The sequence below is a fragment of the Polyangium sorediatum genome (assembly GCF_029946465.1).
GTDB lineage: Bacteria > Myxococcota_A > Polyangia > Polyangiales > Polyangiaceae > Polyangium > Polyangium fumosum.
In genome coordinates, this window is record NZ_JARZHI010000054.1 from 1 (window position 1) to 57,671 (window position 57,671).

Annotated in this window: 41 protein-coding genes, 2 tRNA genes and 1 pseudogene (1 of these 44 running past the window's edge); 16 read left to right on the plus strand and 28 right to left on the minus strand. The window is 70.1% G+C overall.

Going from position 1 to position 57,671, the window contains the following annotated elements; all coding sequences use genetic code 11:
* A pseudogene (locus tag QHF89_RS37100) lies at positions 1 to 377 on the minus strand (hypothetical protein); the annotation flags it as partial.
* Between the two features lie 290 nt (positions 378 to 667).
* Here QHF89_RS37100 and QHF89_RS37105 point away from each other — a divergent pair.
* Complete coding sequence (locus QHF89_RS37105; protein WP_136972784.1) at positions 668 to 2,446, plus strand: serine/threonine protein kinase; 1,779 nt, start codon at positions 668 to 670, stop codon at positions 2,444 to 2,446.
* 32 nt (positions 2,447 to 2,478) lie between these two features.
* On the opposite strand, the gene QHF89_RS37110 is transcribed toward QHF89_RS37105, so the two are convergent.
* From QHF89_RS37110 to QHF89_RS37125, 4 genes are all read right to left on the minus strand, one after another.
* A complete protein-coding gene (locus QHF89_RS37110; protein ID WP_136972785.1) occupies positions 2,479 to 3,252 on the minus strand; it encodes a hypothetical protein in 774 nt (257 codons plus the stop codon).
* A 123-nt stretch (positions 3,253 to 3,375) separates the two neighbouring features.
* The gene (locus tag QHF89_RS37115) at positions 3,376 to 4,503 is read right to left on the minus strand and encodes a carboxylate-amine ligase (RefSeq protein ID WP_136929674.1); all 1,128 of its coding nucleotides are present in this window, start codon (positions 4,501 to 4,503) and stop codon (positions 3,376 to 3,378) included.
* Positions 4,500 to 5,891, minus strand: a complete 1,392-nt coding sequence (locus QHF89_RS37120; protein ID WP_136972786.1) for a circularly permuted type 2 ATP-grasp protein — start codon at positions 5,889 to 5,891, stop codon at positions 4,500 to 4,502. The genes QHF89_RS37115 and QHF89_RS37120 overlap by 4 nt, the downstream gene beginning before the upstream one ends.
* Complete coding sequence (locus tag QHF89_RS37125; RefSeq protein WP_136929672.1) at positions 5,888 to 6,868, minus strand: ATP-grasp domain-containing protein; 981 nt, start codon at positions 6,866 to 6,868, stop codon at positions 5,888 to 5,890. Before QHF89_RS37125 ends, QHF89_RS37120 begins: the two co-directional genes overlap by 4 nt.
* A 184-nt stretch (positions 6,869 to 7,052) precedes the next feature.
* On the opposite strand from QHF89_RS37125, the gene QHF89_RS37130 reads away from it, so the two are divergent.
* Together QHF89_RS37130 and QHF89_RS37135 are read left to right on the plus strand one after the other, a co-directional pair.
* A tRNA-Val gene (locus QHF89_RS37130) sits at positions 7,053 to 7,124 on the plus strand.
* A 138-nt stretch (positions 7,125 to 7,262) separates the two neighbouring features.
* Positions 7,263 to 7,336: transfer RNA gene (locus QHF89_RS37135), tRNA-Asp, on the plus strand.
* Positions 7,337 to 7,610: 274 nt separating this feature from the next.
* Here the strand turns inward: QHF89_RS37135 and QHF89_RS37140 are convergent.
* Complete coding sequence (locus QHF89_RS37140) at positions 7,611 to 8,438, minus strand: hypothetical protein (RefSeq protein WP_136972787.1); 828 nt, start codon at positions 8,436 to 8,438, stop codon at positions 7,611 to 7,613.
* A gap of 147 nt (positions 8,439 to 8,585) precedes the next feature.
* On the opposite strand from QHF89_RS37140, the gene QHF89_RS37145 reads away from it, so the two are divergent.
* Positions 8,586 to 9,374, plus strand: coding sequence for an exodeoxyribonuclease III (locus tag QHF89_RS37145; protein WP_136972788.1), 789 nt, complete (start codon positions 8,586 to 8,588; stop codon positions 9,372 to 9,374).
* Here QHF89_RS37145 and QHF89_RS37150 read toward each other — a convergent pair.
* The 9 genes from QHF89_RS37150 to QHF89_RS37190 are packed head-to-tail and all read right to left on the minus strand — an operon-like array spanning position 9,371 to position 20,768.
* Positions 9,371 to 10,408, minus strand: coding sequence for a hypothetical protein (locus QHF89_RS37150; RefSeq protein WP_136929669.1), 1,038 nt, complete (start codon positions 10,406 to 10,408; stop codon positions 9,371 to 9,373). The two genes, QHF89_RS37145 and QHF89_RS37150, sit on opposite strands and share 4 nt — an antisense overlap.
* 52 nt (positions 10,409 to 10,460) lie before the next feature.
* On the minus strand, positions 10,461 to 11,798 hold the full coding sequence (locus QHF89_RS37155) for a protein kinase domain-containing protein (protein WP_284721418.1): 1,338 nt from the start codon (positions 11,796 to 11,798) through the stop codon (positions 10,461 to 10,463).
* 30 nt (positions 11,799 to 11,828) lie between these two features.
* Positions 11,829 to 13,295: a chemotaxis protein CheB gene (locus QHF89_RS37160; protein ID WP_136929667.1), complete on the minus strand. Its 1,467-nt coding sequence runs from the start codon at positions 13,293 to 13,295 to the stop codon at positions 11,829 to 11,831.
* Positions 13,295 to 16,018 (minus strand): response regulator, encoded by a 2,724-nt coding sequence (locus QHF89_RS37165; protein ID WP_136929666.1) that lies wholly within the window; start codon positions 16,016 to 16,018, stop codon positions 13,295 to 13,297. The genes QHF89_RS37160 and QHF89_RS37165 overlap by 1 nt, the downstream gene beginning before the upstream one ends.
* Positions 16,018 to 16,623 carry a chemotaxis protein CheW gene (locus QHF89_RS37170; RefSeq protein WP_170229138.1) on the minus strand — a complete coding sequence of 202 codons (606 nt, stop codon included), beginning with the start codon at positions 16,621 to 16,623 and terminating at the stop codon, positions 16,018 to 16,020. Before QHF89_RS37170 ends, QHF89_RS37165 begins: the two co-directional genes overlap by 1 nt.
* Positions 16,620 to 18,023 carry a CheR family methyltransferase gene (locus QHF89_RS37175; protein ID WP_136972789.1) on the minus strand — a complete coding sequence of 468 codons (1,404 nt, stop codon included), beginning with the start codon at positions 18,021 to 18,023 and terminating at the stop codon, positions 16,620 to 16,622. The genes QHF89_RS37170 and QHF89_RS37175 overlap by 4 nt, the downstream gene beginning before the upstream one ends.
* Positions 18,010 to 18,420, minus strand: coding sequence for a chemotaxis protein CheW (locus QHF89_RS37180; RefSeq protein WP_136972790.1), 411 nt, complete (start codon positions 18,418 to 18,420; stop codon positions 18,010 to 18,012). Before QHF89_RS37180 ends, QHF89_RS37175 begins: the two co-directional genes overlap by 14 nt.
* Before the next feature lie 14 nt (positions 18,421 to 18,434).
* The gene (locus tag QHF89_RS37185; RefSeq protein ID WP_136929662.1) at positions 18,435 to 19,520 is read right to left on the minus strand and encodes a methyl-accepting chemotaxis protein; all 1,086 of its coding nucleotides are present in this window, start codon (positions 19,518 to 19,520) and stop codon (positions 18,435 to 18,437) included.
* Between the two features lie 60 nt (positions 19,521 to 19,580).
* On the minus strand, positions 19,581 to 20,768 hold the full coding sequence (locus QHF89_RS37190; protein WP_170229137.1) for an FIST signal transduction protein: 1,188 nt from the start codon (positions 20,766 to 20,768) through the stop codon (positions 19,581 to 19,583).
* A 337-nt stretch (positions 20,769 to 21,105) separates the two neighbouring features.
* Here QHF89_RS37190 and QHF89_RS37195 point away from each other — a divergent pair, with 337 nt between their 5' ends.
* Positions 21,106 to 22,821: a protein kinase domain-containing protein gene (locus tag QHF89_RS37195; protein WP_284721419.1), complete on the plus strand. Its 1,716-nt coding sequence runs from the start codon at positions 21,106 to 21,108 to the stop codon at positions 22,819 to 22,821.
* Positions 22,821 to 23,891 (plus strand): PEGA domain-containing protein, encoded by a 1,071-nt coding sequence (locus tag QHF89_RS37200; protein ID WP_136972793.1) that lies wholly within the window; start codon positions 22,821 to 22,823, stop codon positions 23,889 to 23,891. Before QHF89_RS37195 ends, QHF89_RS37200 begins: the two co-directional genes overlap by 1 nt.
* A 138-nt stretch (positions 23,892 to 24,029) precedes the next feature.
* On the opposite strand, the gene QHF89_RS37205 is transcribed toward QHF89_RS37200, so the two are convergent.
* From QHF89_RS37205 to QHF89_RS37215, 3 genes are all read right to left on the minus strand, one after another.
* Positions 24,030 to 25,766: an ABC transporter substrate-binding protein gene (locus tag QHF89_RS37205; protein WP_136972794.1), complete on the minus strand. Its 1,737-nt coding sequence runs from the start codon at positions 25,764 to 25,766 to the stop codon at positions 24,030 to 24,032.
* Positions 25,767 to 25,882: 116 nt separating this feature from the next.
* On the minus strand, positions 25,883 to 28,423 hold the full coding sequence (locus tag QHF89_RS37210; protein ID WP_136972795.1) for a dynamin family protein: 2,541 nt from the start codon (positions 28,421 to 28,423) through the stop codon (positions 25,883 to 25,885).
* A 31-nt stretch (positions 28,424 to 28,454) separates the two neighbouring features.
* Complete coding sequence (locus tag QHF89_RS37215) at positions 28,455 to 29,903, minus strand: hypothetical protein (protein ID WP_136972796.1); 1,449 nt, start codon at positions 29,901 to 29,903, stop codon at positions 28,455 to 28,457.
* 101 nt (positions 29,904 to 30,004) lie between these two features.
* Here QHF89_RS37215 and QHF89_RS37220 point away from each other — a divergent pair, with 101 nt between their 5' ends.
* Positions 30,005 to 32,362: an outer membrane protein assembly factor BamB family protein gene (locus tag QHF89_RS37220; RefSeq protein WP_136972797.1), complete on the plus strand. Its 2,358-nt coding sequence runs from the start codon at positions 30,005 to 30,007 to the stop codon at positions 32,360 to 32,362.
* A gap of 811 nt (positions 32,363 to 33,173) precedes the next feature.
* Here QHF89_RS37220 and QHF89_RS37225 read toward each other — a convergent pair.
* Entirely contained in the window at positions 33,174 to 33,611 is a 438-nt protein-coding gene (locus QHF89_RS37225) for a septal ring lytic transglycosylase RlpA family protein (RefSeq protein ID WP_284721420.1), read from the minus strand.
* Positions 33,612 to 33,721: 110 nt separating this feature from the next.
* A complete protein-coding gene (locus QHF89_RS37230; protein ID WP_284721421.1) occupies positions 33,722 to 34,240 on the minus strand; it encodes a hypothetical protein in 519 nt (172 codons plus the stop codon).
* A gap of 120 nt (positions 34,241 to 34,360) precedes the next feature.
* On the opposite strand from QHF89_RS37230, the gene QHF89_RS37235 reads away from it, so the two are divergent.
* Both QHF89_RS37235 and QHF89_RS37240 read left to right on the plus strand, forming a co-directional pair.
* Positions 34,361 to 35,242, plus strand: coding sequence for a hypothetical protein (locus QHF89_RS37235; RefSeq protein WP_136972799.1), 882 nt, complete (start codon positions 34,361 to 34,363; stop codon positions 35,240 to 35,242).
* A 28-nt stretch (positions 35,243 to 35,270) separates the two neighbouring features.
* On the plus strand, positions 35,271 to 37,751 hold the full coding sequence (locus tag QHF89_RS37240; RefSeq protein ID WP_136972800.1) for a hypothetical protein: 2,481 nt from the start codon (positions 35,271 to 35,273) through the stop codon (positions 37,749 to 37,751).
* Positions 37,752 to 38,141: 390 nt separating this feature from the next.
* On the opposite strand, the gene QHF89_RS37245 is transcribed toward QHF89_RS37240, so the two are convergent.
* Positions 38,142 to 38,936: a sigma factor-like helix-turn-helix DNA-binding protein gene (locus QHF89_RS37245; RefSeq protein WP_136972869.1), complete on the minus strand. Its 795-nt coding sequence runs from the start codon at positions 38,934 to 38,936 to the stop codon at positions 38,142 to 38,144.
* Positions 38,937 to 39,145: 209 nt separating this feature from the next.
* On the minus strand, positions 39,146 to 39,670 hold the full coding sequence (locus QHF89_RS37250) for a MerR family transcriptional regulator (protein WP_136972868.1): 525 nt from the start codon (positions 39,668 to 39,670) through the stop codon (positions 39,146 to 39,148).
* Between the two features lie 283 nt (positions 39,671 to 39,953).
* Between QHF89_RS37250 and QHF89_RS37255 the strand changes: the two genes are divergently transcribed.
* Genes QHF89_RS37255 through QHF89_RS37265 form a run of 3 tightly spaced genes read left to right on the plus strand, consistent with a single transcriptional unit; the run spans position 39,954 to position 44,439 of the window.
* Entirely contained in the window at positions 39,954 to 40,805 is an 852-nt protein-coding gene (locus QHF89_RS37255) for an alpha/beta fold hydrolase (protein WP_136972867.1), read from the plus strand.
* Positions 40,802 to 43,414: an ABC transporter substrate-binding protein gene (locus QHF89_RS37260; protein WP_284721422.1), complete on the plus strand. Its 2,613-nt coding sequence runs from the start codon at positions 40,802 to 40,804 to the stop codon at positions 43,412 to 43,414. The genes QHF89_RS37255 and QHF89_RS37260 overlap by 4 nt, the downstream gene beginning before the upstream one ends.
* On the plus strand, positions 43,411 to 44,439 hold the full coding sequence (locus QHF89_RS37265; protein ID WP_136972872.1) for an ABC transporter permease: 1,029 nt from the start codon (positions 43,411 to 43,413) through the stop codon (positions 44,437 to 44,439). Before QHF89_RS37260 ends, QHF89_RS37265 begins: the two co-directional genes overlap by 4 nt.
* Here QHF89_RS37265 and QHF89_RS37270 read toward each other — a convergent pair whose 3' ends face one another.
* The 3 genes from QHF89_RS37270 to QHF89_RS37280 all read right to left on the minus strand — a co-directional run bounded on the left by QHF89_RS37270 (position 44,440) and on the right by QHF89_RS37280 (position 50,211).
* Positions 44,440 to 46,992 carry a response regulator gene (locus QHF89_RS37270; RefSeq protein ID WP_136972866.1) on the minus strand — a complete coding sequence of 851 codons (2,553 nt, stop codon included), beginning with the start codon at positions 46,990 to 46,992 and terminating at the stop codon, positions 44,440 to 44,442.
* Positions 46,993 to 47,105: 113 nt separating this feature from the next.
* Positions 47,106 to 48,671: a serine/threonine-protein kinase gene (locus QHF89_RS37275; RefSeq protein ID WP_284721423.1), complete on the minus strand. Its 1,566-nt coding sequence runs from the start codon at positions 48,669 to 48,671 to the stop codon at positions 47,106 to 47,108.
* 307 nt (positions 48,672 to 48,978) lie between these two features.
* Entirely contained in the window at positions 48,979 to 50,211 is a 1,233-nt protein-coding gene (locus QHF89_RS37280; protein WP_284721424.1) for an SPFH domain-containing protein, read from the minus strand.
* A gap of 100 nt (positions 50,212 to 50,311) precedes the next feature.
* On the opposite strand from QHF89_RS37280, the gene QHF89_RS37285 reads away from it, so the two are divergent.
* The 3 genes from QHF89_RS37285 to QHF89_RS37295 are packed head-to-tail and all read left to right on the plus strand — an operon-like array spanning position 50,312 to position 52,643.
* Positions 50,312 to 51,430, plus strand: a complete 1,119-nt coding sequence (locus QHF89_RS37285) for a hypothetical protein (protein WP_136972864.1) — start codon at positions 50,312 to 50,314, stop codon at positions 51,428 to 51,430.
* 20 nt (positions 51,431 to 51,450) lie between these two features.
* Positions 51,451 to 51,927 carry a nickel-responsive transcriptional regulator NikR gene (nikR, locus tag QHF89_RS37290; protein WP_136972863.1) on the plus strand — a complete coding sequence of 159 codons (477 nt, stop codon included), beginning with the start codon at positions 51,451 to 51,453 and terminating at the stop codon, positions 51,925 to 51,927.
* On the plus strand, positions 51,924 to 52,643 hold the full coding sequence (locus QHF89_RS37295; protein WP_136972862.1) for an SDR family oxidoreductase: 720 nt from the start codon (positions 51,924 to 51,926) through the stop codon (positions 52,641 to 52,643). Before nikR ends, QHF89_RS37295 begins: the two co-directional genes overlap by 4 nt.
* 4 nt (positions 52,644 to 52,647) lie before the next feature.
* On the opposite strand, the gene QHF89_RS37300 is transcribed toward QHF89_RS37295, so the two are convergent.
* The 3 genes from QHF89_RS37300 to QHF89_RS37310 form a co-directional block, all read right to left on the minus strand.
* Positions 52,648 to 53,484, minus strand: coding sequence for an SPOR domain-containing protein (locus tag QHF89_RS37300; RefSeq protein WP_136972861.1), 837 nt, complete (start codon positions 53,482 to 53,484; stop codon positions 52,648 to 52,650).
* Positions 53,481 to 55,349, minus strand: coding sequence for an arginine--tRNA ligase (gene argS / locus QHF89_RS37305; protein WP_136972860.1), 1,869 nt, complete (start codon positions 55,347 to 55,349; stop codon positions 53,481 to 53,483). Before argS ends, QHF89_RS37300 begins: the two co-directional genes overlap by 4 nt.
* A 77-nt stretch (positions 55,350 to 55,426) precedes the next feature.
* Positions 55,427 to 56,896 (minus strand): chorismate-binding protein, encoded by a 1,470-nt coding sequence (locus QHF89_RS37310; protein WP_136972859.1) that lies wholly within the window; start codon positions 56,894 to 56,896, stop codon positions 55,427 to 55,429.
* Between the two features lie 93 nt (positions 56,897 to 56,989).
* Between QHF89_RS37310 and QHF89_RS37315 the strand changes: the two genes are divergently transcribed.
* Positions 56,990 to 57,671, plus strand: the 5' portion of a protein-coding gene (locus tag QHF89_RS37315; RefSeq protein WP_136972858.1) for a hypothetical protein. It continues 686 nt past the right edge of the window; only the first 682 of its 1,368 coding nucleotides appear in the window; the start codon lies at positions 56,990 to 56,992; the stop codon falls past the right edge of the window.

Genomic DNA, 57,671 nt, shown 5'->3' on the forward strand with positions numbered 1-57,671 from the left:
GGAGCCTGGGGGGCCGACTCGGGCGCGGGCGCAGCTTGCGGAACGGGCGGAGGTGCAGCTTGCGGCGACGGCGCGGGCGGCGGCGGCGCGGCCGCGGCTTGCGGCGCAGGTGCAGGTGCAGGTGCAGGCGCAGCTTGCGGCGCGGCCGCGGCCGCAGCCGCAGCCGCGAGCAGGGGCGCGATGTCCGCGGCCGCCTTGAAGAGCTCGAGCGACCGCATGTCCTTGTCCGCGTCGGAGGCTTGCTCCGCGGCGCGCTTCAGCCAGCGCAGCGCTTCGGCTCGCTCCCCGCGGCCCCACAGCGCGGAGGCCGTCGACAGCGCCCAGTGGACATCCTCGTCGTCGTCGTCTTTCGGGGGCGGGATCGGGCTATCAACCATGGTCGTCGCGCTCGTTTGCCTCGCAGTTTGCCCATACCACGACTCTCCTCGCGCCGTCTCTCGCCGCGCACGGGCCCGCCCCGGCGTGTGCCCCCGCCCCTCCGGAACCCCCCTGAATTTTCTTCGCTCGCACCTCTCGCATGTGCGGAAAACCCCTTCGCGTACCGATTCCGCTGCTTCCTCTTGAGCCGCGAGCGGCGATCGTGACACCCTCCCCTGCGCGGTAGCCTTCGCTCCCCTTTTCCCTCGCGGTCCCGCTGCCGAGGACGCATCCCAGAGGATCCTCGTTCGTGCTTCATAACCGAGATCTCAAGCCCGGCGTCACGCTAGGACGCTACGAGATCCTCATGCCCGTGGCGCAGGGCGGGATGGCCGCCGTGTGGGCCGCGCGCATGGTCGGCTCGCGCGGCTTCCAGAAGCTCGTCGCCATCAAGACGATGCTGCCGGGCCTCTCGGAAGATCCCGAGTTCGAGGCGATGTTCCTCGACGAGGCGCGGCTCGCGGCGCGCATCCGGCACCCGCACGTCGCCGAGATCCTCGATCTCGGCGACGAGAACGGCGTGCTCTACATCGTGATGGAGTGGATCAACGGAGAGTCGCTCTTCGTGATCAACCGCAACGCCAAGGATCAAGGTGGCTTCCCCCTCCCCTTGTTCCTGCGCATGCTCTCGAGCGCCTGCGCGGGCCTGCACGCCGCGCACGAGATGCGCGACGACGACGGCCGCCCGCTCGGCCTCGTGCACCGCGACGTGAACCCGGCGAACGTCATGGTCTCGTACGACGGGATCGTGAAGATCGTCGACTTCGGCGTCGCGAAGGCCACGGCGAGCGTCACCATCACGCGCGTGCCCGGCATGCTGAAGGGCAAAGCGCACTACATGTCGCCCGAGCAGATCCGCGGCGATCGGCTCGATCGACGCTCCGACATCTTCTCGCTCGGGATCCTCATGTACGTGATGATCACCGGGCGCCACCCGTTCAAGGCGAGCACGGATAAGCAGACGATGGACAACATCGTCGGCACCGAGCCCGTCCCGATCCGCGATCTCGTCCCCTCGGTGCGCCCCGATCTCGAAGCCGTGGTGATGCGCGCCCTCGCGAAGCGCGTCGACGATCGCTGGTCCGACTGCGCCGAGATGCAACGCGCGCTCGATCAGATCACGAACGCCATCGGTGCCGCCGTGACCGATGGCGACATGGCTTCGTTCGTGCGCAACCTGATGGGCGAGCGATCGTCGCAGCGCCGCGCGGAGATCGCCGCCGCGATCCAGGCCGCGGACGCGCGCGGGGTCGAAGCCGCGGAAGCGCCTGCATCGCGGAAGGCCGAAGGGCCCACGTCACGCCGGCGCAGCGGCGGCACGCCATCGTCGCGCGGCGCTTCGCTCGAAGGCATCATCCCGATCACGCTCGACGGCGGAGAGGTCGCGCCTCCTCCGCCTCCGGTGATCGTCGTCCCCAGCGTGCCGCCTCCCCCGCCGTCTGCGCCGGCGGCGCTCGTCACGTCGAAGCGCAAGCCGTCCGTCTGGCCGTGGCTCGTGCTCGTGCTCGTCGCCGCGCTCGGCGGCGCAGGCGCGGCGCTTCGCATGGGCCACCTGCCCGGGGCCGAGCCGCTCGTCCCGCCGGCCCTCCGCTGGCTCCTGCCTGCGCCCAAGGCCGAGGCCACGCCGGCCCCCGCGCCTCCTCCGCCGCCTGCGAGCATCGCGCCTGCGCCGAGCGCCGTGATGAGCGCGAGCGCCGCTCCTTCCGCGACCGCGCCGAGCGAGGACACGCTCGCACTCGATGCAGGCACGCCGAGCGACGCCGGCAGCGATGCAGAGAGCGATGCCGGACCCGACGCAGGGACCGACGCAGGCGACGCGGGCTCCGACGCGCTCGACGGCGGCTTGCCCGACGGCGGCGGCTACAGGTTTCTCCCGCCGAACCCCGGCGGCGGCTGGAAGCGCATCGACGGCCTCTGGTATCCGCCCCCGTGGTGGAGACCGCCGTCACGCCTGCCGGGCGGAGCCACGACGGCCGCGCCGACGGGCGGCGCGCCCAAGGTCGACACGAACGATCCGTACGGCGACTAGCCCGCCGCCTCCGCGGCGGGCCGAGCGTCTCCTCAGTACAGGCCGGTCTGCTCGGGCAAACAGACGCCCATCGCGCACAGGAGCAGATCGACGTCCGCGCCCGCGCAGCTCACCTGGCGCGCGCAGTAGTCATCGTATGCACACAAACGATGGCAGGACTGATCCGACCCGAGCGCGCGCACGTTCATGAGGCAAGCCCAGCCGGACGTCAGCCACAGACCCTCGGGCTTGTCGAAGAGGCAGACCTCCTTGCGCTCCTCGGAGTCGTAGACCTCGGCCGTGCAGGCGTCGCGCTCGATCTTCTCGCGCGACTTGCCCATCGTGTTGAGCATGTACGTGAAGTCGCAGGCGCCCGCCGACGTCGTGTCACGCGAGACGCGGTAGCGCAGCGAAGGGATGTCGAGCGAGCGTTGACGCACGCCTCGGAGCATCGCGACGAACTGGTTGTTGCCGCCGTCTTCCTTCGGCCCCTCGCGCAGCGCCGCGAGGATCTGCTCGTTCTGCGCCTCGACGCCGGGGTCGTCTTTGTCCGAGTAGCCGAGCCGGATGTACTTCTCGGGCGTCTTCGTCGTGCACGGCTTGGCGTGCTCCCAGAGCTTCTCGCTCACGACGGGCGGGCGCTTCGTCCCCTCACGCTTGCACACCCCGATCGCGCCCGCGGGCACGGCCCCCGATGCACGATCGGTCGGCAGACCCGGCGGCTCCTGGATGAACTCCGTGGACGTGCAGCTCACCGCTCCCACGGACACCACGAGCCCCGTCACGGCGAGGGCGGCGACCCGATGCAACGCTCTCTTCGTTCCCACGAGCGCACGGTATCACCGCGGAGGGCCCGGACAGAAATCCTCGGTGACGAAAGGCGCCTGACCGAAGGTCAAGTACCCGGATCTTTTCGATTTTTGGACGAGGATGGGCGCGAACGGGAGCGCTCAGGCGCCCATCGCGGTCTGCTCGATCAGATGATCGACGATGGCCTGCACGCTCTGCGTCTTCTGGAAGACGGCGAGCTGTTTGTCCGCGCTCGTCCCCTCCCGGAGGATGCCGCGGATGCGATCGAGATCGGCCTCGGACTTGAAGATGGCCGCGGCCTCCTCGACGAAGTCGAGCAGCTCGCCGATGAGCACGCGCACAGGCAACTGCTCCTGCTTGCCGAAGTCGATGAGCTGGCCGTCGATGCCGTAGCGCAGCGCGCGCCACTTGTTCTCCTCGATGAGCTCGCGCGCGTACTCGCGGAAGCCCATGTTCTTCCGGTAGAGCAGGTAGAGCTTGCCCATGAGCGCCTGGATGAGCGCCGTCAGCGCGACGGTGTCGTCGATGCGCGTCGTCATGTCGCAGATGCGCACCTCGACCGTGTCGAAGAACGGATGGGCGCGGACGTCCCACCAGATCTTCTTCGCGTTGTCGATACAGCCCGTCTTCACGAGCAGCTCGACGTACGACTGGAACTGCGCGTACGAGTCGAAGTGGCCCGGGATGCCCGTGCGCGGGAAGCGCTTGAAGATCTCGCTGCGGATGCTCTTCAGGCCTGTCGCGCGGCCGAGCCAGAACGGCGAGCTCGTCGAGAGCGCGAGGAGGTGCGGCAGGAAGTAACGGACCTGGTTCGCGAGCGCCATCGCGACCTCCTTGTCCTTGATGCCGACGTGGACGTGGAGGCCGAAGATCAGGTTCGCGCGCGCGACGTCCTGCAGGTCCTCGACGATCACCTTGTAGCGCTCGCCGTCGGTGATCTCCTGCTTCTTCCAGTCGCTGAAAGGATGCGTGCCGGCCGCGACGATCCGGAGGCCGTGCTTGCCCGCGAGCGCGCTGAGCTCCCCGCGCAGCTCGCAGATCTCCTGGCGCGCTTGCCGGATGTCGCGGCAGATGCCCGTGCCCGTCTCGACGACGGACTGGTGCATCTCGGGCCGCACGCGCTCGCGCAGGACCGAGTGCTTCCCCCCCTCGAGGAGCTGACTCACGTACGAGCGGAGCTCGCGCGTCTCGGGGTGGACGATCTGAAACTCTTCCTCGATGCCGAGCGTGAATTGACCGTCGAGCAGACCCTGGACCGTGGTGCTCATGAATCTCCCTCGATGATGAACGTGGGGACCGTTCCCGCCCCCGCATGAACGTTACACATGTTCGTCGCGGATAACCTGCCCAGCATACCGCCGAGCTCGCCGCGAAACAGGATCGGATCGAGCTCGATGTGGCGCCGCGAGAAGTAGAGCTCGCCCGCCGCGCCGACCTCCGGGAACATCGCCGTCGGTAGCGAAACGCGGAGCTGCAAAACGGACGGATCGAGGAGCGCGAGCTTCAACGCTCGCTCCCACACGCTGCTCTCCACGTTCGCGCCGATCACCACGCCGCGGCCGCCGACCTCGTCGTTCGGCTTGATCACGAGGCGCGCGCGGTTGTCACGCGCCCACGGGACGAGGTCGATCTCCTCGCCGTCCGGGCCTTCGGTCTTCATCTCCTCGACGCGCCTCGTCCACGGGATGAACTGGTGCACGGCGACGCGCTCGTCCTTCGTGTAGAGCGACATCACGCGCGGATCGAAGAGCAAGGCGAAGAGGACCTTCTTGTCGAGCAGCTTCGCGCGGAAGCTGTTCACGACGCACACGACGCGCGCCTTGTACGCCTCGATGAGCGGCCGCACCTCGTCCTCGCGGCCGAGCAGCTCGCTCGTGAGCACGCGGCGGTAGACGAGATCGATCTCCTCGCCCTTCGCCGAGAGCTTGCCGTCGCGGTACTCGAGCTCGCGTGGATCAACGAAGCGCGCCGGGATGCCGTGCAGCCGGAAGCGCTCGCAGATCATGTCGAACTCGGTCCGCGTCGCGACCTCCTGCCAGTCGACGACGGCGACCTTCGGGACGTGCGTCCCGCCGAACTCGTGCCACGCGTCGAGGATCGATCCGACAAGGGAGTTGCCCGCGTAGACCGGCGTGATCGGCGAGATACGGGCGAACTCGCGCATCGGCTGGAAGGCCTCGAAGAGCTCGGTGAGCCGATCGGCGTAGCTCGGGCCGAAGGCGCCCTCGGCGTTGAGCTCGACGAACGAGAGATCGGAGCCTGCGAGGATCGCGTCGAGGCGCGTGACGACGCCGACGGACTCGAAGGCCGGGTTGTAGGAGAAGAGCCGCCGCTCGCCGTCGGTCAGACCCATGAGCTCGAGGAGCGTGGGGTCCGCGAGGACGAGATCCTTCGCCTTGATGACGGCGCTGCGGAAGTGCCGGAGCGCTCCGAGGAGCAGGTTGTACTGGGCGCGGAGGACGAAGTTCGGGCGGAGGAACGTGCAGAGAGGACGACCAGCGAAGACGGCGCCTCGCGCCACCATGCGCTCGAGCAGGGCGAGGTGATCCTCGCCCCCTCGATCTACGTAAGCCGTGAGCGCGTCGTGGTAGCGGTCGACGGCTGCGTCGAGCGCGGCGGTGAAGGGGTGCTTCGACGGCCGCTCGTGGTGGGTCACGTGCTTCTATCCCACCGGATGGGTTCGACTTCGGCCGCCATCTTGCTCCAGGCGTAACGGTCGCGGATCGTGCGGCCTTCCTTGGCGGCGCGGACGCAGAAGTCGACCATCCAGTCGGTGACCGTGTCGAAGAAGCGCTCGCCGAGGTGCTCGATGTGCATGTCGGGCGCGGGGTTCGTGAAGTCGATGGCGTAGGGGACGCCATCCTTGATGGCAAACTCGACCGAGTTCATGTCGTAGCCGAGCGCGTGGTTCAGGCGCAGCGCGTCGTTGACGATGCGGTCGTGCAGATCCTGCGGCAGCCAGCGCTCCTGGTCGCGGAAGATGTAACGACCGCGGAGCCCGGTCGGGCCGATCTGCTTCGGGTCGTACTGGATCGTGAGGACACGCTCGCGGCCGATGCAGATGCAGCGCGCGTAGTCGTCGAAGTCGATGAACTCCTGCAGCGTCATCACGTTGAGGTTCGAGTCGTTGTACGCGCGGAGCAGATCCCCCGGCGTGCGCACGACCGTCACGTCCTTCCAGCCGCCGCCGTCGGCGGGCTTGAGGATCGCGGGGAACTTCACGTAGTCGACGATCGCTTCCCAGTTCAGCGGGAACTCGAGGTTGCGCAGCGAGCGGTTCTTGTCGATCGCGGGGATGTAGTCCTTCTGCGGGAGCATCACCGTGCGCGGCGTGGCGACGCCGAGGCGCGAGGCGAGCGAGTAGCCGAAGAACTTGTCGTCGGCGCTCCACCAGAGGGGGTCGTTGATGACGTACGCGCCGCCGAGCGCCGCGGCCTTGAGGTAGAAGCGGTAGTGCTTGACCTCCTGGCTGATGCGGTCGACGAGGACGCGGTACGGAGAGACGAAGCGCTCCGGCGTCCCTCCGATCTTCGCGAACTCCGCGTGGATGCCCGGGACCCGGTTGCACCGATCGATGAACGCCTGGGGGAAGGACTGCTCCCAGCCAGCGAGAATGCCGATCCGCTCCGTCATGCGACTCTCCGTTCCTCCTCGGGCCGCCCGAAGCGGCCAGGGCGCGCCTTCGATCGTGCGCCCGCGCCGTCGACTCTAGCCCGATTGTCCGGGCGGGCGGAAGTTTGGCGTGGCGGGATCCGCCCCAGAAAAAAACCTCTTGACGGAAAAGGCTCCCTGAGTAGACTCCGCGGCCTCTCCGTCGGGGCGGGTAGCTCAGCGGTAGAGCATTGGCCTTACAAGCCGATGGTCGCAGGTTCGAACCCTGTCCCGCCCACCCGGTTCCTTATCGAAGTTGATGAGGGTCGGCGGCGGAAAGAAAAAAGAAAACAGGGGCTTGCAAACGGGAAACAAGGCTGGTAGATACCGGCCCCGTCAGCGAGAAAGAAACAGCGACGACGCAGTTCGCCACATTGGGGTGGTAGTTAAGTCGGTTATAACGCCGGCCTGTCACGCCGGAGGCCGCGGGTTCGAGTCCCGTCCACCCCGCTTCCCTGTATGCAGTACAGAACAGCCGATCCCGAAAGGGTTCGGCTGTTTTGCTTTTGTCCGCCCGCCCGGCGCTCCCCTGCCCTGCTCGATGCGCGGAGGTCTCCGAGGGCGTTGCCCAGGCGTCGCGCGAGTGAACCTCCTGCGCCTGTGCATCGACCGCATCGCGGTCGATGCACCAAAGGTCCAGGGCTGGCCCTGGTCCGGGTCCAGGGGTGGACAACCCCTGGTCGGGTCCGGGGTGAAACCCCGGCGAGACGCAGCGGCCCCGCTCTCAGGACTCGGAGACGGTCCCCGCCTTTGAGACGTTGAACGAGAACGACTTCGCGCCGCTTTTCAGCGTGACCTCGATGGTGTCCTCGTCGACGCGACCGAAGCTCATCTCGATCGAGCGCTCCTTGGGATCGGCGAGCCTGTAGGTCCCTGCCTGCGGCACGGGATCGACCCAGCGGAACTGCACGCCCTCGATCGCGAGGTCCCACGTGCCGCCCTGCCCTGTCCATGAGCGCGCGCCGTCGACCTGAAAGCCCTCGGCGAGCCCGCCTTCGAGTGGCCTTTGCGTGCGATCGCCCGTGCCTTTGCCGGTCTTGCCGTCCGAGAGGCGCGTCCAGTCGAGCTCGTGCGCGACGTGGCGGGTCTTGTCGCTCGCGCTCCACGTCACCTCGGCCGTGCCGCTCACCTCGACGCGGCTGTTCGAAAGCTTGGTCCACGTATGGTTCACGACCACGTCGCTCATCTCGTTCTTCGTGACCGTGATCTCGTGCGTGCCGCTGTACGTGTTGCCCTTGTAGGTGCAGCTCCCGGGGTTCTTGCCGTACTCGACCGTGAGCTTGGCGCCTGCGAGCGTGACGGCGGCGCAGGGGAGCTGCGAGGTGACGAAGTCGCGGATCTCCTGCGCGGCGGCCTCGGCGGCCTGGCCGATGGTGAAGTCGGTGGTGATCTCGATGCTGCCCGAGGTGACGTTCTCGGCGTCGCCCGAGATGCTGGCCTCTTGCACGGCTTGCAGGGCCTCGGCCGTCGTCATCTCTTCCTGCTTGCGGCAGGACGTGGTGGCGAGCGTGGCGGGGATCAACAGGGCGATGGCGAAAGCGCGCGTGTTCATGCGAGTCCCTCCTCGATGGGATGTCCTGGAGCTTCGGACACGGGAGCCCCCGCGCGGGTAAAAACCGAGCGCTTGCTCGACATCTCCCGGCCGAAGACTGGTTTTCCTTGACATGGCCCGGCCAAACCTTAGAGCTGTTTTCGACGCATGAAGATCGTGAGCTGGAACGTGAACGGGCTGCGCTCGGTCCTCGGAAAAGGGTTCTGCACGTGGCTCGCGGAGGAGCGGGCCGACATCGTGGGCATCCAGGAGGTGCGCGCGCAGGAGGCGCAGCTCGGGCCGTGCCTGGAGTCGATCGGCGGCGCGTGGCTGCGCGCGTTCTCGTCGGCCGAACGACCGGGGTACAGCGGCGTGGGGCTGCTCTCGCGGCTGCCCGCGGATCGGGTCACGACGTCGATGAGGGACGCGGCGTTCGACGCCGAGGGGCGCGTGCAAATCGCACGCTTTGGTCGGCTCACGCTGGCGAACGTGTACTTCCCGAACGGCAGCGGGCAGAACCGGGACAACAGCCGCATCCCGTTCAAGCTCGCGTTCTACCGACGCCTCTTCGACGTGCTCGAGCCGAGGAAGCGCCGCGGCGATCCGATCCTCGTGATGGGTGATTTCAACACGGCCCACCGGGATATCGACCTCGCGCGGCCGAAGGAAAACGTGAAGACGAGCGGGTTTACCTCCGAGGAGCGCGAGGAGCTCGATCGATGGATCCGCGCCGGCTACGTGGATACGTTCCGCGCCTTCGAGCCGGGGCCCGGGCACTACTCGTGGTGGAGCCAGCGGTTCGGCGTGCGCGCGAAAAACGTCGGGTGGCGCATCGATTACGTGCTCGCGTCGGAGGGCGCGGCGAAGCACCTCAAGCGCGCGTTCCTCTCGCCTCACGTGACGGGCAGTGATCACTGCCCCGTGGGTGTCGAGGTGGAGGACGCGATCGTGGGCTAGCTGCGCGCGGCGAGTGAGAACCAGCACGCCGCCGCGAAGGTATACGGAGCCGCGCGCGGAGGCGTGCTCGTGCGGCGCGCGGCGTCCTCGACCCAGGGCGCGATCGAGGCCATCGGCGACGGGACACGAGGCAGGAGCGCCGGACCTGCGGAGAGCCAATCTTCGAGGTCACGTTCGTCCGCGAGCGTCGTGAGCGCGCCGTCCGCGAGGGCACCGCTCGCGTCCACGTGCACGCGCGCAAGCGTGAGCGATCCATCGAGCGGGCTCTCCACGGAGAGCACGGCCGTGCGCGCGCCGTCCTCGCCCCGTTCCGAGGCGAACACGAGAGCGCGCCCCCCCTCCACGCTCGCGCGTCCCGATGAACGAAACACACGCGCGAGGACGTCGGCCCAGCGCGCGCGTGACGCCTTGCTCGACGCCTCGTGCCAGAGCGACTCGCACAGCCACACGGCCGCCGCGCCGCCCTCCTCGACGATGCGATCCACGGCGCCGTCGCCGATGCCGAGGTCGTCACGACGAACGAGGTCTTCGTACAGGAACGCCGCAGGGACCCGCGCGCGCTTGCGCAGGCGCTCGATCTGCTCGAAGCGGGCGAGGCGGGATTCGAGCGGCTGGCGCGCGACCTTCTCCGAGATCTCGGGCAGGCGCGCAGGCGCCGTGGCGATGCCCGCGATCACCACGAGGAGCTGCGCGTCGTTCATGGCGAGGAGCTCGGTCTGCGTGACCTGCCGCGCGAGCTCCTGCGCGCGCGTCGGATCGACCGAGCGTACGAGCGCGAGCGCGACGGCGCGCCCCTCGATCGGCGCCCGCGCGTCGAGGAGCACGCGGGTGAGCGCGGGCAGATCCGACGTCGTGAGGCCGAGGAACGCGAAGGCGCGCACGTAGATCGGGACCTCGCGCGGGAGTGCGCCGTGCGCGGCGAGGCGCGCGACGAGATCCCTGCGGAGCTCGTCCTTCGTGATCTCCGCGAGCCGCTCGTAGAGCTCCTCGTCGGAGCGAGGTCGCTGTCGAAACAGGTGCTCCGTGTCGTTCATGCCGCGCTCCCCTTCCCCAGGAAATGACGAGCGGCCGAACGATCGGTCCGCGTCACGATTCGAGAATCTTCTGCAACGTAGCTTCGAGCTGGCGTGGATCGAAGCGCTTCGGCAGGACCGCTTGCACGCCGATCACGCGCGCCTCCGCTTCGAGCTCAGGCGTGATGTCGGCCGCGAGCAAGATGAACGGGACGTCGGCGAGGCGGGGGTTCTCGCGCATCGAATGGCAGAGCTCGAGCCCCGACATGCCCTGGAGCGTCCGCTGACAGACGATCGCATCCGGCACGGCGCCGCGCATCGCGGCACGCGCCTCGTCGCCCGTGGAAGCCTCGATGACGGTGTACCGCTGGCCGAGGCTCGCGCGGACGAGCGCGCGCAGCGTGCGCGACTCGTCGACGACGATGACACGTGGTTTCGCCGGACGAACCGTGGCGCGATCCCGCGCCTCGTGGCGGTGGATCGGGAAGAGGCGCGTGAGCGTCTCCATGAGCAGCTCGCTCGGCGGCGGCGAGGTGTGCAGGCGGAGCTTGCCGATCGCGTCGACGATCTCGAGGCCACGCGAGGGGCGGTTGTCGGGGTCGCGATCGAGCAGCCGGTGGACGATCTCGTCGAACTCGGGCGGGACGGCGCGGTTCTGGCTCGACGCGGGGGGCAGGTCCTCGGTCGTGACGCGCTGGATGGTGTGCGCCTCGGTCTCGCCGGTGAACGCGCTCCTGCCCGTGAGCATCTCGAAGAGGACGACGCCGAACGAGAAGAGATCCGAGCGCGCGTCGAGGCGGCCGCGCAGGATGGTCTCGGGCGCCATGTAGGCGAATTTGCCCTTGAGCGTGCCTGCGCCGCCTTGCGTGGGCGAGAGCCGTTCGCGGGCGCGCGCGATGCCGAAGTCGGCGAGCTTCACGACGCCCTCACGCGAGAGGAGGATGTTCGACGGGCTCACGTCGCGATGGACGATGAGCAAGGGACGGCCATCCTCGCCGAGCTTGTGATGCGCGTAGTCGAGGCCGCGCGCGGTCTCGACCGCGATGTGCGCGACCTCGGGGATGCTGAGGCGCTCGCCGCGCTTGCGGAGCTCGTAGAGCGTGGCGCCGAGGCTCGGGCCGTCGACGTACTCGAGGACGAGGTAGTACTGGCCGCCCTCCTCCGCGAACTCGACGACCTGCACGATGTTGCCGTGATGAAGGCGCGACGTGATGCGCGCCTCGTCGCGGAACATCGCGATGAACTCGTTGTTCGACGCGTACTGCGGGAGCACCCGCTTGACGACGACCTCTTTCATGAAGCCGTCGGTCCCCGTGAGGCGGCCGAGGAGTACCTCGGCCATGCCGCCATAGGCGAGCCTGCGGATGATCTGATACTTCCCCAGCCGCTCCGGGAGCTCCGGCTCCTGCATCGGAGGAACCATATCAGCTCCTTTGCTCCTTCAATGGCGCGAGCGCGCCGGGGCACGGACGCGCTCGACGATTTCGGGGCCGAGTTCGTCGAGGGACAAAACGGCATCCGCGTATCCGCGCGAAATCGCGGCACCTGGCATACCGCTTACCACGCAGGAATCCGGCGACTGGACGAGCACACTTCCGCCGGCCGCTTTGATTGCGCGCAGGCCCTCGACCCCATCGTTGCCCATGCCCGTGAGCATCACGCCGAGCGCGCCGTCGCCGAAATGCCGCGCGAGAGATTCGAAGAGCGGCGTGCCCGAGGGGCGATGGTTGCCGACGGGCGGGCCCTCGATCACGCCGATCGTGAGCGGCGATTGCGCGACGAGGTGCTTGCCTTCGGGCGCGAGCGCGATGACGCCGGCGCGCAAGGGCATGCCGTGTGTGGCGAGGCGAACGGGGAGCTGCGTGACCTCGGCGAGCCACTCGGCGAGCGCCTCGTCGAAGCCCGCGAGCACGTGCTGCACGATGAGGATCGGGATCAACGAGGAAGCGGCCGCGAGGCCCGGCAACATCGCGGCGATGGCTGCGGGTCCGCCCGTGGAAGCGCAGATGCCGACGACCGTCGCGCGGTTCTGCGCGCGGAGGCTGCCGCCGCGGCGTGATCGCACCGAGCGCGGCCCGTCGGCCCAGCGACGCACCACGGGGATCTCGGCGAGCATCTTGATCTTGTCGCGCAAGGCGACGGCCTGCGGACCCATCGGATCCCCCCAGCTCGGCCGCGCGATCACGTCGAGCGCGCCGGCCTCGGTCGCGGCGAAGATCTGCGCGGCGGGTCGGCTGCCCTGTTGATCGGAGACGATGACGACGCGGGTCGGCGCGAGGGCCATGATGCGTCGGGTGGCGGCGACGCCGTCGAGGCCGGGCATCATCGCGTCGAGCAGGATGATCTGCGGGTTCTCGCGCACGGCGAGATCCACGGCGCCCTGGCCGTCGCGCGCCATGCCGACGACGTCGATCTCGGGATCGGCCTTGAGGACACGCGCGAGCAACGTGCGACCGACCTCGGTGTCGTCGGCGATGACGACGCGGATCACGGGGCGCACCCTGCGGCTCGAAGGGACGACCGGCGCGGACGGGATCGTGAGCGAGAGGATCGTGGAGACACGCGCGGAGAGCTGGGATCCGTCAACGGGCTTCGGGAAGAAGGCGTCGATGTAGCCGGTGGCCAGAAGATCGCGCTCGCGGAGCTCCTTGTTCGCGCTGATCAGGATGACCTTCGGCGCGAGCGTGCCTCCCTTCTCCTTCACGCGACGCGCGAGCTCGAGCCCGTTCATGTTGGGCATCGCGTAGTCGGTGATGACGAGATCGAAGGGCTGGCTCGACGTGGCCATGCGCGTGAGCGCGTCCTCTCCGTTGCTCGCGACCTCGAGATCGAGGGCGAGTCCGGCGAGGTGGGCGCGCACGATGTCGCGCATCACGACCGAGTCGTCGACGATGAGAACGCGTGCCATCAGGCCCTCCCTACGAGCTCGTTCACGGTCTTCACGAAGACCTCGTGATCGAACTCGCTCTTGACGATGTAGGCATCGGCGCCGACGGCGAGGCCTGCCCGGCGATCATCGTCGGATCCGAGCGACGTGACCAGGACGACCGGAAGCCTCCGAAGCCGCTCATTTTGTCGGATGTTCGAGCAGAGCTCGAGGCCGGACATTTCGGGCATCGAGACGTCGCTCACGACGATGTCGAACGTCTCGAGCTCGAGCGCCGAGAGCGCCTCGTTGCCGTCTGCGACTGCGACGACGTCGAAGCCGGCGACCTCGAGCACCGATCGCTCCAGCGCGCGGGTGGTGAATGAATCGTCGACCAAAAGGAGCCTCGGCTTGGGGCGGTTTTCGACCCTCGGCAGGAGCGCCCGGAAGCGGTCGGCGTCGCGTCCGGAGGCCGAGCGGAGGAGATCGATGGGATTTAACATCAACACGACGCGGCCGTCCCCAAGGATGGTCGCACCTGCGATGTTCCGTACACGAACCAGCGGCGGTTCGAGGTTTTTCGCAAGGACCGTCTGATCACTCACGATCTCCCGGACCGCGAGCGCGCACCGGGTCTCGCCGATGCCGATGACGAGGACCGGGATGCGCTCGGGCGGCGGAGGAAGCTCGACCGGAAGGCCGAGCAGCGTGGCCAGCGGGACGAGCGCGATCGGGCGGCCGTCGACGACGATCGCGTGCGTGCGCTCGACCTCCAGCACATCCGTCGCGCTGATGCGCAAGATGCGCTGGATCGAGGAGATCGGCATCGCGAACTGCTCCTCGCCGACGCGCAGGAGCAGCGAGTGGACGACGTAGATCGTGAGCGGCAGGACGATGACGAAGGAGGTCCCCACGCCCTGCCGCGACTCGACCGTGACCGTGCCGTGGAGCCGCTCGATGTTGGTGCGGACCGCGTCGAGCCCGACGCCGCGGCCCGAGAGCTCGCCGACCTCGGAGCGCGTCGTGAGGCCGGGCGCGAAGAGCAGTTCGAGGACGCGGTGCTCGGGCATCTCCGCCGCTTCGAGCGCCGACGCGAGGCCCGACGCGATGGCCGCGCGGCGCACGCCGGCGATGTCGACGCCGGGGCCGTCGTCGCTGACCGTGATCGTGACGACGTCGCCGCGATGCTCGGCGCGGATGCGGATCGTGCCGCGCGAGGGTTTGCCCGCGGCGGTGCGGGGGCCTGGGTGCTCGCAGCCGTGATCGATCGCGTTGCGTAGGAGGTGGTAGAGCGGATCACGCAGCTCTTCGAGGACCTTCTTGTCGAGCTCGAGTTCGGCGCCCGTGATGACGAGGTCGACCATCTTGCCGGCCTCGCGCGCCATGTTGCGGACCGCCCGCGGCAAGGGCTCGAGCACGCTCGCGAGCGGGAAGGTCTGGATGCGGCGGATGTCCTCCTGGAGCTGGCCCGAGAGGATCGTCGACTGGAGCGCGTCGGCCTCGAACGCGCGCACGATCTCGCGCAGCCTGCGCACGAGGAGGCGCTCGTGTTCGAGGTCCTCGTTCTGGACCTCGACGAGCCGCTCGGACCAGCCTTCGAGCTTCGCCGGCGCCTCGTCGCGCACCATCGCGCGGATCGAGGTCTGCGCTTTGAGGCGCTCTTCCTCGGCGGCGAGGACGGCGCGTAGCTCGGCGAGGCGCTGATCGGTGCGCACGCGCGCGGCGAGGAGTTCACCGACCTGCGCCATGAGCGCCGAGAGTTTTTTCATGGAGACGCGAAGCGTCTCTTCGGTGCTCGAACGAAGCGGCGCAGGCGCGTTCGGGATCTTCGGGAGCTGCCCCGTCGCGTTCGGACCCCGCTCGCTGCCTTGGGCCATCGAGCGGGCCGCGGCCACCGCAGCACCGGCCGAGGTGCCGGGCGAGCCCGCGGACGTGCCGGGCGCGTTGCCACTCGAGGTGCCAGGCGTGACGACAGGCGCAGGCGGCGGCGTGATGCCACCCGGGATCGCGAGGTCCGCGCGCGCGACGTACCCCGTCGAGGGTCCGTACGGGCCGATCGCGGGCGAGCTGAACCCGACTGGCGGAGGCGGACCAAAGCCCGCGGGGATCGGCGCGCCGTCGTAATGCGACGACACGAGGGGCACGCTCGCGTGCGGGTGCGGCGGCGGCTCGCTGTGCTTCGTCTTCGGCTCGGCGTAGCCCGCGTTCACGTTGGGCGGCGGCGCCGCGGCCTCGGCGGCCATCCGGTGCTGCCGCAAGATCGACTGGGGGCTGCGCGATCGCGTCGCGACCGTGATGCCGTCGGCCGGCCGCACGACGGGCGGCGGCGGCGGGGCCGGCAGCGGCAGGGCATGTGAGGGTTTCGAGGCCAGGAGCACGGCTTCGAGGCCCTCGATCGCCTCCAGGATGACGAGATCCGGCTCGGGGTTCGGATCCACGCGCAGCGCGTGGTGCACGGTCGAGAGGCCCGCGTTCAGCGTGTCGAAGACCTCGGGCGCGCGCTCGTAGTCCATCGCGCGGAGCGAGGCGAGGACCGACTCGATCGCGTGCGCGAGGCGCGCCGTGTGCGCGAACCCGAGCGAGCTCGCGGCGCCTTTCATGTTGTGCGCCTGCCGGAACGCCTCGTCGATGAGCTGCTCGCGCGCGCTGCCCTCGGCGCCGCGCTCGACGAGGAGGAGCGCCGTGCCGATGCGCTCGACCTGCTCGACGGCCTCGTTGCGAAGGGTCTCGCAGAGGGCCTCGAACGCCGCGTCGTCGAGGGCCATCAGCCGCGCTCCTCGACGCGCAAGGAGCGGTCGGACAGCAGCGATCCGAGATCGAGGACGACGGTGCGATCCTCGAGCACGCCCAGCGTGTGACGCTGGACCAGCGGGGGAAACGTGGGCATGGCCTTGGCGATCGTGCGGCGGTTGACCTCGATGATATTGTGGAGCGCGTCCGCCGCCACCGCGCAGACGACCTCCGCGTTCGACGCCATGACGAGGTGCTCGGCAGACGATTCGGAGCGCGCGTCGGGCGTGAAGAGCAGCGGCAGATCGACGACGGCGACGATCCGGCCGCGGCGCGCCGCAACGCCGAGGAAATACTCGGGCACGCCGGGGACACGCGTGATCCGGCTCATCGGGCCGACCTCGTCGACGGACTCGAGCTGCACGGCGTAGCGCCGCCCGCTCCGCTCGAAGACGATGCAACTGATCGAGTCGGGCGCGCGATCGAGGCGCGTCGGTTCGCGCGCGATGCGGCGCGTCCGCTCGGCGAGGATGCGCGGGTGGACCTCCCGCTCGCCGGTCTTGCCCTCGCGCAGCTTCTCCTCGAGCTCGGCGAGCGAGGTGCGCAGCTTCTCGTAGACGCTCTCTTCCCGGGCGCTCATTGGATCTCGGTGTCTCGAAACAGCCGGAGCAGCCGGCCCACGGTCATGCCGTCCCATCCCTCGATCGGCGCGTCGACGCCCTTGCCTCGCGCGACCGTGAGGGCGCGCAGGCGTGCGGCGTGGCGTTCGACGAGATCGGGGCGGCCGAGGCGGAGGCCCGCCACGGCCGCGCCCGCATGCGCGAGCATCATCGAGGGATCGAGGTACACGCAGCGGCGGAAGGCGTCGAGCGCGGCTTCGAAGCCGCCGAGCTCGACCAGGAGAAGCCCCTCGAGCAGGTGCGCCCGCGGCTCCTCGGGCTCCTCTTCGAGCAGCGCTTCGAGCTCCGCGAGGGCGGCTTCGAGGTTCCCCGCGTCGGCGTGGGCGAAGGCGCTCGCGAGCGAAGGCGGCGCGCTCGAAGTCAAAGGCGCGGGCGCAGGCTCGGGCACCACGGGCGGAGGCGTCACGGCGGCGACCGGAAACGCGGGCACGCCCTCCGTACGCAGCGCCGGCAAAGGCGCGGGGGGGATCGAGAGAAGCGCATACCGGCGGCCGCGCGGCGACGAGGGCGGCACGCTCACGGGCCCGAAACGCTCGTGCACCACGACCTCGCCGACGTGCACCGCTCGGCACCCGGGCACGTCCCCGGCGTGGTCCACGGGGCCGAACATCAACACGCCGCCCGGCGCGAGCGCGGCCGCGAGCGAGGCGATCACCTCGGGCCGCGCGTCCGGCTCCAGGTAATAAAGGACGTTCTGGCAGAGGATCAGATCAAAGCCCCTCGGAAACACGCTCACGAGCGGGCCTTCCGTGAGCCCGAAGCGACGGAACCGCACGAGGCGACGCACGTCCTCGGAGAGGTGCCAGAAGTCGCCCTCGGTGCGGAAATACTGGCGGCGCACGACCTCGGGCATGTCGCGCAGCGACCACGCCGAGTACCGCGCCGATTCGGCCTTCTGCAAGGAGCGCGGGTTCAGGTCGATGCCCGTGACCTCGACGCGCATCCCCTCGTTCATGGCGGCCTCGCGGAGCACGATCGCGAGCGAGTAGGCCTCTTCGCCGGTGGAGCAGCCGGCGGAGAGCGCCGTGATCACGCGCTCCTTGCGCCGCTTGTGCACGAGCGAAGGGACGATCTCGCTGCGCAGCGCCTCGAACTGCGGAGGCCCACGAAAGAAGTGGGTCTCGCCGACCGTGAGCTCCGCGATGAACGGCTCGAGCTCGGCTATGTCGTGCGAGAGGATCACGTGCTCGAGGTAGGCGTCCGCAGGCGCGCCACGCTCGGCGGCGCGACGCTCGGCCACGCGCTCGATGATCTCGAGGTTGCGGGGGCGCATCTGCAGCCGCGTCCGGGCGCGGACCAGATCGCCGAGGCGCCGCACGACACCCGGATCCGGGGCGCGCCGGTCCTCAGCTCGAGCCATGGTAGGCGTCCTCCGGACCGAGCACGAGCACGAGGTCGTCCTCGATACGCACGACACCCGGCGAACGTACGCCGGCGATCTCCCCCGGCTTTTCGATCGCGTCCTCCTGCACGGTCACCACGTCCCGGACCTCGTCGACCGCGAGCCCGAGCAGCTTTCCTTTCGCGGCCCGGACGATGACGAGGTGCTGGTAGAACGGCAGCGGCTTCGTCTGCGAGAGTCGCCCGCGCAGATCGATCACCGGCACGACGCGGCCACGCAGGTTGATCACGCCGAGCACCTCGGGGGGCGCGTCGGGCACGTGATCGAGCTGCACACGCGGGATGATCTCGACCACGTGCTCGCACGGGATCGCGCACGGGCGGCCGCCCATCCGCGTGAGGACGAGGTTCGTCACCCCGCCGTCCAAGCTCAAGCCTCCGTGCCGTGGTCGTGGGCCCGGATCGGCTCCGTCAATCGGGCCAGCCGATCGAGCGCGAGCTCGGCCTGCTCCACGCTGATCTTCGTCTCCTGCGTGGCCATGTTGATCTGCTTCATGCCTTGCGCGATCTGCTCGAGCCCGAGGCTCTGCTGCCGCATCGCGCCCGTGATCTGCCGGGCCGCGCGCGTCGTCTGGTTGATGACGTAGACGAGCTGCCCGAGGCGCTCGCCGATGCGGCGCACCTTGGAGCTGCCTTCGGTCGCGGCCTTCGAGCCCTCCTCGGTGACCATCGCGGCGCTGTGGCTCGCCTTCTGGATCTCGCCGAGGATCGAGCGCACCTGCTGCGTCGCTTGTTTCGACTGCTCGGCGAGCGTGCGGATCTCGAGGGCGACGACGGCGAAGCCGCGCCCGTGCTCGCCAGCCTTCGCCGCCTCGATCGAGGCGTTCAGGGCGAGCAGCTTGCTCTGCTCGGCGATCTCGTTGACGCTGCTGATGATCTCGCCGATCTGCTGCGTGCGCTCGGTCAGATCGAGGATCTTGGCCGCGATCAGCTCGACCTGCTGGCGCAGCCGGTCGATGCCCTCGATCGCGGCGACGACGTCGCGCTGGCCGTCCTGCGAGATCTGCTCCGATTGCTCGGCGATCTGGATGATCCCTTCGGCCTTCTCGACGTTCTGGATCCCGACCTCGTTGAGCTCCTCGATGGTCGTCGTGATGTCGTTGACCATCCCGGCTTGCTGGCTGCCGCTCGCGGCTTGCTGGCGCGTGCTCGCGAGGAGCTCGGCGAGCGTGCCCGCGACCTGCTGGCCGAGCGTGCGCATGCGCGTCGCGGCGGCGACCCCACGGCCGGCCTTCCGGTTCGAATCGACGAGCGTGGAGAGCGCCGCGTGGAGGCGGGCCGCGCGCGGCTCGTCCGCCGGCGGAGCCGAGAGCTCGCGCCCGTCGTCGCCGCGCGCGATCGCCTCGACATCGGTGACGATGCGATCGAGGTAGACGTCGATCTTGCGCCGCGTGACCGCGCGGCGTGCCGCGGGATCGCGCTCTTTTTGCTCGTTCGAATCCGTCTTGTCAGCCACTTGCTCTCCGCTTCTCAGCTTCGGCTCGGTCGCCCCGTTTTTCAACCCGGATCGTCTGCTTCAGTCGGGCAGGATCGCGACGACCGAGGTTGAGTTGTGCCAGCCAGACTGCTGTCCGGGCGTGAGCGCGATCTCGCCGTACGTCTCCCAGCCGATCAGCGGCACGTCCTGACCCACGACCGAGCGGAACGCGGCGACCTGACGCTTGTATTGCTCGCCGAGGAAGATCCGGCGGCAAATGCAGTCGAACACCAGGACGGCGCCCGGCCGGCCCCCCGCGAGGTTCACGAGCGCGCTGCGCGCCGCGTGCTCCGCCGCGGACACGAGCTTCTCCTCGGTGCCCGTCATGATGGCGACGCTCGCGCCCACGGGCACCTCGGAGGCCATGACGATCGCGCGCTCGTCGGTCGCCTTGAGCGGCGCCCGGATCTTGTACTCCCCGCTCGACGTCAGCATGCCGAGCTCGTGCGTGATCATGAACGCGTCGCGGTTCGCCTCCGTGAGCGGCTCGCCGATCCCCGCCGCGAACCGCTCGTAGGCGTCGAGCGCCGGGCGGCCGTCGATCTCGTGAATCACGTTGCCCGCGGCGCGCGTCACGATCATGCTCGGACACGCGGACGAGAGGCCGTGCCGCACACCGATGCCGATCGGCGTCTTCGAGAACGCGGACACCACGACGATCGCGTCCGTGTAGTGCCGATCGTCGAGGAAGACGTCGGTCCGCGCGAACTTCGCGTCGTCCGCCGCGGCGCCGCCGACGACCTGCGCGAGCATGCTTGCGCTCGCGTGCACCGACTCCACGATGTCCTCGCCCTGCCCGGCGAGCCCGTCGCTCAGCACGATACACGTCGCGTGCCCGAAGCCCGCCGTGCGCGCAGCGCGGTGCTCGGCGGCGAACGATTTGAGCGCCTCGGTCGTCGCGCTCTGGCGCATGGCCTTGAGGCCGCGGCCGAAGCCCACGCGGAAGCGGATCACGTCGCTCTTGATCGCCATCACGGCGACCGATCCGTGTCCCACGTGGGCGTGCGTGAACTCGCCCGCGGTCGAGCAGCCGACGAGGGGTACGGGCCCGATGATCTTGCGGATCGCGGGCAGGAGCTTGCCGTAGTCGTGGTTCGTCGACGCGAAGACGAAGACGATGTCCGCTTCCCCGCCGCCGAGCGTGCGCAGCGCCTCTTGCGCGGCCGCCGTCCCCGCGTCGGTCGAGGACGATTCGTTCGAGAAACCGACACCGGCCCTTGTCGTCATGCGCGCCTCCCGTCGATGCGACGAGAGCCACGGTGCCCGACCTCGGGCCCCTCCGTCAACCGCCCCCCGGACAGCCGCGGCGTGCGAGCCACGCCGCGCGAGGACCTCCCTTTCGGTCCTTCGCGGGGCTCGATGTACCCTGCGACACCAGCTCTCGCGCGAGCCTGGATCCACGCTTCCGGTGCGAACCGTGCGCCCGTTTTTTTTTGCGCACCAAAAACTCGCATCGATTGCGATCCAGGGGCACTCTTCGGTAGCATGCTTTGCAGTGGGGGCGCGTACTGGAGCACGCGCACCACAGATCCGATCCGGCTCTCCAGCGAGGTGAATGTCGACCATGGAGGGGTCCAGCGTCACGAAGGGGCCCGAGGCCAATACCCTCGGCAAATACAGGCTCATCGCCGAGCTCGGTCATGGCGGCATGGCCGAGGTCTATCTGGCCGTCGTGCAGGGACCTGCAGGGTTCAACAAGCTCTGCGTGATCAAGCAGATCCGCCCGCAGCTCGCGACGGATCCCGAGTTCCTCGGCATGTTCCTCGACGAGGCCCGGCTCGCGGCGCGCCTCTCGCACCCGAACGTCGTGCAGACGAACGAGGTCGGTCAGGAGGGCGATCGGTACTTCATCGCGATGGAGTACCTCGAAGGGCAGCCGCTGAACCGCATCCTGCACCGGATCGGCCGCGACGGCGGGCTCACGCTCCCGATGCACCTGCGCATCATCGTCGACATGCTCTCGGGCTTGCACCACGCGCACGAGCTCACGGATTTCGACGGCACGCCGCTCAACGTCGTGCATCGCGACGTCACGCCGCACAACGTGTTCGTCACGTACGACGGTCAGGTGAAGGTCGTCGACTTCGGCATCGCGAAGGCGATGAACTCGTCGGCCGAGACGCGCCTCGGCGTGGTGAAGGGCAAAGTCGCGTACATGGCGCCCGAGCAAGCGCGCGGCGAGCGTGTCGACCGGCGCGCGGACATCTTCTCCGCGGGCGTGATGTTGTGGGAGGCCGCGACGGGCCGGCGCCTCTGGAAGGGCATCCCGGATCTGACGGTCCTGCACCGCCTCATCAACGGCGACATCCCCTCGCCTCGCTCGGTGGATCCCGACGTCCCCGAGGGCCTCGAAAAGATCGTCATGAAGGCGCTCGCGCTGCGCCGCGAGGATCGGTATGCGACCTCGACGGACCTCGCGACCGCGCTCGAAGAGCTCCTGGATCAGATGGGCGACAAGTCCTCGCTGCGCGAGGTCGGCAAGCTCGTCGCGAAGCACTTCGAAGAGAACCGCTCGAAGATCAAGCAGATCGTCGAGGCGCAGCTCAAGGCCGCGAAGTCGATGGCGACGACGGAGTTCCAGTCGATCGGCCTGCCGCACCTCGACGGCACGTCGGCGTCGGGCCCGATGTCCGTCGATCGGACGGGCGCGCGCGAGGCGATGTCGAGCCAGGATCTCTCGTCGCCCGGCACGCGCCGCACGAACGGCGTCTCGTCGCCGACGTCGCTCACGGCCTCTGCCGCCGCTGCGACGAGCACGGGCTCGCAGGCCGCCGCGGGGCCGAAGCGTGGGGGCCTGCTCGGCGCCGTCGCGCTCATCGCGATCGCCGCGGCCGGCGTGGGCGTCTTCGTCATGACGCGCCAGCCGCCGCCCGCGCCGCCGTCGCCAGCGACGGCCACGCCCGTCGTGGGCGACATCGAGGTGACGATCACGGTCACGCCGCCGAACGCGAAGATCTTCCTCGACGGCAAGGAGCTCGCGACGAACCCCTACGTCGGCAAGTTCCCTCGCGAGGACAAGACGCATATCATCAAGGCGGAGGCCGCAGGTTTCACCACGCGCAGCCGCGACGTGACCTTCGACAAGGACCGCACGATCGAGATGGTCCTCGAGCAGCAGGCCGCGGCGCCCTTGGCCACGCCGCCGCCCACGGACACCTCGAAGGAAAAGACCAAGGTCATCTTCGTCCCGCAGCCGACCACGACCGCCGAGGATCCGATGAAGACCGGCGGCACCAAGAAGACGAACCGCACCGTCGACCCGAACAACCCGTATCAGTGATGAAGACATCCCGACGTATCGCCCTCGCGGTCGCCCTCTCGCTCCCCGTCGTCCCCCTCGCCGTCTCGGCCCAGCAGCCCGCGGGCGGGGCCCCGGCCGCCGCCCCCACACCGCAAGCCGAACCCACGAAAGAAGCCAAGGAAGAAGCGTCGCGGCGCTTCAAGCGTGGCATCGAGCTCTTCGGCGAAGGCGACTACCGCGCCGCGCTCATCGAGTTCCGGCGCGCGTACGAGCTCGCTCCGAATTACAACGTCCTCTACAACATCGGGAACGTCTACTTCCAGCTCCAGGACTACGCGAACGCGCTCGTCTCGTTCGAGAAGTACCTGGCCGAGGGCGGCGCCACGATCGACCCGAAGCGCCGCGCCGACGTGGAAAAAGACATCGAGAAGCTGCGCACCCGCGTCGCGCGCGTGGAGATCGTGACGAGCGTCCCGGACGCGGACGTAACGATCGACGACGTGCTCGTCGGCAAGTCGCCCTTCACGAAGCCGCTGCTCGTGAACCCGGGCCGCCATCGCATCGTGGCGACGAAAGAAGGTCGCACGAGCGCCTCGAAGACCATCGAGGTGGCGAGCTTCGACTCGGAGAAGGTGACGCTCGATCTGCCCGAGCTCGCGCCGAAGCCGCTCGAGACGGGGACCGTGCCCACGACGCTACCGACGGCGCCCACGGCGACGGCGCCGACGACGAGCACCGCGCCCGTGACCCCGCCTCCCCCGCCCCCGAAGTCGATCCCGTGGGCCGGATGGGGCGTGACGGGTGCGCTCGCGGTCGGCGCGATCGCCACGGGCGCGCTCGCGCTCTCGAAGAGCGGCGAGCTCGCGGATCTGCGCAAGCCCGACTCGGGCGCGACGAAGACGCAACTCGACGACGCTTCGAGCTCCACCGCGACCCTCGCGCTCGTCAGCGACATCTTCACGGGCGCCGCGGTCGTGGCGGGCGCCGTGACGCTCTACTTCACGGTCCGTGATCCCGGGCCTGCGAAGGAGCAGCCCAAGACGGGGCTGATCAAGAGCATGGACGTCGGCGTTTCGCCGACGGGCTTCACGTTGAAGGGCAGCTTCTAGCTCCCTCCCCCGCCCGTCAACGAAGGCCGCGGCGCCGAAAGGCACCGCGGCCTTTTTCGTGTCCGCACCTTTGCGCGTGCATTCGAAACGAAAACGCCGCCCCGAAGGACGGCGTTCCGTTCCTTTCAGCGCGCCGCTTTACTTGCAGGCGTCGGTGAACGTGCCCTTGAGCATCTGCGACTCCGCTTCGTAGTACTGGCCGGAGAGCTGCTCCTTGGTCTTGCCGGTTCCGTCGTCGGACAGGCAGAACACCTGGACGTTCGCTGCGGGATCATTCGTCTCGGGGTCGAAGTCGAGCGGGCCGAAGGCGCCGTTGTAATCGATCGACTTGTATTCGCCCGACATGAGCTTCTTCATCGTATCGCTGAGCTTGCCCGGGCCGGAGTTGATCTCGCCGACCATGGCAGGATCCGCGTTCGACATCTTCGTCATCCCCTCGGCGAGTTTCTGGCCCGTGATGACGCCGTCGGCGATCGTCGACGCGCTGTAGAACAGCAAGTAGGCGGCGTCGTACGCGCTCGCCGCGCCGAGGATCGAGGGGTCGCCGTTCTCGGTCCCGAACGTCGTCCCGTATAGATTCACGAAGAGCTGGTAGTTCTGGTCGGTGTTCTGCGGGCCGGGCACGACGCCCGTGGTGCGCTTGCGCCAGTCGGCCTTTGCCGCTGCATCCGCCCCGACGTCGATGGCACCCGCGAGCGCGCCGGTGTTGTAGTTCGAGTCGGAGAAGACGTACCGCGGCTTGTACCCGAGCGCGCTGTTCCACCCGATCTCGATGGGGCCGTACAGCGACGACACCGCCTCGCCCGTTCCGAACATCAGGACGATGTGCGAGCCGTGGTTCTTCACCGCTTCGATCGTCTCGGGGTACTTGGTCGTCCCGTCGGGATCGCCGTAGTCGACGAGGAGGAAGTTCTCGCCGTTGTTGAGCGCGGTCTTGCCGTTGAAGGTCAGCGTCGCCTCGAGGGCGGATCGGAGGCCCCGGCCGTAGGCGTCGCCCTTGTGGACGAGCGCGAGCTTGATCGGCTCGTCGGTGAGCCCAAGCTCCTCGCGGATCCGCTTCTCGAGCTGCGGCACGTACTGCAGGATCGCGTTCGCCTGGAAGATATCCGAAGGGACCGTGCGCCACAGGAGCCCGGCCGTCGCGCCGTCCGGCGTGTCGTCGACGCCCGTCAACGCGATGCCCGTGGCGGACGCGCTGATGAGCAGCACGCGTGCGTCGAGCGTCGCCTGGTTGGCCGTCTCGAGCGCGACGCCGCTGAATGCGCCGCCGATGATGGCCTGGACGCCGAGGTTGTCGATGAGGTGCCTGGCCGCCTTGACGCTCACGGTGGCCTCGCCCGCGTCGGTGCAACCGATCATCACGACGGGGCGCGGGGACCCTCCTCCGACCGAAGGCAGGCCACCCACGTTCCCCTTCATGTCCCGGATGGCGAGCCGGATGCTGTTCTCCATCGACACGCCGATCTCGCCGTCGAAGCCCGTCGCCGTGGTCGGATGGATCGAGCCGATCAGGAACGCGTTTTCGACCGTCGGATCCCCCTCGATGACCTGACATTCGGGGGACTTCAGCGGTTTGCACACGCCGGACGCCGCGCCGGGCGCCTTGCGGCAGAACTGCTCCGCGCCGGCCGCGCTGCATTCGCTCGTCTTCGCGCAGATCACGTCGCCGCCGCCGACGCAGACGCCTTCCTCGCACTTCATGCCGTTCGGGCAATCCGTGTTCACGGCGCACTGCTTCGTGCTCGTGTCGACGAGGACGGAGCAGGAGGGCGTGATCGCGACGAGACCGAGCGCGAGCGCGAGCGCGCCGAAGAGGCCCCGCCGATACGAATTTCGCTTCTGCACGTCACCGCTCCCGCCAAAGGACAAATCCATGATCTTGCCTCGATCCTGCAACACTCTTCGAGCGAGATGATACCCGCGTGAAGGCGCGCGGGGAGCACGAAATGCGCGGTCCGTGGGCCTCGGATCGTTTTTCCGGGCCGGGCCGCTCACGTCTTTGCAGAGAGCGCGCGCTCCACCATCGCCGCGCGTTGCTCGAGGAGCGCGAACGGCGCCGCGGGCAGGCCCACCTCCGCCGCAGCCACGAGCGCCGCCGCGAAGGCCACGATCGCAGCTTCGATCACGCGCCCGAGCGGCCGATCGACACGCTCGGCAGGCGTCTCCAGCGCGGCCACCGCGCCCATGAGCGCGGCGCGCACGGAGGCCGCGGCCGCGGGCGGCGTCGCGACGCCGGCATGCTGCGCGATCTCCTGCACCAAAGGCTCCGTGAGCCTGGAAACGAAGCGCTCTTCGACATAGGCCTCGAGTCCAGGATCGGTGCGTTTTCGCTCGTCCGTGAGGTCGCCGAGCGGGCGCAAATCGGCCGCGAGCATGCGCCGCGCCGGCTCGAGGGCCTTCTCGATCGAGGCCACGAGGTTGCGTCGCTCGTGGCGGAGCTTGGCCGCGGACGCGAGGAGCGCCTCGTTCGTCGCGCGCGCCTCCTCGATCTTCGCGCGATCCTCCGCGGCGCGCGTCGACGCGACGGACGCGAGCTCCCGCGCGAAACGCAGCGCCCTCCGGCGCAGGGCCCGCTCGCGCAGCTCCGCCGATCGATCGACGATCCGCTCGGCGAAGAGCGCCTCGACGCCCGCCCACCCCGACGCTTCGAGCGCGTCCCCGTCGCCGAGCTTGCCCTTCAAGGACAGCCGCGCCGAGAACGCGAGCGGCGGCGCGTAGGAGCCGATCCCCGTCTCCTCTAGGCTCGTCTGCACGTGCACGAGCACGCGCGCGAGCTCGTCGGGCGCGAGGCGATCGGCCTTGTTGACGAGGATCTGCACGGGCACGCCGAGGCCTTTGATCTCGGAGAGCACGCGCCGCTCGCTCTCCTTCATCGGCCCGCTCGCGTCGAGCAGCCACACGGCGACGTGCGCCTCGTCGAAGGCCTGCCGTGCCGCGGCGATGTGATCGGGATCGGGCGCGTTGAAGCCCGGCGTGTCGAGGATCTCCACGCGCTTGAGCCGCTCGATCGGCGCATAGATGAAAACCCGCTCGACCCGCTCGCCGCTCGCGGCGAGGCTCTTCAAGGCAGCCTTCAAGCCGACGTGCGGCACGACGCGATCGGGCGCGCCGCGCACGACGATCCGCGCGAAGGGATCCGGCGCCCACGCGACCCAGTGCATCGTCGCGGTCGTCGGCAAGACGCCCGTCGGCGCCACGTCCTCGCCGAGCAGCGCGTTCAGGAACGTGCTCTTGCCCGCGTTGAACTCGCCCACCACCGCGACGCGCAGCGGGCGCGCGCGCTCGACGGCGATCGCCTCGACGCCCGTGACGACGTCGAGCCGCTCGAGTGCGCGCGCGGAGCGGCCGAGCTCGTCGAGCAGATCGGGCCACGCGGCGATGCCCTCGTCGGGGACCCAGCTCCGGATGATCCCGCTCGCGATCTCGGCCGACCACGCCGCGGCCTCGCCCGAGACACGTTCGAGCTTGGCGAGCGCGGCGCGAGGACGCCCCTCGGCCGCGAGCACGGCGCCCTCGCGCAGCGTACGCAGGTCCTCGGGCAGGCGGCCCGGATCCCGCGCGGCGAGCGCATGCAGGGCGTCGAGATCCCGCGTCTCGGTGGCGAGCCGGAGCAGCGCAGCCGCGGCGCCCGCATGCCCAGCGGACAGGCCCCGCGAGAGCGCGGCGCGCGCGTCGGCGCGGCGGCCCTCCGCGAACGCGAACGCCGCGGCCCACGCAGGCTCCTCCATGAGGCCCGCGGCCGTCACCACGCGGCGCGCGCGATCGACGAGCAAGGCGTCGCGGCAGCCCGCGATGAGCGCGGAGAGCAGCTCCGCGGAGCCCGGCGCGTCGAGGATGCAGGCGCGCAGGCCGAGGTCGAGCGCGGGCGACCACTGTCCCTGCGCGAACGCGAGCCGCGCGCGGACGAGCGCGCCGCGACCGTCGATCCGCTCGGGATCCACGGCGGGCGCATACCGCTCGGCCGCGGCCATGTCGCCGAGCGCGAGCGCGCACTCGGCCCGCCGCAACGCGACCTCGCGATCGGGCGCCGCAGGCAGCTCGTTCCCGCTCGTCGCGACGACCACGAGCGACGCGCCGATGCGGTCGAGCCAGCGACCGGCCCGCGCCGGATCTCCGGCCCAGAGATCACGATCACACAGGTCGAGGAGCGCGAGCCGCGCGGCCTCACGCACCTCGGGCGCGTCGGCCGCGCGCTCGAGCGCCTCGGCCGCGCGCACGTCGCCCATGCGCGCCCGCGCCTGACCGAGCCGCAGCCACACGTCGGCGCGCCAGGGGACGAGCGTGGCGAGTTCGTCGAGCGCCTCGGCCGCCTCGTGATCGAGCCCCGCATCCTCGGCGGCGTCCGCCCACAACGCGAGCCCGAGCGGCGAGCCGGGCACACTCGCGAGGATGGTCCGGGCGAGGTCGCGCGCTTCGAGCGGGCGGTCCCGCGCGAGCGCGTGTTCTGCAGCGCGGCGCTCGTTTTCGAGGCCACGCGCCAGGATTTCGACCCGTCCGAAGAAGTTCGACAGGCTTTCGACGAGCCGCGCCATGGCTGCATCAAAGGCCGGCCGCGGCTTCGGATCAAGGGGCTTCGCCCGTGGCGTCCCCTGCCGCGTCGGTCCGTCGCCGCAGCACCAGGTAGGGCAAGCCGGGCACGCGGCTCTCCGCGCTCACCACGAAGCTCGCCGCCATGTCCGGAAAACGCGCGATCCGCGCCTCGACGCCGCGCTCGAAGATCGAAGCCGTCCACGGCGTCTCAGCACGCGCGCCCGGCGCGAGCAGGAGGACGAGCGTATCCACGCCGCGCGCGTCGAGCATCGCCGGCGCGATCCGCTTCGTCGTGTGTCCGCCCGGCAAGGCGGCGATCGCCGGATCCGTGAGCCCCGCGAGATCCACGATGCTCGCCTCGGTCGCCGCGCCGACCCAGCCCGCATCGAGCGAAGCCACGACGCGGGCGCCTTCGAGCGCAGGCCCGAGCTCACACACGAGCGCGGTCCGAGCCGCGCCGACACGCGCGGCCACGGGGCCGATCTTGATCATGACGAAGAGCTCGCCCGCGAGCGCGAGCGCGACACGCGCCGCCGTCACGCGCGCGTCCGCGACAGAGCCGAGGTGCGCAGCCGCGAGGATCACCACGGGGAGCACGGGGACGACGAGGCGCGAGAGCGGCATCCAGTCGCCGCCCGCGACCGCGACCGCGGCGAAGTGAACGGCGACCGCGAGCACGAGGCCGCGCACGAACGACGTCGATCGAAGGAGCGCGCGCGGCGCGACGAGCGCGAGCGGACCCGTGAGCAAGAAACACGCGAGCGCGTACTTCGCGCCGAGCCAGGGATCCGAGGGCTTCGCGAGCACCGCGAGCGGCGTCGGACGACCGAACACGGCGAGGCGAATCGCGACGACGAGAAAAAAGGGCGCCGCCGCGAAGGCCGCACGAAATCCCTCCGCGCGTCCGAGGCGCATCGGCTCCCCCGGCGGCGGCGTGATCGCGACGACGAGCACGAACGGCAAGAGCTCCGGCCGAAGCGCAGCCGCGAGCCCGAGCGGAACCACGCACCCTCTCGGGCGCCCGCGCGCGACGAGGCACACGCCGACCGACACGAGCGCCGTCGCGAAGCCCGTCTCGAGCCCCGCGACGCTCCACGCCGCGAGCGGCGCCGAGGCGGGCAACATCACGAGCGCAGCCCAACGCGCGCGCGCCGAAGACGCACGATCGATCGTGACCGCCAGCATCGCCGCCGCCGCCGTCCATACGAGGAGCCCGAGGACCTTCGCCGCCGCGAGCGCATCGAGCGGTCCCCCCGCAGCGAAGGGCGCGAGCAGGTACGGAAACCCGAGCGGCGTGACGGCGTCTGTGATCGGCCCGTGGACGTTCCACCGGTAGCCGAGGCCACGCGCGATGTGGGTCGCGTAGCGCGCAGGGAGGAGCGCATCGTCGACGGTGAAGCCGAACAAGAAGAGCGCCGGCACGAGCGCGAGGGCCGCGCCGAGTGCGGAAATTCCGAGGGCGCGCGGCCAAAAAACCGGCACGGACGGGCTCCTAGCGACACTCCATCGGTTTGTCCACTCCGCGACGATCGATGCACAAAACTTAGGAAGCGACAGAAGCCTCTTTAGCATTCGGCCCACGGATGACCGGCCTTACTCTCGTTGCCCGACGCCCCGAGATCCAGCCTGCCTCGACCCCCTCGGTCGACGGCCCGGCGCTGCGCGCGCTCTTCGACCTCGTGCTCGATCGAGCCCCCGACGCCACCGTCCTTCCCGAGCGTGACGCGACTGCGCTCGTGATCGACCTCGCTTACACGGTCGCGGACCTCTGCGCTTTCCGGAGGCGTCGCGCCGCCATCCGCGTGAGCCTCGGCGGAGAGCCCTGGGAGCTCGGCCTCGAACGCGCCGGGCGAGACGTACTCGTCTCGCTCGCGCAGACGAGCTCGAAGCCCGAAGTGGCGATCCACGAGCGACGCGTCGACGGCGACGCGCTCTCCACGCGGGTCCTCAGCGCCCTCGACGCGCTCGCGCGCCCCTCGGAGCAGAGCGCCATCGCCTCGCTCGCGTCCCTCGACGGCGAAGGCCCGCGCTCCCAGCTCTACGGAGAAGCCGCGCGTATCGCCGCAGCACGCGAGCACCTCGCCGCGAGCGCGCCCTTCGGCGCAGGCGAGGACCTCGCCGAGCCCGCCGTCGTCGCCGTCGAGCCCACAGGCGACGTGCCGATCACGATCGCGGCCGACATTCTGATGCGCACGCCCGCGCCCTCGGCGGCAGCGGAGACGGCCGTGCAGCGCGCGGATCTCTTCGCGTTGCTCTTCCGCGGCAAGCTGCGCGTCATCGTGGGCGAGCACGCGCGCGAGCTGCCCGACGTGTTCGTCTTCCTCTTCGCGGAGCAGCTCGTGGAGATCACGCTCGAAGCGCTCTCCGCGTGGGCACTCGGCCGGCCCTACTACCGTCGCCTCACCATCGGCGGCGCCATCTGCGCGGTGCGCATCCAAGGCGAAGGCCACGCCTCGCTGACGATCGGCATGCCACGCCGCGGCTCCGACGAGCGGGGCCACGTATGGACGTTCCCCGCCGTCGACGTGGGCGCGCTCGTGCAAAGCGTCGTCGCCTTCGGTCGCGCCCTCGCGCGGAGCGTCGTGCGCCGCGACCGCGCGCAAGCGCAAAACCTCCGGCTCTCCGCCTTCCGCACGAAGGTACGCGAGCTCGGCGAGCGCATGCGCGACCTCACGCGCGACGACTCGAAGATCAACGTCGCGCCCGAAGGCTACCGCGCCTTCGCCGCGTCCCTCCGTCAGCCGCCCCAGCCGGCCGACGACGAGACGCTCGCGTCGAGCCGTCTGCGCTACACGCCGCGCTGGTTCGCCGCGATCCCCTCGATCGACCTGCGCGCCACGTTCCTCTGCGGCGACGCGCTCGTCGTCGGCGCCACGCGCGAGCTGTCCTGCATCGACCGGCGCACGGGCGAGCTCGCCTGGACGCGGCCCGTGACACGCGCCGCGAGCGTGATGACGCCCCTCGGTCTCGCGCGCATGGAAGCCGAAGGCGCGCTCCACCTGCACGACCTGCAGACAGGTGACGTCCTCTGGACGACGAGCCTGACGCCGCGCGCCGGCGCGAGCACCTCGGGCGTGGTCGTGAGCACGCCAGGTCTACCGCGCATGCTCGTCGTGAACGAAGGCACGCGCCATCTCGCCGCGATCGATCTCCACGGCGGCGAAGTGCGATGGCGCTACGCATCGCGGAGGAGCGGGATGTTCCGGCTACGTCGCGCCGGCAAGCTGCTCGTCGTGGCCTCGGGCGAGTCCGCACTCGTCGCACTCGACGTGCTCACAGGCGAGGTCGTCTGGCGATTCTGCGACCGTCGTCGCTTCGCCTCCCACGTGACCGTCGATCACGACGCCCTCTTCGCCGTGAGCGGCGACGGCGCCTTCGTCGATCGCGGCAGCGCACGTCTCCACCACATCGATCCCTGGTCCGGCGCCGCACGCTGGAGCATCGATCTACCCGCCGACACGCGCCCCCTCGGCGCCCCCCTGCTCGCCCCCGACACCGTCGTGATCCAAACGCACGGCCGTCGCGGCACAGGTCTCGTCGGCTTCGACCGAGCCACAGGCGCCCCGCGCTTCGACATCGTCGCCTGCGCCTCCGCCGCCTCCACGCTCGTCGTCGACGGCACCGTCATCCTCAACAGCGAAGGCGGCGAGCTCGTCGCCATCGACGCAAAAGACGGAGCAACCCGTTACCGTCACGTCTTCGGCGGCGCCGAAGGCGACAGGCCCCGCAGGCTCGAACCCATGCTCCGCTCCGGCGCCCTCTTCGTCCCCCAAAGCGAGCTCTTCGTCGTCCGCCCCCAAGACGGAAAGCTCCTCGGACGCGTCCCCGCCGACCTCGTCCCCGACCTCTTCCGCGTCGACGAACGTTGCGACGTCTACGTCGTCGAAGAAAGCGGTCACATCGCCGCCTTCTCCACAGGCCCACGTCTCCGGCTCGTGTAAGCAGAGGCTTGCACGGGAGCGTCGCGCTGAGGCGTTGCCCCAGGCCCCAGGAGGGGGCTGTCCGCCCCCTCCACCCCGGACCAGCGAGGCGCTGGACCCAGGGTCGATGAACTGCGCGATGCGCAGTTCATCGAACGGGCGTGGACAAGGCGGGGGACGGGTCTGCCAGCCAAGGCCGCGGCGCGGACGAGGTTCGGGGGGAGGCGATGAGGGGAGCGACGCGCTCGTCCTCGATCGGCGCCCCACCGAGCCGTTGTTGTTGGGCATGTCGACAGACGACATGGATCGTCGTTCTCGTCTGTTCCGCGCCGCGACAAGCCACAGCTCCGCCACAGGGCATCGGTCACGAAGCCGTGACAAGGCCCGTCGGCGCAGACGGGCAAGTGTCTCGCCGCCGAACACCTAGCGACGCGTGTTCCCCATGGAAGGTCGCGGCCGACGACGAGGTCCAGAAGCGGCCGACGATCCTTGTCGAGCAGCCGAACACGCGCTGTCACCCGCCCACGGACCTCGTCGCGGAGGACCACAAGCCAGCGTCGAAACCAACGCCAGAGGAGCCGGCAGCGCCCCCCCCGCAATCGCCTACCGGCGACACCTGTCGCGCAGCCGAACAAACCCCGTCGACGCATGAGCGCACGTGTTCGGCGACGCATGAGTTGCCGTGCATCGCGGCCTTCCCCTGCCTGTTCGATGAACTGCGCATCGCGCAGTTCATCGACCCTGGGTCCAGCCCCTGGCTGGTCCGGGTCCAGGGGTGGACAACCCCTGGTCGGGGTCCGGGGTGAAACCCCGGCTCCGCGCCTTACCTGTGTCAGCGACGCTTCTTCTTCGCGGACTTCTTCGGCGGCATCGACACGACGCGCAGCACCACGTCGGCGACGCCCATCCGCACGATGCCCAGGGCTTCGGCGGCGCGGCGTGACAGATCGATGATCCGCCCTCGGACGTGGGGGCCTCGATCGTTGATCCGCACCTCGATCGATCGGCCTTCGCGCTCCACCCGCACGATCGTGCCGAAGGGCAGCGTCTTGTGGGCGGCTGTCATCTCGGTTGGCTCGTACGGCTCTCCGCTTGCGGTGGGCCGACCCTTCAGCTTGTCCGAGTAATAACTCGCTCCGCCGCGCTCGATCTCCCCTGCCCCCGACGCGCCTGCGGACGTGGCTTCCGGCGTGACGGCGCCTCGCCCTGCTGCTTCTGCGCTGCCGCCGCAACCTGTGGACAGGCTGAGGACCGTTGCGAGAACGAGCACGGAAGAGGGGCGTCGAACCAGCATGATCGGGAGGCGCGCCGAGAGCGCGGCCTACGTCCCGTCTATCCCGACATGCTGGGGGCTCCAAGCAAATTGGACGGCGGGGAGGCCTACGTGGGGGCCGTCGCCGGGGGGTGCTCACGTTGGCCGGGAGCCTGCGCGCCTGCCTCTTCCACGGCGGTGGCGGTGACGCTCGGCGTCGGGAGTTGCTTTGCGCCGGCCTTGGATCGCACGAACCGCGCGAGCTCCACGAAGGGCACGCGCGTCGGGCAGATCTCTTCTTTCTGCGCGAGCACTTCCATCGGCACGTGCGCGAGAGAACGCGCGGCGGCGTCGTAGTCCGGCATGCTGCGTGACGACGAGAGCACGATCGTCATCAGACCGGGGTACTCCCCGCCGGAGGCTGCGATGCGATCTGCCTCGCCCACGTCGCAACGCCCGCATGCGATGCATCGCGAAAAACTCGCGATGCGCTCGCGTTCTGCGGCGTCGAGCGCCGGCAGACCGTCGGCGTCGTAGTTCTCGTGGAACAGCGGGAGGCCTGTCTTCCGCCCGAACAGCCTCCCGACGAGGACCTTGAGCAGCGACCAGGCAAGCACCACGAGAGCGAGCGCGCGACCGGAGAGCACGTTCTCCCTATAGCAACGTGCGCGCCTCGGGGCAGGCGTGGTTTCGACGACGACACGAACGAGCTGCCCGGGCCTTTGGATCCAAGCATCGCCCGAGACGTGGTAAGACCCCGGCAGGAGATGCGCTTCTTTCGCGACTGCTTTGCCACGTTCGCCTCGACCCGCGTTGCCGCGCGACCTTTCGTGTTCGCGCTCCTCGTCGCCCTGGCCACCTCGGCCTGCAGCGGCACCGGCGACGGCGGCACGGGGGATCCGCCCAGCAAACCTGCCGCCGATCCTTGTGGCGGAGGCGACCGACTGCCTGACGTCGTCGGAGAGCCGACCTGGGTCGATCCCACCCAGGCGATGAGCAAATCGTGCAGCTACCCGCCCGACCGACCGGTCAGCCTCTCGGGCCTGCGGATCGTCGCCATCGATCGCTACGACGAGACCGGCAACGGCGCGTCGGGCAACTACTACGTACAAGACGGCTGCGCTGATCCCATCGGGCCCTACGCGGGCATGACGGTCTACGCGCCTTCGTTCAGCCCGCCGGATTTGCGCCTCGCCGAAGGGGACGTCGTCGACGTGCTCGGCAACCTCATGGAGTTCGCCGGCCCCACGAGCGGCCCGTTCCCGCAGTGCCGCACCTTGCCGGAGATCGGCGGCACGATGACCTTCCGCTTCGAGCTCGGGTCGGCGCTCCCTGCGAAGACGATCCCGACCACCGACCTCAAGACGTACGAGGGCGCGCGCCAGTACCTCGGCATGCTCGTGCGCATCGAGAACGTCGAGATCGCGGACAAAGCCTACGAGAGCAGCGGCCGCTACTCCGCGCCGATCGACGTCGGCGGCGGCATCAGCCAGATCGACGTGCCCAGCATCTCGAACGAGCTCTTCGACCTCAAGAACGAGGGCCCGCTCCTCGCCGAGGGCGTGAAGTTCAAGTCTGTCACCGGCGTCGTCACCTACTTCTACGGCTTCAAGCTCGCGCCTCGCTCCGCGGCCGACTTCGAGCTCTGACCACCGAGCTCCGCGCCTCGCACCGGCCATGATGACGACGCCCGAGACCGCGCCCGAGACCCTCCCGCGGCGGCCTCCGTCGCGCACGTTCGTACACATCGCCGCGCTCGCCGCGCCTCTCGTGCTCGCCTCGTGCAGCGGCGCGAATACATCCTCCACGCGGGGCGGCCCTTCCGTGCTCGCCACGCCCGGGAGCGCGCCGATCGCGGGGATCGAGGTGCACGCCCTCGACGAGCGCCCGCGCCTCACGCTCGTGAACCGCGACGGGGATCCTGCGCCCGCCATCGCCGTCGCGTTCGCCACCGATCCGGGCCCGGCCACGGCGGCCGCGCTCTCGGCGCTCGTCGAAGCGCGCCTCGTGGCCGCGGGGTTCGAGACGCGCGTGCGCGCCGATCGCACCGGCTTCCGTGTCGAGTGGCTCGTCGACACCCCGACGCGCGTCGCGCCCTTCCTTGCCGCGCTCGTCCGCGCGATGCGGGATCCCGTCGTCGCAAACGGCCCCGAGTCGCCCCTCGTCACGCGCCGCCTCGCGGCCTTGCGAAAGACGCCGATCGACGCGCCCGAGCTCGCGGCGATCGCAGCATGCACCGGTCGCCTCGGCCTCTCGCCGAGCGAGTCCATGCCCGATCCCACGTCGCCCACGTTCGCCGGCGAGCTCGAAGGACAACGCCGCGAAGGTCTACACGCCGGCCGCGCCGCGATCGCCGCCGTCGGCCCCGCGTCGTTCGGCGCGCTCGTCGCGAAGGCGCTCGAGGCGAGCGAAGGATGGCCCGTCGGCGAGCCCGCCGCCGATCCCTTCCCGACCGCGGACACCGTCGCGAGTTACGTCGCGCCGCCGCAGAGCGCGCCGCGTGGCCAGGTCACGCTCGCCGTTCGGCTCGGGGATGCCCTCGGCGCGGTCGCCATCGCCGAGCGCCTCGCGGCCCCCGGCTCACCGCTGCATGCGCGGCTCGGCAGCCTGCCCGAAGCCTTCCACGCCGTGGAAGTCGTCGGCGTCGCGCGCGCGCGCGGCGGCTGCGTGAGCGTGACGATCGAGCCCGACACGCGCCTCGACGCCGCGGCGCTCGAGCGCGCCGCCGCCCGCGCGGCCGCCATCACACGTCACGAGATCCGCCTCGAAAGCGCAGCCCCGACGAGCGCCTCCGTCGCGATGCGCCAGATCCTCTCCGCAGCCGACCCGCGCGACGCCGCATCCCGCGCCGCCTGGTGGGATCTCACGACGCCCGTCCCCGCCGCGCCGCCACGCGTCGCCGTCGCCCTCGCCTTGCCGCCGCGCGCCACGCCGACGCCGGGTTCGTCCGGGCGCGCGTTCGCCGCCGAGCTCGAAAGCGCGTGGGCCAAAGCGAGCGAGCCCGTCGTCGAGCGTCGCGCCGCGGTCGAGCGTGGCCAAGGGGAGGTCTGGGCCCTCGTCGCGAGCCCTTGCGGCGTCATCGACGAAGGCGCCACCGACGCAGGCCTGACGGCCCTCGCGATGCTCGCCGCATCGGCCTCGCGGGATCCGAACGCGGGCGTCGCGCTCGAACCGTGGATCGGACCGGACGGCATGGGCCTCGTCGCACATGCCGCGCCGCGTGACGAACACGAGACGTCCGTGGAGCTTGCGCGGCGTATCGGCGACGCAGCCGCGCGCGCCTTGTCGCCGGCCGCGCTCACGCCGATCGCGCTCACCGAAGCGCGCACCTCGGCCCTCGCGCACCTCGAGCGCACGACCGGCCGCGGCGGCGTCGCCTTCGAAGCGCTCGCCTCCGCGCTCGTGCCCGAGCATCCTTCATGGCTCGATCCGCTCGGCATCTACACGCGCGTCTCCGGCGCAGGCCTCGAAGGCACGCGCCTCCACCTGCGCACGCTCCTCGAAGGGCCGCTCCGTCTCGCCGTCCTCGCAAACGCAGACGCCGCGCAAGCCACGGAGCTCGCACAAGCCGTCGATCGATGGCTCGTCCCGCGCTCACCTGCACGCGCATGCCCGACGCCAACACGCGGCGCATCTCGCACCGGTCCGCTCACCGCGCGCCTCGCGCGGGACGCCGGCCTCGCGCAAGCGCTCATCGCAGCACCCATGCCAGCCGTAGGCGCCCCCAGTCACGACCTCGCACTGTTCGTCGCGCTCGCGCTCGGCGGCGAAGGGGGTCTCCTCGAAGCCGCACTCCCGCCCTCGGGCGGCGTCCGCGCCACCACGCGCATCGTCGGCACGAACCAAGCCGCCGCGCTCGTCGTCGACGTCCGCGCGCCGTCGGATCTGCTCGCATCCGCGGTGACCGACATCCGCGCGCTCCTCGGCCGGCTCTCACGCGCAGGCCTCAGCGCACCGGAGTTCAGCCGCGCAGCAGCACTCGCGTCGCGACGTGACACCGAGTCACGCGCCGACCCGCGCCGCCGCCTCATTCATCTCTGGTCCGGCCGCAGCCAAGCGCCCCGCGAGACGCCCACCCCCCAGGCGCTCACCACGTTCCTCGCAACGTCGCTCGCCGAAAGCACGCTCGTCGTCGTCGAGGCACACCCGGATCCCTGACGGCTCTCGTCGCGGAGGCCGTTGCGCCGGGGCGCTGCCCCGGACCCCGCGGGGGCTGTCCGCCCCTCGACCCGGACCAGGCACGGCCTGGACCGAGGGTGGAAGAACTGCGCGGTGCGCAGTTCTTCCAACGGGCCGGTGGCAAGACCATGGAGGTGGGTTTCAAGCCGGCGACGGACACGCTGCCGGTTGAACCTGCAGCGTCGCCGCGGTGGTGGGCAGGGTCGCCTGTGGTCTTGACCCTGGCTGTTCGATGAACTGCGCGGAGCGCAGTTCATCGATCCCCGGTCCAGGCCGTGCCTGGTCCGGGTCCAGGGGTGGACAACCCCTGGTCGGGGTCCGGGGTGAAACCCCGGCGCGACGCTGCGAGATCCCCTGAGGGGGGATCTCTCAGAACAGATCGTCCGACTCTTCGAGGAGCTGCGGCTCTTCTGCGTCCGCCTTTGCCTCGGCGTCTGCCTCGGTGTCTGCCTCGGCGTCGGCATCATCGATATCGTCGTCGTCCTCGTCGTCCTCGTCGCGCTCTTCCTCGTCGATGTCCTCGTCGTCGGTCTGCGCGAGTACGGGCAGACGGCGCTTGCCGACGGGGCCCTCGTCGACGTAGTCGCGCAGCCCCATCATGTCGCGCAGCGCTTGCAGCTTTGCGAGCGCCTTTACCTCGACCTGGCGGATGCGCTCGCGCGTCAGGTTCATGATTGCGCCCACGTCTTCTAGCGTCGTCCCGCCGCGATCGGCCACGTCGAGTGCGCAGCTCTCGCTCATTTCCCAGGCTTCGAGGTCTGGGAAGTTCAGCTTGATCGCGCCCGTCCTCGCTGACACGTCGAGGAAGAGGTGGTGCTTGCACGACACGTACGGGCACGGCCGCGGACCGTCGACGCACTCGGCGCGCGTGCGGGGCTTCCAGTAGTCCATCTCGGGATAGAGCATTCGCCCGATCTCGAGCTCCCGCTTGGTCATGCGCTTGACGCTGATCGTGCGGGCGCGGACTTCGCGCTTTCGACGCGAGCGCCTTTGCTCGCGTGTGATTGCGGTCGCGGATGTTGCGGGGGCTGCCTTTCGGGCGAGCGCGCCCTCGACGAGGTTCTCGTCGCCGGTCTCCCTCGTCTGCGCGTCGTTCATACCGCCGTCCATGTCTCCCTCGAGCTCACTGAAACCGCCGAGCTCGCCATCACCCATCGTTGCCATGCGCTGCCTCCCGCTGGTCCTTCCGTACTGCGCGCGCACGTCCCCCTGCCCGTTCGGAGACCGGTCCGGACGAGTGCAGGGGTCCTGCTCCCTGTCGATTACGTTTTCGTCTTCATCGATGGAGGACGGTCCAGCCGTCCTTCATCGACTTGAAATCAGCGCCGGGGCGTCACCCGCGACGCCGCCGGAAAAATCTTCTTTTTCGATCCTCAGGAGCCTGCGGCTGCTGCTCTTCGCGAGAGCCGGGCCTGTGCCATCAATCGCTCTTCGATCACCGAGAGCTTGGTCACGAGGTCCTTGGCGAGCCTCTCCGCCATGGAGAGTTCCTGATGAATGGCTCGGTCGCTCGTCTCGCTTCGTCGATCTTTCGCTGCGTCACGAAGCGCATCGAATACCTTGCCGATCGTCCGCTCGAGCTCCTCGATATCGCCCCGCACGAAGAGGAATTCCCGCTGGATCTCCTCGATCGTGTAGTCCTGCGCCATCATTTCCTTGATGCGCTGGATTTGCCTGACCACCGTCGCTGGGTAGAGCCCTTGTGAGCCCTGGTGCTTGCCCTTTTTGCCTACCCGGACGCTCCGGGGCAGGAGGCCGAGCTGTACGTATTTTCGAAGCGTGGCCTCACTGAATTTGATCTCGTGGACGGCGAAGATGTCGAGGATCTCGGCCGACGTGATGCCTTGTTCGTGTTCGCGTTCGAGACGATCGAGCGCGTCGTCCGAGATCCGCTGCAAGGTTTCCCCTCCGCCCCGATCGGGGCAGCTCCCAACGACGCGAGTGAATGTATTCCACTGAGTAGAATACAGTCAATCTAACGACACGTGATTATTTCCGGATGCGCGAAGAGCCGGCGTGTTCCGCATTTTCCGAAACGCGCTAGGACATTTCTGGTCCGCCCTGAGATCATTTTTTCTTGACGGTTTTGTGCATCTGAGGATCCCCCCCTCGACCGTCAATTGGTGCATTTCCCTACACAGCCTGCCCCTTTCCGCACGACTGATAGGCTTGCCTCCTCCCATGGCCGACAAGAACCCCGACCCCCCCGCGCGGGTCTTGCGGGACGTCAACGCCCGCGGCGTCCGCATGCGTGTCCTCGAAGCGGGCTCGGGGCCCGCGCTCTTGCTCGTGCACGGCTTCCTCACGAGCCACCGCTCGTTCGACGAGGTCATCGACGCGCTCGCCCCGCGCTTTCACGTCATCGCGCCCGATCTGCCCGGCTTCGGCGAGAGCGAGAAGCCGAGCCCGACGCGGTATCCGTACGGGATCGAGGCCTTCGCCGAGTCGATGGCCGATCTCATCGCGGCCTTCGGCGTCGGCCGCGCGTCCGTCATCGGCCACGCGATGGGCGCGGCCGTCGCGCTCACGCTCGCGGCCGAGCACCCCGAGCTCGTGACGCGCCTCGTCGTGGAAGACGCGCTCTGTTACCCGTTCCCGCTGAGCCTCCGCGGCCGCTTGCCGCTCCTGCCCGTGATCGGCGGCGCGATCTTCAAGCAGCTCTACGGGCGCAGGACGTTCCGCGCCTACTTCCGCGACGAGTTCTTCCGCCCCGGCGCGGCGCTGCCGCACGAGCGCATCGATCAGCACTACGACTTCTTCAACGGCCCCTCCGCGCGCGAAAGCGCGTACGCGGTGCTGCGCAGCATCCTCGACACGCGGCCGATCATCGCGCGCATCACGCGCATCACGACGCCCACGCTCGTCGTGTGGGGCCGCGACGATCGCATCTTCCCCGCCGCCTCCGCGCAACGCCTCGCCCGCGAGTTGCCCCAGGCCAAGCTCGCGATCCTCGACGCCGCGCACGCCCCGCACGAGGAACGCCCGCGCGAGTTCGCCGATCTCGCCGCGCAATTCTTGGAGGGCAAACGGTGAACGTCCGCGAGGCCGCGCGGACCTTCGTCAAAAACCCCGCGCAACGTACGGGGATTTTCCTCGTGGTCGGCCTCGTCGGTTTTTCGTTCCTCGGCCCCCTCCTCCTCGCGCACGATCCCAACACGAGCGACTTCTCCCTCGCGCGCGACGCGCTCGGCGCGCCCCCCGGCCCCTCACGCGCGCACCTCCTCGGCACCGACGCCCTCTACCGCGACGTGCTCGCGCGCCTCGCCCACGGCGGGCGGCTCTCGCTCGGCATCGCGACCCTCGCCACGCTGATCGCCACGCTCGTCGGCACCGTCGTCGGCGTGACGGCCGGGTATGCCGCCGAGACGCGCGCCCGGGCGATCGACGTCGCGCTCATGCGGCTCGTCGACATCCTGCTCGCGCTCCCCTTCCTGCTCACCGTCACGGCGATCGGCGCGTTCGTCGGTCGCTCCGACACGCTCACCGTGCTCTGCGTGCTCGGCCTCTCGGGCTGGGGCGGCTTCGCGCGCGTGCTCCGCGCGAAGACGATGCAGATCCGCTCCCTCTCGTTCGTCACGGCCGCGCGCGCGCTCGGCGCCGGGCATGTGCGTATCGTCTTACGCCACGTCCTGCCGAACGCCGCGAGCGCCATCGCCGTGCTCGCCACCACGAGCATCGGGCAGATGATGCTCGCCGAGGCCGTCCTCGGGTACCTCTCGCTCGGCGTACCGCCGCCCGAAGCCACGTGGGGCCGCATGCTGCATGAGGCCGAGCCCTTCGTCGGCACGCGCCTCGGCCTCGTCGCCGCCCCCGCGATCGCCATCCTCCTCTCCGTGCTCGCGTTCGGTCGTGTCGGCGAGGGACTACGCGACGCGTTGGACGCTCCGGCGGGACAAACTCCCCCGAAGGCACGCTTGCAAGCCGATCTCCTGCTCGTCGCGGCCGCGCTCCTCCTCATCGCCGTCCTCCGCCCCGCGCCCGTCGCGCCGCCCATCGCCGCGCACCCGCCCGATCGCTCGCCCATGCGCGGGGGCACGCTCCGCGTCGCGACCTTCGTCAACGTGCGTACGCTCGATCCCGCGCTCGCCTACGACGAGGCCGCGACGTCGCTCTCCGACCTCGTCTTCGCGCGCCTCGTGACCTTCGCCGAAGACGGCCGCATCGTCCCCGAGCTCGCGCGTGACCTCCAGGTCTCGGCCGACGGCCGCACGTACACGTTTTTCCTCCGCGACGGCGTCGTCTTCCACGACGGGGCGCTCCTCCGCGCCGCCGACGTCGCGCGCTCCCTCGAACGCACGCTCCACCCGCGCACGCCCTGCCCGGCCGCGAGCCACTACGCGTCCATCCAGGGTTTTTCCGCCTTTCACGCGGGAAAAACGCCGCACCTCGAAGGCGTTCGCGCCACAGGGGATCTCACCGTGGAGATCACGCTCGAGCGCCCCGATCCGACGTTCCTCCCGCTCCTCACGCTCGCCTTCGCCGCGCCCGTCTGCCCGTCGTCCGGCACGACCGTGGATGCCGCTCGCCCGCCGACGCCTTGCGGCGCCGGCCCTTTTCGCGTCGCGTCGTGGGAGCCCGAGGGGCCGATCCGGCTCGCGCGGCACGGGGCCTACTTCGTACCCGGCAAACCCTACCTCGACGCGATCGAGTGGCACACGAGCGAGCGCCCCACCTCGCAACGGTACAAGTTCGAACGCGGCGCGCTCGACGCCACGCGTGACCTCGGCAGCCAGGACGCCGCCCTCTACCGCGCGAGCCCCGCCTGGTCGGGGCAGCACGCGTTCTCGCCTTCCCGCGCGACGAACGCGATCTTCATGAACACCGAGCTCCCGCCCTTCGACGTGCGCGCCGTGCGCCGCGCGGTGGCGCTCGCGATCGATCCGAGCGTGCTCGAAAAGGTCCGCGGCGAAGCGCGCGAGACCTCACGCGTGCTGCCCGAAGGCATCCCGGGCGCCGAAGGCATCCCGCACATGCGCCGCCACGACCTCGCCGCGGCGCTCGAAGAAATGAGGCGCGCCGGCTACGCCTTTGATCCGGCGACGGGCCGCGGCGGCTACCCGCATCCCATCGACTACCTCGCCCCCGCGGACACCTTCGAACAACAAGCGGCCGAGATCTTCGCGCAGCAGCTCGCGCGAATCGGTCTACGCATCCGGCTGCGGCTCACGAGTTACGCGACGTACCTCGCGGAGGCCTCGCGCAGGCGCACGACGCCGATGGGCTGGGCCGGCTGGAAGGCCGACTTCCCCGACCCCGGGAACTTCTTCGAGCCCACGCTCTCGTCGCGCGCGATCAGCGAAGACCACTCACAGAACTACGCCTTCTTCGCGCACGAGGAGCTCGACCGCGTGCTCGACGCCGCATCGAGCGAGCGGGATCCCGAGGCGCGTCGACGCCTCTTCTTGCGCGCCGAGGAGATCGTCCGCGACGAGGCCCCGTGGGCGCCGACGTATTCGCCGCGCGTCTTCGAGATCTGGCAGCCCTACGTCCGCGGCTACACGCCGCACCCGGTCGTCCCGCAGCGCTTCCGCGACACGTGGATCGACACGATCGCCCTCGCCGAGACACAAACGAGCGCGTCGCTCGGCCCTGCGTCGCTCTTGCTCCCGTTCGGCGCGCGACGAGGTGCTTCGTGGCGATGAGCCTCGCGCGGATGGCGCGGCGCGTCGGCTGGGCGATCGTCGTCGTCTACGGCGTGACGATGGTGTCGTTCGTCCTCGTGCACGTGCTCCCGGGCGATCCGGTGCGGATGCTCGTCGGCCCGCAGGCCTCGGCCGCCGACGTCGCGCGCGCGCGCGAGCTCTACGGACATGGAGGCCCGCTCCGCGTGCAGTACCTGCGCTTCATGCGAAGGCTCGTGCACACCGGCGCGGGCCCCACCGCCGAAGCGCGAAAGGAGCCCGAGCACCGGAGCTGCGCGGCGATCGGGCCGGTGCACGTCGACCTCGGGCACAGCTTTCATTACCGGCGGCCCGTCGTGGACCTCGTGGCCACGAAGCTCCCGAACTCCCTAGAACTCGCGCTCGCCGCGCTCTTCGTGCAGCTCACCCTCGGCCTCGGCCTCGGCATCAGCACGGCCGCGCGCCGCGGCAGCCGCTGGGACGAGCTCGGCACAGGCCTCTCGCTCCTCGGCATCAGCGCGCCGACGTTCCTCACGGGGCTCGCGCTCCAGTACCTGCTCGCGCATCGCCTCGGCGTCCTCCCCTACGACGGACCCGGAAAAACCCCCGGTGAGCATCTCCTTTCGCTCGTGCTGCCGGCCCTCACGCTCGGCATCTACGGGAGCGCTCTCTACGCGCGGCTCGTCCGCGCCGAGCTCGGCACCGCGCTCACCGAAGACCACGTGCGCACCGCGATCGCCAAGGGCGCATCGCGCGCGCGTGCCCTCGTCGTGCACGGCTTGCGCACGACGCTCGTCCCGATCACGACGCTCGCCGCGCTCGATCTCGGCGCGCTCGTGGGCGGCGCCGTCGTCACCGAGCGGCTCTTCCGATGGCCCGGCATGGGGCAGATGGCCGTCGAGTCGCTCTTGAACCGCGACGGGCCCGTCATCGTCGCGACGGTGCTCGTCGCGTCGACGGCCGTCGTGCTCTCGACCTTGCTCGTCGATCTGCTCGCGCCGCTCCTCGACCCGCGGATCGACCGCGCTCCGAAGAACGGCGCGTGATCACATGCCGGCGAGCGCGCGGCACTCGGCGCCGCGCGCCGACTCGGGGCCGGCGATCTCGGCACACTTGCGGAACGCAGACGCGCCGCCGCCCGCCGCGCCGAGCAGGTACCAAGCCTCCGCGCTGCCCGGCGACTGCTGCGTGTACTGCTTCGCGAGTTGCCGCGCCTTGCCCATGTTGCCGGACTCCATCGCCTTCTGGATCCGCACCGGCAGCGGGCCCGAGTCGTCGGCCGGCGTGGGCGCGGCCGCAGGCGCATCACCGCCGCCCGCGGGCTTGCCCGTGGACGTCGGCTGCGAGGTCGGCGCGGACGACGGGGCCGCCATGGGCTCGGCCGTCGGCACGGCTGTGGGCTCCGTCGTCGGCGTGGTCGTCGGCGTCGGCTCAGGTGCAGGCGCTTGGGTCGTGGCCGCAGGCGCGACCACGTTCTGCGTGGGCGTCGGCGTCGGCGCGGGCGCGGCCTGCGTCGGCAGCGGCGCCGGGGTCGTGCCCTTCGTCTCGGTTCGTCCGGACAACTGCTGCTTCACCACGCCGATCAGCACGAGCGCGGCGAGCACGGCGAGCACCCCGCCGACGATCTTCATCATGCGCGCCTGACGCGCGCGTTGCTCGGGCGACGGACCGAGCGGGAGCACGTCACTCGACGGCGGCGGCTCGCTGATGCGCGCCATCTCCGCGCTGGCCGCGTCCTCCAGCGGCTCGCCCGCTGCTTCCGCGTCCGGCTCCTCCGCGGGGAACGCCGCGCCCTCGTCGCTCGCGTTCGCCTCCGCCGGCGCTTCTTCCGCCGCGTCCGTTGCTTCCTCCGCGGCCGCTGCTTCCTCCGCGGCCGGCGCCTCTTCTTGCGTCGCCTCCGCGGCCTCGGCCGGCGCCTCTTCCTGCTCCGCCGCTTCCGCTTCCGCCGGCGCCGCGGCCGCCTCCGACGCCGTCTCCTCCGTCGGGGCCTCGGGCTCCGGCAGCGCCACGGCTTCACGCTCGGTGCGTTGCGTCGTCTCGGCTGCCTTCAGCGGCTCCGGCGCTTCTTCCGGCGTGGGCTCCGCGGCGGCATCGGTCGCCGCCGGCTCCGGTGACGACGCGGCGGGCGGCGGTGCGCCCGGCGCTCGACCCGACGCCGTCGTCGGCGGCGCGGTCTCCTCGCCTTCGTCCGCGGCGAGCCGATCCGGCACGCCGAGCGCTCCCTTCCCACCTGCACGACGCGTCTGCGGCGGCCGCTCTTCTTCGGCCGATCGCGTGCCCGCGGTCGCGCCGGGCGTCCCTTGCCGGATCGTCTCCGGTCCGCGCGGCGGATTCAGCCGACTCTCGGGCGCAGGCGAGATCCCGATCGATCGAATCGGGCTCGTCACGCCGCCCCACGCGCCTCGCCCCCGCGAGCTCACCGGCGCCGCCGACGAGAGCAACATCGACGACGCGGCCGGCACGACCGGATCCTCGAAGAGCAGATCTCCCGGCATCGGCGCGATCGGCTCGCCCGGAACGACCGCGCGTTGTGACGACGTCGCGCCGAGCAACGAACGCGCCATCGCCGTCTGCGGCGCCGCCTCGTCGTGCCCGTGCTCGCCCACGACCGCGTCTTCCAGCGGCGCCGGCGGCTCCGAGGGTTCCATGCGCGGAACGAGCAACCCCTCGAAGTAGAGTTTCGAAATGGTCGACAGCGTCGAGAGATCCTCGAACGGCGACGCATCGACGACGGCCATCAGATCCCGACGACCATCGAACAACCGAAGGATCCCGTTCAGCTCGTCGGGGATCTCGTTCAACCGATCGACGAGCTCCTCGGCGTTCACCTCGAACACCGTCGTGAGCGACGGCAGCGCTTCGAGCAGGCGCCCCCACTCGTCGACGCGCCGCATGCCTTCCATCAGGAGGCCCTGCGTCGAGGCGCCGATCACGTCGACATTGTCGACCTTGCAGAACTCGACCTCGAACGACCCTTCGTTCCAGAGGAGCGCGCGGTAGACCGCCTCCTCTCCCATGAGCCGCCCGAGCGTCGCGTCGACGACCTTGCCTTCGCGAAAGTAGATGTGCGCGTCGTGCCGCTCGTAACGGATGTGCACGATGCCGCTCTTGCGGCTGACCTCGAAGGTCTGCAGCAAGTCGACCACGCCCATGTCCGAGACCAGCCCCGCAAAACGCGTACGGCCGCCGGTCTGGTTCTGCTGCTTCGTGGCGATGCCCTCGCGCGTGCGCCGCGCGATGAGCAGGTTCACGCGCGCGATGAGCTCGCGGACGAAGATCGGCTTCGTCAGGTAGTCCTCGACGCCAAGCTCGAGGCCCCGGATCTTGTCCTCGATCGATTTCTGGCTCGTGAGGAAAACGACGGGGATCGACGCCCAATCGCGGTTCTCCTTGAGCCGCCGCACGAGCGCGTAGCCGTCCATGTTCGGCAAGCGCGTGTCGGTGAGGATCAGGTCCGGCGGCGAGAGCTCGATCTTCGAGAGGGCATCCGCTCCGTCTTGCGCCGTCGTGACGCTGAAACCGGCCTTTTTGAGGCTTACTTCGAGCACCCGCAGGCTGCGGGCGTCAGCGTCGACCAGGAGGAGCTGTTGTTTTGCCACGAGGGTTTTCCGCCCAGGAAGGATGGCGAGCGCGCGCGTCGGGTGTCAAGTCGGGCGTTCCCGCCAGCAAAGGCCCGTCCTTCGCACGTGATCGAGAACGCCGGCAGGACCCGCTAGCCCCACGGATCGACGACGTCTCCACCGCCGCCCGACTTCTTTTTCGTCGTCGTGGTGGGCGGCGCCGTTGGCGTGGTCGCAGGCGCGGTCGCGGTGGGCGGCGATCCTGTGCTCTTCAACGTTCCGCCGGTCGTCGTGCCAAACGGACGCACCACGGCCGTCTGCGTGCCGAGCGGAGGCGGCGCGACCTGCGTGGTCTGCGTCGGCGCCGTCGGCTCCTCCGTCGCGACCACGGCCGGCGTCGTCACCGTCGGCGTCGGCGCTGGCGTCGCGACCACGGCCGGTGTGGTCGGCGTCGCCGGCACCGTGGCCGTCGGCGCGGTCGGCGCCGTGGGGGCCGTCGCCGTCGCTCCCGTCGTCGGCGGGTGGAGCGGCGGCTGGATCGCGAGATACGCGACCACGCCGAGCGCGATCACCGTGGCCGCGGCGAGCACCACGACGAGCGGCCCACGCGCGGCCGACGCGGCGGGCGGCTCGCGTTTTTCTACACGCGGCGGGCCGATGGCCTGGCCTTCCTCGCCGAACATGAGGTCGCCGCTCTGCGGGATGAGGCCCATCGCCTCTTCGAGCGCCGCCGCGAGCTCCGCCATCGTGGCGAACCGCTCGGCCGGGTTTTTCGCGAGGCAGCGGTTGATGATGTCACCGAGCGGCCCGATCTGCGTGGGATCGGGGACACGTTGCTCGACGGGCACGGCCGCGCCGTGGATGTGCTGATCGAGCACGCCCTTGAAGCTATCGGCCTCGAAGGGCACGCGGCCGGTCAGGCACTCGTACATGATCACGCCGAGCGCGTAGATGTCCGTCCGGTGATCGACCGGCTGCCCCATCGCTTGCTCGGGGCTCATGTAGTGCGGCGTGCCGAAGATGATGCCCTGGCGCGTGACGCGGCTCGTGCCCGCGATCTTCGCGAGGCCGAAATCGAGCAGCTTGACGAACTCGCGATCGCCGCTGCGCACGAGGAAGACGTTGTCCGGCTTGAGATCGCGGTGGATGACGCCCGCCTCGTGCGCCGACGCGAGGCCGAGCGCGCACTGGAGCCCGATCGCCGCCGTGCGATCCGCCGGCAGGATCCGCTCGCTGCGCAGCACGCTCGCGAGCGAGCTGCCCGTGAGCAGCTCCATCACGAAGTACGGGACCTTCGAGGTGAGCGGCGCGCTCTTGTCCGGCTGCACCTCGCCGAAGTCGCTCACGGCGACGATGTTCGGGTGCCCGATCGCCGCGGCCGCCTTCGCTTCCTGGATGAACCGCGTGACGATCTGCGCGTCCCGCGCGATGTCGGCGCGCAGCACCTTGAGCGCGAACCTGCGCCCGAGGGTCGTGTGCCGGACCTCGTACACCGAGCCCGTGCCGCCCTCGCCGAGCACCGACACGACCTCGTACCGCGCGTCGATGATCTGGCCGATCAGCGGATCGGCGTTCGGGTTCCAGTCCGGCGCGTCGATGAGCGCGTCGCCGTCGAACGGGCAGAAGCGCACCTCGCCGGAGAAGCACTTGTCGCACGCGGGGCAACGCCGGGCGCGCGCCCGCTTTTGCTTCCCGTCGGCGACGAGCGATGCGTCCACGGCGGCTCCGTTCGACTCGCGAGGAGGGGCGGGCGAAGGCGCCGGAGCGTCATTCCCTATACGGATGGTTCGCGCCACTGAACAACTCTAACCGAGGAACCGGCAGGCCGCGTCCTCAAAATGGTCTTCCGCGCGGGGACAAACCGACGGCCCCCGCCGACCCGCCCCCGAGCCCCAAGGTATCAATCCGCCCGTGGGTCGGGCAACCTTCTCGAAACGCCGTCACGCCTCGAAAACGAAGGACGAAGCACGGGCCCCCGCGGATCCCGCGAGGCGCCCGTGCCCTTCGCCGAGGCCGCTCGGCCGCTCAGATCTCTTCGAGGATCTTCGCCTTGCGCGCGTTGAAGTCCTCGTCGCTGATCAGGCCCTGCTGCTTGAGCGCAGCGAGCTTCTGGAGCCGCGCCTCCACGCTCTGCGTCCCGCCCGCCGCCTGCTGCTGCGGGGGCTGCGGCTGCTGGGCATACTGCGGCTGCTGGAAGTTCTGCGGGTGCATCATCTGCGCCATGCCCATGCCGATCGCGGCCTGCGCGCCGAGCTGCGCGACGCCCGTGTTCCCGCCGCCCTTGGCCATGCCCTCGCCGGCGCCCATCATCGCCTGCCCCGCCGCGTAGTTGTTCCAACCCGGGTTGGTCCCGAGGTACTGCGCGTTGCGCGCGTCCTGCTGGAACTTCTGATCGAGCTGGAACTGGTTCGCCCGCGCCGTGTCCGCCGCGATCCCGACGCCGCGCCGCGCCTCGGCCCGCGCCTTGTTCGCCTCCGTGAGGCGCTTCTGATCGTCGGCCGCGAAGTTGATGTTGAAGTTGCCGATCTGCAGGATCTTGACCCCGATCTCGTCGAGGTTCGGCGCGCTCTGCTGGATGCGCCCCGCGATCTCCATGCTCATGCCGCCGAGGTTGAGCAGGCTCTTGCCCTGCTGCGCACACATCGTGCCGATGACCGTCTTCACGCTCATGAAGAACAGGCCCTTGATCCAGTTCAGGATCACGTCGTTGTCCTGCGCGCCGGCCGCCTGGCCGTGGTAGCCGATGACGAACCGCACCGGGTCCGTCACGACGAGCGAGAACTCACCGAAGATGCGCGGCGTGACGAACTCATAGAGGATCGGATCCTCCATCGACTCGAGCGGGCCGCCGAACGGGACGCTCCGGATCGGCTGCATCTTCACGAAGTAGATCTCCGCGATGAAGACGTCGCCGCCCGTGAAGCTGTTGATGAGGTTGTTCAGGAACGGGATGTTCTGCGTCTGCAGCGTGTGACGCCCCGGCGGCAGGTAACCCATGTACTTGCCGTCCTTGAAGAAGAGCGCGCACTCGTCGCTGTCGACGGTGAGCTGCGACCAGAACGGGACGTTCTGATCCGGGTGCTTGTAGACGATGAGGTTTTTGAACCTATCGGGGCGCGCGATCATCATCTCGCGCACGCCACCCTTGACGAAATCCATGATCCCCATGTCGAGCTCCCTGCTCTCCGCCCGCACGAAAGCGGGACGGACGCCTTGCCACGTCACACGAAACCCGCTCTCGGCAGGCCCGCTTCCCATGGCCCGAACTTTTCGCCGCGACGGACCGCGACGTCGGTGAGAATAGTGCCGAGCACGGTCTCCAGCAATGGCAAGCCGGCCGGAAGAGCACAGGTCCCCCATGGCTGCCCCCATCGACATCAGCTCCCTGCCAGGCCCAGCCCAAAAGCTCGTCGACCCGAGCGCGCCGCCGAAGCTGCAAGAGCTCGCCGCGCGCGGCGTCGCGCCGGGCCTGAAGCCGCCGGACACCCTCGCCGTCGTCGTGCTCCTCGCGAAGAGCGAGCGCGCCGACGTCGCCACGACCGCGCGCGCGACGCTCGCCGCCCTGCCCCCGCCCCTGCTCGCCGGCGCCCTCGCGAGCGACCTCCACCCGGCCGTGATCGACGCCCTCGCGAGGGCCTCGGACGGCAAGCTCGACGTGCTCGACAAGCTCGTCACGATGCCGCGCGTCGATCTGGAGACGATCGAGCACCTCGCGCGCACGGGGACCGAGGCCGTCACCGAGCTCGTGGCCACGAACGAGGCGCGCCTGCTCGCCCACCCCCGGCTCATCGAGCTGCTCTACATGAACCGGGCGACGCGCATGTCCACGGCCGATCGCATCGTCGACCTCGCGCGGCGGAGTGGCCTCGAGCTCTCCGGGATCCCCGCCTTCCGCGAGGCCGCGGCGGCGCTCGAAGGCGAGCTCATCCCCGAGGCCGCGGAGGAGCCCACGCCCGACGACGTCCTCTTCGCCGAGACCGCCGCGCTCGCCGACACGCTCGCCTCGCCCGCGCCCGAGGACACGCACGAGGCGAGCGACGAGGGCGCCGAGGCCGTGAAGCCGAAGTTCAAGCCGCTCTACAAGCTCATCGCGGAGATGAGCATCAGCCAGAAGGTGCGGCGCGCGCAGCTCGGCTCGAAGGAGGAGCGGCTCATGCTCGTGCGCGACCGGAACCGCCTCGTGGCGAGCGCCGTCGCCCGGAGCCCCATGCTCCAGGAGGACGACGTCAACCTCATCACGAAGAACAGGAACGTCTCCGAGGAGGTGCTGCGCATCCTCGGTTCGAATGCCGAGTGGCTGAAGAGTTACACGATCAAGCGCAACCTCGTGGAGAACCCGAAGACGCCCCTCTCCCTGTCGACGCGCCTGATCCCGCTCCTCCGCGACGCGGACGTCCGCCAGCTCGCCAAAAGCAAGAACGTCACCGCGGCCATCCAGGAGGCCGCGCGCAGGCACCTCGACCGGAAGAAGCAATGAGCTGATACGGTGTACGAACGATGAGCGACCTCGTCCGCTTCGGCGTGGCCATGGACCGCGCGCTGCTCACCGAGTTCGATCGGCGCATCGCGGCGCTCGGCTACGAGAACCGCTCGGAGGCCATCCGCGATCTCGTCCGCGCCGATCTCACGCGCGCCGCCTGGGACCGCGGCGCCGCCGTCGTCGCCACGCTCTCCGTCGTCTACAAGCCCCACGTGCGCGCCGAGGTCCTGCGCCTCGCCGAGCCCGAGCCCGCGAGCGTCGACCTCGTCGTCGCGAGCCAGCACGTGCGGATCGATCGTGAGCGCTGCCTCGACACGATGGTCCTGCGCGGCCCGGCGGAGAGCCTCTCCGCGCTCGCCGGCAAGATCGCCGGCACGAAGGGCGTGCTCTCCTGCGAGCTGCACGTCGCCGCCTCCGTGGCGGACGACACGCGCACAAACGAGGTCCAGGTATCCCCCCCCAGAGACAGAGACAGAGACCAGGAGCAGGGATGACGATCCCCCACGATCCGAAGCGTATCCTCGTCGTCGGCGCCACCGGCAGGCTCGGCGTCGCCATCGCGAAGGCCCTCGTGCAGCGCGGCGATCACGTCGCCGTCACGGCCCGCAGCGAGCCGCGCCTCGGCGCCCTCGCTGACGAGCTCACGCGCGAACCTACGGGCCGCCCCACCACCATCTGCGCCGACCTGCGGGATCCCGCGGCGCCCGAGCGCATCGCGAGCCGCGTGCTCGAAACCGGCCGCCTCGACGGCATCATCCTCGCCTGCGGCCCCTTCCCGCACACGCCGCTCGAAAAGCTCTCGCGCGAGGACCTCGAGAACACGCTCGCCGTGCACGCGGTCGCGCCGCTCCTGCTCGTGAACGCGCTCTCCGAGGAGCTCACGCGCACCGAGGGCGCGGTCGTCGCGCTCGTCGACGCGGGCGTCACGCGGCCCTTCCCGAACCACGTCGCGTACCTGACCGCGAAGGGCGCGCTGCAGACGGGCCTGCGCGCGCTCGCCGTCGAGCTCGCGCCGCAGGTGCGCGTCAACCTGCTCGCCATCGGCATCGTCGCCGACCCCGAGGCCGACGCCGATCCGAAGCGCCTGCACCGCCTCGCCGCCCGCTCGCCGCTCGGCCGCTTCGGCACGCCCGCGGAGGTCGTGCACGGGGCGCTGTCGCTGCTCGACGCGACGTGGGCGACGGGCGAGATCTGGGGGATCGGGCGGTAGCCGCTTACGGCGCGGCGCTCTCGTCCGCGAGCTTGGCGACGGCGTCCTTCTTCGGCGGCTCGACGATGAAGGTCACCAAGCGCTCCTTCGCCTCGAAGTCCTGCCGGTAGATCGTGGCCGAGTGCTTGTACTTGAAGGGGCCGATGCGCACGCGGTACCAGAGCCCGCGGCCCTTCACCATCGCGGGCTCGACGTAGGCGCGGTGGCCCCGTCGACGCAGCGCGGCCGCGAACTTGTCGCCCTCCTGCTGCGTCTTGAACGAGCTCACCTGGAGCTGGTATTGCCCCGGGCCGCCCGCCTCCGCGGCCTCGGCGCCGTCTTCCCGCGCGACGTGCTTCGCCATCTGCGTGAGCGTGTCGCGCCCCGCGGCCGAGTCCGGCGGTGCTTGCAGGATGTGCTGCGCCGGCAGCGGCGACGGCGGCAGCCGGTCCGCGACCGTCTCCGGCGGCGGCAGCGGCAACGCCGCCTCAGCAGCGCCTTCCGGCGGCGGCGGCTTTGCGGCCTGCGGCGAGCGCACGGCTTCGAGCGCCGTCGTGTTCTTCGTGTCCGAGAGCATCCCCGGGAAGGTGATCTCGTGGCCGGCGAGATCTGGCCTCTTCTCCACCTTCACGCCCGCGGGGTGCGCCTTCGCCACGAGATCGCCGAGCGGATCCACGTTCGTCGGCTTCTCCTTCACGGGCGCGCGGAGCAGCGCGACGGCCGCGAACATGATGCACGCGCCGCCGAGCGAGGCGAGCACGAGCGCCGAGGCGCGCGACGGTCGCGACGCGGGATCGGCCTCCTGGATGTCCTCCAGGTTCTTGATCGCCCCGCCGTCCCCGATGTCCGAACGTACGGTCATGACGCTTCGGCCTCCTTCTTCGACGCTTGGGGCTGCGGATCGCCTTCGGCGTCCTCCGCCCCAAACCCCAGCTCTGCTTCCGCGGCGACGGCCTCGCCTTCGAGCTTGTGCATCCGCTCGAGCGCGGTGATCCCCGCGAGCTTGAGCCCCGCGCCGTACACCGTGCGGATCGCCTCGATCCAGAGCAGCCGCGCCTCGCTCTTCGGGCGATCCCACGTCTCCTGCCAGCCCGCCTCCGCCATCTGCGCGTCGAGCGGCAGGATCGTGTCGCCGTCCTTCTTCAGCCGCGTGAAGTAGCTCTGGAAGTCCTGCGACAGCTCCTGCAGGTAGAACAGGATCCGGTGCGGCTCGCGCAGCGCCGAGGCCTCCGCCACGATGGCCGGGAAGCGCCCGAGGCGCCCGAGGATCGCGAGCTCGTCCGGGTGCTCCAGGCGCGCGGCGAGCGCGGGCGTGTGCCTCGGAACTTGGAGCCCAAACTTTTCCTGGGCGCGGCGCAGGATCGAGCAGAGGCGCGCGTAGCCGTACTGCAGGTAAAAGACGGGGTTGTCCATCGAGGCCTTCTTGGCGAGCTCGATGTCGAGATCGATCGTCGTGTCGCTCCGCCGCGCGAGGTAGAAGTAACGGAGCGCGTCGGCGCCGGCGCCCTTCCTCCGCGCGGCCTCGTCGATCTCGTCGACGACCTCCTCGATCGTGACGAGGTTGCCGAGCCGCTTGCCCATCTTGTAGGGCTTGCCGTCGCGCAGCAGGTTCACGAGCTGGTAGAGCACCACCTCGAAGCGCTCCTTCGGCAAGCCGAGCGCCGCGAGCGCGCCGCGCACCCGCGCCGTGTAGCCGTGGTGATCGGCGCCGAGCACGTTCACGAGCCGGTCGTAGCCGCGGTTGATCTTGTCGGCGTGGTACGCGATGTCGCTCGCGAAGTACGTGAAGTAGCCGTCGCGCTTCTTGACGACCCGGTCCTTGTCGTCGCCCTCGTCGGTGCTCTTGAAGAAGAGCGCTCCTTCGCGCTCTTCGAGGTAGCCGCGCGTCTGGAGCTCCGCGAGCGCCGCGTTCACGCGTCCCCACCGGTGCAGGCTCTCCTCGGAGTACCAGCCGTCGAACTGGATGCGCAGCGACGCGAGCGTCTTCTTGATGCCCGGCAGCGCCTTCGAGCCCGGCACGCCGTCGAGCATGCGCGACACGCACACGCGCGCGAGCTCTTCGACCTTGTCGTCGGCAATCAGCTCGGGGCTCGTCTTTTGCAGCCAGGCGACGAGATCCTCGAGGTAGTCGTTTTTGCCGTAGCCGCCCTCGGGCGGCTCGCGGCCGAGCGCCACGGCGAGCACGCTCGCCGCGAGCAGCCGGATCTGGTTGCCGAAGTCGTTGATGTAGTACTCGCGCGTGACGCGGTGCCCCGTGGCCTCCAGGAGCGTCGCCACCGCGTCGCCGAGGATCGCGCCTCGGCCGTGCGAGATGAGCAGCGGGCCCGTCGGGTTGGCGCTGACGAACTCGACGAGCACCCGCTCGCCGAGCCCCGCGGGTCCTCGCCCGAAGGCCGGCCCCGCGGCCGTCACGTCGCCGAGCACGCGCTGGTAGATCGCCGGCGCGAGGCGCAGGTTCAGAAAGCCCGGCCCGGCGATCTCCACAGCGCGGATGTCGGGCTCTTTGCCGAGGCGCTCGGCCAGCAGCGTCGCGATCTCCCGAGGCGGCTTCTTGGCTGCCTTCTGGACCGCGAGGGCCGCGTTCGTCGCCAGGTCTCCGTGCTCGGGGCGCTTCGGGCGCTCCACCGAGAACGTTACAGACGTGACTTCCGACGGCAGGACTCCACTCCCCGCCAGATCGGTGAGTGCACCCACCACCAGATTCCGAACTTGCTCTTCGACGCCCATCGTACGGGCGGATTAGTACCCCGAGGCCGCTCGAACCACCAACTTTCTGTCAACACATGGTCCTACATCGGTGTACATCACGATCCCACGAAGGCCCGATTTGCCGCTTTTTCGAGTTGAAGGGCCTTCCAGCGGGTCTCTTCGAGCTCACGGGCGGGGTCGGAGTCGGCGACGATGCCGCCGCCGGTGAAGTATTCGCCCTCACGGCCCTGGAGCACGACGGTGCGGATGGCCATGGCGAGGGTGACGCTGCCGTCGTGGGCGACGTGGCCGAAGCCGCCGGTGTAGAGGCCGCGGCGCGCGCTTTCGAGGCGGGCGATGACCTCCATGGCGCGGACCTTGGGCGCGCCGGTGACGCTGCCGCTCGGGACCATGGCGGCGAGGACGTCGTGCCGGGTCGCGCCGGGCCGGGTCCACGCCCCGAGCAAGGCCTCGCGGTGGTGGACGGTTCTGTGCGTAACCACACCGGGCCCGTGGAGGACCTGGACCGATCCCACGGCCGCGACGCGCCCGAGGTCGTTACGTTCCACGTCCACGATCATCGTGAGCTCCGCGTTTTCCTTGGGATCTTGGTCGAGCTCCTGGACGAGCGCCGCGTCCTCGCGGGCGTCCTTTCCACGCGGTCGCGTGCCCTTGATGGGACACGTGAACAATCGTCCGAAAGGTACCGAGTTCAGAACTGCGTTCCGTCGTAGCTCCCCTCCCCGATCGGGCCGCTTTTGGCCCTCTCGCACGTCCGACGCGAAGGGTCGCATCCTATCCTGCGGAAACTCCACGCCTTCCGTCGATTGCCTCGTTCGGGCTTCGAGGAGCAGCTCGGGGGACGTAGACACCACGGCGAGATCACGACCGAGGTGCAGACACGCGGCGAACGGGGACGGCGCGGCGGCGCTCAAGCGGCGGTGCAGATCGAGCGGCTCGCCCCGCACGAGCGACACGAGCAGCCGTCGCGCCAGGTTGACCTGGTACAGCTCCCCCCGGGCGATGAGCTCCTTGGCGGCGAGGATCCGCTCCAGGTGAAGCCGCGTCGGCTCCGCATCCGCGACCTCGACGGCAAACGCCCCCCGCCCCGCAGGCGCAGGCGCAGGCGCCGCGAGCAGGCGACGCGCGAGCGCCTCGACGTGGTCCTGCGTGACGCCCACCACAAACACGCGGCCCTCGGCATGGTCCACCACGACCACGGCCGGGTACCGGAGCCACAACGGCCGTTCCAGCATCGCCCGCGGCCGCCGATCTCCCTCGCGTGGTGACCAGCCGGGACGTTCGAGGTGCCGGTGCCCCTCGTACGGCAGCACGCCGATCCAGCGGGGCACGGATCGAAACGTGCCCGTCGCGCCGCCGACCGGAAAGTCGGGATCGTCGGCGAGCGGATCGAGGGCGCTCGACTGGCGGTCGGGATCACACGCGACGTAGGAGAACCGAGCGTAAGGGCCGGGGGTGCGATCGGCCGCGTGGAGCAGGGCGAGGCGGTCCGCGGCGGCTCCGCGAAGGCGCTCGGCGAGGGCGATCGGATCGGGCGCGAGAGGGAGGTGTCGACCGACGAGCACGGCGAGATCCTGCTAGCACGGGGGCCGCGCGGCGCGGCGGCGAGATGAAAAGCCGCCGGGCTCGGGCTACGCTCGCGCCGCGTGAACGCTCGAATGGACCGACGCGCTAGGTGGCTCGTGGCGGCGGCGCTCCTCGGGAGCGGATGCAGCGAGGAGCCGATCGAGCGGACGCTGCAGATCGTGACGGGACACGAGTCGGACACGTTCTCGGCCACGCCCGCCGTGACGAAGATCCGCATCGAAGCCAAGACGGCGAGCGGGACGACGTTCGCCGCGGAGACGACGCCCGGCGGCACGTTCGACCTCGGCGAGGTGCCCGAAGACGAGCCACTCGGCGTCGAGGTGACGGGCACCACGGCCGAGGGGGCGACCGTCGTGCGAGGCCGCTCGCTCACGGGCATCGTGCCCGGCGCGTTCGCGAGCGCGGACATCCCGGTGTTCGTGCAGCGCGTCGGGCAGTGGGCGCGGCCGCCGGGGGGGCTCGTGCGGGCGCACGTGGACGCGCCGGCCGCGGTGCTGGGCGAGCAGTTCCTGGTGACGACGGGCGGGAGCGCGGCGGCGAGCGCGGACGGTGCGGCGGACGTGCGGCTCGGCGATTTTTACGATCTGCTCGGCTTGGGGCCGGCCGTGACGCCGGCGCTTCCGCTTTCGGCGCGGACGATCGTGGGGCGGCCGGGCGGGATGATGCTCCTCGGGGAGACGGGGGCGAGCGCGGTGGACGCGGACGGCTCGGCGTACGCGGTGGCGTGGCCGGCGAGCGCGGGCTCGTTCGCCG

Bases quoted from the DNA above. Each gene is read 5' to 3' on its own strand.
- QHF89_RS37115 (WP_136929674.1), bottom strand. From the start codon at position 4,503: ATGAGCACCACGGTCCAGGGTCTGCTCGACGGTCAATTCACGCTCGGC.
- QHF89_RS37125 (WP_136929672.1), bottom strand. From the start codon at position 6,868: ATGACGGAGCGGATCGGCATTCTCGCTGGCTGGGAGCAGTCCTTCCCC.
- QHF89_RS37140 (WP_136972787.1), bottom strand. From the start codon at position 8,438: ATGAACACGCGCGCTTTCGCCATCGCCCTGTTGATCCCCGCCACGCTC.
- QHF89_RS37145 (WP_136972788.1), top strand. From the start codon at position 8,586: ATGAAGATCGTGAGCTGGAACGTGAACGGGCTGCGCTCGGTCCTCGGA.
- QHF89_RS37150 (WP_136929669.1), bottom strand. From the start codon at position 10,408: ATGAACGACACGGAGCACCTGTTTCGACAGCGACCTCGCTCCGACGAG.
- QHF89_RS37155 (WP_284721418.1), bottom strand. From the start codon at position 11,798: ATGCAGGAGCCGGAGCTCCCGGAGCGGCTGGGGAAGTATCAGATCATC.
- QHF89_RS37160 (WP_136929667.1), bottom strand. From the start codon at position 13,295: ATGGCACGCGTTCTCATCGTCGACGACTCGGTCGTGATGCGCGACATC.
- QHF89_RS37165 (WP_136929666.1), bottom strand. From the start codon at position 16,018: ATGGCCCTCGACGACGCGGCGTTCGAGGCCCTCTGCGAGACCCTTCGC.
- QHF89_RS37170 (WP_170229138.1), bottom strand. From the start codon at position 16,623: ATGAGCGCCCGGGAAGAGAGCGTCTACGAGAAGCTGCGCACCTCGCTC.
- QHF89_RS37175 (WP_136972789.1), bottom strand. From the start codon at position 18,023: ATGGCTCGAGCTGAGGACCGGCGCGCCCCGGATCCGGGTGTCGTGCGG.
- QHF89_RS37190 (WP_170229137.1), bottom strand. From the start codon at position 20,768: ATGACGACAAGGGCCGGTGTCGGTTTCTCGAACGAATCGTCCTCGACC.
- QHF89_RS37195 (WP_284721419.1), top strand. From the start codon at position 21,106: ATGGAGGGGTCCAGCGTCACGAAGGGGCCCGAGGCCAATACCCTCGGC.
- QHF89_RS37200 (WP_136972793.1), top strand. From the start codon at position 22,821: ATGAAGACATCCCGACGTATCGCCCTCGCGGTCGCCCTCTCGCTCCCC.
- QHF89_RS37205 (WP_136972794.1), bottom strand. From the start codon at position 25,766: ATGGATTTGTCCTTTGGCGGGAGCGGTGACGTGCAGAAGCGAAATTCG.
- QHF89_RS37210 (WP_136972795.1), bottom strand. From the start codon at position 28,423: ATGGCGCGGCTCGTCGAAAGCCTGTCGAACTTCTTCGGACGGGTCGAA.
- QHF89_RS37220 (WP_136972797.1), top strand. From the start codon at position 30,005: ATGACCGGCCTTACTCTCGTTGCCCGACGCCCCGAGATCCAGCCTGCC.
- QHF89_RS37235 (WP_136972799.1), top strand. From the start codon at position 34,361: ATGCGCTTCTTTCGCGACTGCTTTGCCACGTTCGCCTCGACCCGCGTT.
- QHF89_RS37240 (WP_136972800.1), top strand. From the start codon at position 35,271: ATGATGACGACGCCCGAGACCGCGCCCGAGACCCTCCCGCGGCGGCCT.
- QHF89_RS37245 (WP_136972869.1), bottom strand. From the start codon at position 38,936: ATGGCAACGATGGGTGATGGCGAGCTCGGCGGTTTCAGTGAGCTCGAG.
- QHF89_RS37255 (WP_136972867.1), top strand. From the start codon at position 39,954: ATGGCCGACAAGAACCCCGACCCCCCCGCGCGGGTCTTGCGGGACGTC.
- QHF89_RS37265 (WP_136972872.1), top strand. From the start codon at position 43,411: ATGAGCCTCGCGCGGATGGCGCGGCGCGTCGGCTGGGCGATCGTCGTC.
- QHF89_RS37280 (WP_284721424.1), bottom strand. From the start codon at position 50,211: ATGGGAAGCGGGCCTGCCGAGAGCGGGTTTCGTGTGACGTGGCAAGGC.
- QHF89_RS37285 (WP_136972864.1), top strand. From the start codon at position 50,312: ATGGCTGCCCCCATCGACATCAGCTCCCTGCCAGGCCCAGCCCAAAAG.
- nikR (WP_136972863.1), top strand. From the start codon at position 51,451: ATGAGCGACCTCGTCCGCTTCGGCGTGGCCATGGACCGCGCGCTGCTC.
- QHF89_RS37295 (WP_136972862.1), top strand. From the start codon at position 51,924: ATGACGATCCCCCACGATCCGAAGCGTATCCTCGTCGTCGGCGCCACC.
- QHF89_RS37300 (WP_136972861.1), bottom strand. From the start codon at position 53,484: ATGACCGTACGTTCGGACATCGGGGACGGCGGGGCGATCAAGAACCTG.
- argS (WP_136972860.1), bottom strand. From the start codon at position 55,349: ATGGGCGTCGAAGAGCAAGTTCGGAATCTGGTGGTGGGTGCACTCACC.